The following is a 57,671-nucleotide window of genomic DNA, read 5'->3' on the forward strand; positions in this document are numbered from 1 at the left end:
GGTGCGGGCGTCGGCCGTGGCGGCGACGACACCCTGTTCGCGCTGCAGGCCGGTGCGGTGCAGTTCGGCACCCACCGCGGCCGCAAGGTCGTGAACATCGTTCCGGTCGCCTGAACCACCCGATTCCGGCACCGAACCTTCGCGAGGCGGACCTCACTTCTCCGGCCGGGGCTCCCGGCGCGGGAAGGCGGGTCCGCCTTTCGCGTGTTGAAGCAACGACACACCCAGCACTTCCTGGAGGCACTGCACCATGACCACCTTCGTGGACCGCGTCGAACTGCACGTCGCCGCGGGTAACGGAGGCCACGGCTGTGCCTCCGTGCACCGGGAGAAGTTCAAGCCGCTCGGCGGCCCCGACGGCGGCAACGGCGGCCGTGGCGGCGACGTCATTCTCACGGTCGACCAGTCGGTGACCACGCTGCTGGACTACCACCACTCCCCGCACCGCAAGGCCACCAACGGCAAGCCCGGCGAGGGCGGCCACCGCTCCGGCAAGGACGGCCAGGACCTGATCCTGCCGGTCCCCGACGGCACGGTCGTCCTGGACAAGGCCGGCAATGTGCTCGCCGACCTCGTGGGCCACGGCACCTCGTACGTCGCCGCCCAGGGCGGCCGCGGCGGGCTCGGCAACGCCGCGCTGGCCTCCCCGCGCCGCAAGGCCCCCGGCTTCGCCCTGCTGGGCGAGCCCGGCGACGTGCGCGACATCGTCCTGGAGCTGAAGACCGTCGCCGACGTGGCCCTGGTGGGCTACCCCAGCGCCGGCAAGTCCTCGCTGATCTCCGTGCTGAGCGCGGCCAAGCCCAAGATCGCCGACTATCCGTTCACCACCCTGGTGCCGAACCTCGGCGTGGTCACGGCCGGTTCCACCGTGTACACCGTCGCCGACGTGCCCGGCCTGATCCCCGGCGCCAGCCAGGGCAAGGGACTCGGCCTGGAGTTCCTCCGGCACGTGGAGCGGTGCAGCGTGCTGGTGCACGTGCTGGACACCGCGACCCTGGAGTCCCACCGCGACCCGGTCTCCGACCTCGACGTCATCGAGGAGGAGCTGCGCCAGTACGGCGGCCTGGACGACCGGCCGCGGATCGTGGTGCTGAACAAGGTCGACGTGCCTGACGGCAAGGACCTCGCGGAGATGGTCCGGCCCGACCTGGAGGCGCGCGGCTACCGCGTCTTCGAGGTGTCCGCCGTCGCCCACATCGGCCTGAAGGAGCTGTCGTTCGCGCTGGGTGACCTGGTCGCCAAGGCGCGCGCCGCCCGGCCGAAGGAGGAGGCGACCCGGATCGTCATCCGGCCGCAGGCCGTGGACGACGCCGGTTTCACCGTCACCCGCGAGGACTCCGGCGGGGAGCCGCTGTTCCGGGTGCGAGGCGAGAAGCCCGAACGCTGGGTGCGCCAGACCGACTTCAACAACGACGAGGCCGTGGGCTACCTCGCCGACCGGCTGGCCCGCCTCGGCGTGGAGGAAGAGCTGATGAAGGCGGGCGCCCGGGCCGGCGACGGCGTCGCCATCGGCCCGGAGGACAACGCGGTCGTCTTCGACTGGGAGCCGTCGATGACGGCAGGCGCGGAGATGCTCGGCCGGCGCGGCGAGGACCACCGCTTCACGGCCCCGCGGCCCGCGGCGCAGCGCCGCCGGGAGCGGCAGGCCGAACGCGACGAGGCTCAGCGGGACTTCGACGACTTCGACCCGTTCTAGGCCGCACCGCCGCCTCCTGCTGTGCCCCGGCCCGCGCCGGGGCACAGCCCGTCGGGCTGGTGCGTACCGTGCCGCACGACGTCACCTCCACCGCCGACGCAGCGGTGAAGCATCACCTGCGACCCCTGGCCGGGGTGCACAGTGACAATGCCGACGAACTCTTCTGAATATGCCGAAATGCCTGGTATGTGCGCTGATTGGTGACGTGCAGCGGCCGACGGGCGTGAGGTAAACACACTGCATACTTGGTATGGCCTTACTTTTTATCGGCGGTTGTCGGCGCGCGACGTTCACCGGGCCGGCTGCCCATCGGAGGAGTTCCCAGCATGCGCAACCCTGAAGCGTCCCGGTTGGTCGGCGTCTATCGTCGCGCAGTACCGGTCGGTGCGCGACGGATGATCGCGCAGCATGTGGGCACGGGCCTCAGGGAACAGGTGAAGTCCCGGATCGCTGCCGCGGCCGAGGTGAAGGACCAGGTCAAGCGCGTGCGCGTCACGCGTCGGCACAAAGCGCTGCTGGCCCGGCACGACCGACGGGTCATCAGCGTCGCGGGCACGCCGCGCATCGCGCACGTCGTCCCCGGCGTCACGCCGCTGCAGGCGCGCCGGTCCAATCTGGAGCAGGTGATCGCCGCGCTGCGCGACGCGGGGGTGACGTTCTTCTGCGTGCGCTCCGCATCCCACACGGCAGCCGCGGTGGCGGTGCGCGCCGAGGACCGCGACCGTGTGCTGGCCGCACTGCGCCAGGCCTGCCGGGCCCGGCCCGGTTACGTGGTGCCCGTGCGCGGCCGCAAGGCGGACGAGGGCTCGGTTCTTCCCGGTTACGGGTCGAGCGCGAACGTGTGGAAGCGGGTGGCTCGTTCCGACGTCCTGCGCTGCACCTGGTACCTCACCGAGGAGACCGGCCGGCTCGTCCTGGGCCTGCCGTACGGCTGCGACGTCGAGTTCTGGAAGCAGGAGGACGGCGAACTCGTCGCCCCCCGGCGCAACGGCATCGCCGAGTCCGTGCCGCTGGACGAACCCGTCACCGAAGCCGACGAGTCACTGTTCACCGACTTCGCGCCGCTGCCCGACGACCGCCGGCCGTCCGCGGAGGAGGAACCCGTCCGGGTGCCGACCCGGCCCGCGTTCGCCGCGGGAGCCGTCGGACGCCGGACCTTCCCCATCGACGTGGTCTACACCTGGGTGGACGGCTCCGACCCGGACTGGCTGCGCCAGCGGGCCAGCTTCTCCGACCAGCCGTACCACGAGGAAGCCGCCAACGCCGCGCGCTACCTCAGCCGTGACGAACTGCGCTACTCGCTGCGCTCGCTGCACCTGTACGCGCCGTGGGTGCGCAACATCTACCTGGTGACCGCCGACCAGACACCGGCGTGGCTGAACACCGACCACCCGCAGATCAAAGTGGTCAGCCACAAGGAGATCTTCACGGACCCGTCGGCGCTGCCCACGTTCAACTCGCACGCCATCGAGAGCCAGCTGCACCACATCGACGGCCTGTCCGAGCACTTCCTGTACTTCAACGACGATGTGATGCTCGGCCGGGAGATCTACCCCCAGCACTTCTTCCTGCCCAACGGGCTCGGGAAGTTCTACCTGTCGTCCGCGCTGGTGCCCTTCGGCGACCCCTCTCCTCAGGACCCGCCGGTCGCGGCCGCCGGGAAGAACAACCGCAGGCTCATCGCGGAGCGCTTCGGCGACACTCTCTTCCGCAAGATGAAGCACGTGCCCCACGCGCTGCACCGCAGCGTGCTGGACGAGATCGAGGCCGAGTGGCCCGAGGAGCACCGCCGGACGGCCGCCAGCAGGTTCCGCAGCGTCACGGACGTGTCCGTGACGTCCTCCCTGCACCACTACTACGCCTTCCACACGCAGCGTTCGTTCCCCGGCGAGGGGCTGGTGTACCGCTACTGCGACGTCGGCAAGCCGAACGTCGAGCGGGTCCTGGGCCGGCTGCTGGCCAAGCGTGACGCGCATGTCTTCTGCCTCAACGACACCACGTCCACGGAAGCGGACGTGAACCGTCAGCAGAGTCTGATGAGCCGCTTCCTGGACGAGTACTTCCCGGTCCCCAGCCCCTACGAGCGTGGTGCAGACAACCGATGAGACAACTCCCCACTCCGCACAAGGTGATGCGCAAGGGGTACGCAGTGGTGCGGTCGGCACGGTCGCGCCTGGACAGCCTGGTCCTGGTGCCGCCGAGCCCCGACGACTGGCCGCGCATCACCGCGGAGCATCTGTCCCTCCTGGACGGCAGGACCCTCAACTTCTGCGCCCGTGTGCCGCAGGGGCTGACCGCGTCGTCGGCCTCACTGCTGCTCGGCAGCTCGTCCCCGGTCGTCGTCCCGCTCACCCTGGTCCAGCGTGGTGACGGGTACGTGGAGGCGCAGGGCACGGCCGTCCTCGACCTGCTGGAGGCGGACTCCGGCCGGCCGCACCCGATGCCGGCCGGTGTGCGCAGGTTCCTGCTGGCGGCCGGGCAGTGGCGGCTGTCCGTGGTCTTCACCGACGCGGCCGGCAAGGACCACCGGTTCGCGGTCGCCAAGGCACCGCGCCTGATGCCCGACGGGCCCACGATTTCCGAACCGGTGCGCGAGGACGGCACCTACTGCCGGCTCATCGCCTCCGGCACCGGACGCGCATATGTGTCCCTGGGCCGCGACGACACCCAGGCGGAGATCGTCTCGGTGCGGATCGGCTGGTCCGAGGTCACGCTGGAGGGCCGGCTCGTCAACGCCCCCGCCGAACAGTGCCGCGGCGACGTCGCACTGGTCCGCCGCAACGGCAAGGAGGGCCGCGTGGTCCCGGCGACCTGGCACGGCGACACCTTCGTCTGCTCGCTGACGCCGGCGGACTTCGGCGACCTCGGAGCCAAGGAACAGATCTACGACGTGCGGCTGCAGCGCCCGCACCGCCGGCCGCTGAAGATCACCCGCCGACGCACCGACGTGCGCACCCCCGGCGACGTCTTCCGGATGCCGTACCGCCTGTTGAGCGCCCAGGACGGCACCGCCCTCAGGATCAACCCGTACTACACGCCCGTCGGCAGCCTCGCCTTCCGTGCGGCCCACCTCCCCTCTGGATGTTGACACCTATGAAGATCACGTTTCTCCTCACCTGGGGCGACGAGATGGGCGGCACCGAGCAGGCCGTCTACACCCAGGCGACGCACCTGGCACCCCGGCACACCGTCGAGGTGCTCAGCGTCTTCAAGACCCGTGAGCGTCCCTTCTTCTCCGTGGACGAGCGGGTCTCGGTGCGCTACCTCGTGGACCGCACCGGCAAGACCGAGCGTCCGGTGCGCGACAGCGGCCTGAGCGCCGAGGAGTGCCGTCAGCTGGCCGGGCTGCCCAGCGAGCTGATCAACCCCAAGTGGGAAGCCACCTTCGACGCCCTGTCCGACGTCGAGATGAAGCGCGCGCTGCGGACCATCGACACGGACGTGATGATCACCACCTCGCCCGCCCTGATGTCGGCGGTCGCCGACCTGGTGCCGTCCCGGGTCGTCACCGTCCACCAGGAGCACCGGCCCTCGCAGCTGCGGGGAGGCACCGGCGAGCCGCTCCTGCTGCGCGCTCCCGAGATCGACGCCCTGGTGGTGCTGACGGAACGCACCAAGCAGTGGCTGGAGGAGTCGCTGGGCAAGGCGGCCCCGCGCCTGGCGGCCATCCCGAACGCCATCCCCGAGGGCTTCCGGCCGCGCTCCAGCCTGACCGGCAAGAGCATCGTGATGCCGCGCCGCCTCGTCCCGGACAAGCAGGTCGACCACGCCATCCAGGCCTTCGCCAAGGCCCTGCCCGACCACCCGGGATGGCGGCTGCGCATCTTCGGAGACGGTCCGCAGATGTCCCGGCTGCGCAACCTGGTCCAGGGTCTCGGCCTGCACGACTCCGTGGAGATCCTCGGACCGAGCCAGCACATGACGGAGGAGTGGGCCAAGGCGAGCCTCACCATCCTGCCGTCCCAGGACGGCGAGGCCTTCCCGCTGGTGCTGCTGGAGGCCTTCGCCGCCGGCGTCCCGGCGGTGGCCTACGACATCGTCACCGGCCCCGCCGAGATCATCCGGCACGGCGTGGACGGGCTGCTCGTCCCGCCCAACGACATCGACGGGCTCGCGGACGCGATATCCCGGCTGATGGGCGACGAAGAACTCCTGCGCTCCTACGGGGAGAACGCCTACGAAGGCTCCGCGCGCTTCGCCGCGGACGTCATCGTCAAGCAGTGGGAGGAACTCTTCACCGAGCTGCTGATGCGCCGCGACGACCCCGCGCGCATGGCGGAGCGGGCCGACCGCATGGCCCACCGCGTGGCCCACGGCGGCGCGGGCCGCTTCCACGCCGCCGTCGCCGCGGACCGCACCGCCCCCTCGTCGGGCGACCAGCGGGCGCGGGAAGTGATGATCGCCGCGACCGACCGTTCCCTGGTCCGGGCCGCGGGACGGCTCGCCGAGGTCCGCGACGACCTGCTGGCCTCGGATGTCCTGCAGCGCAACTTCGAGACCGTCGTCGCCGCGCTGGAGAAGCACGACATCCCCTACGTGCTGCTGCGGGACCGGGACGGCGGTCCGCGGCAGCGCATCGCGGTGGACACCGAGCACCAGAAGCGGGCCCGCAAGGCGCTGGCCGCCGAGTACGAGGGCAAGGCGGTCTACGCCGAGCTGCTCAAGCCGCGCACGCACGCCCCGGGCGTCCTGCTGGCCGAACGCCTCGAGGGCGCCGGAGAGGTCGCGGGACTGCGCGTCTTCCGCCCGGTGGTCACCTCCAGCCGTACGCTGCGCTACGGCCCCGCCTACGGATGCGACGTGGAGTTCTGGAGCCGGGTGCCGGAAGAGGAGGGCGGCGACGGCCAGTTCGTCGCTCCGCTGCGGCCGAGCGCGGTCGGCCCCAAACTGCCGTCGCTGACCCCCGACGCCCGGTTCAGGGTCAAGGACCGTGAGTACCCGACCGTGCAGCCGTTCACCAAGAAGCTGGTGAGCGACATCACCTTCCCGGTGGACGCCGTCTACACCTGGGTCGACGACTCCGACGCCCAGTGGCAGGAACGCCGCGCCCGCCGGCGCGCGGCCCTCGGCCTGGAGGCCGAGGCCTCCGGTGACGAGGCAGCCCGCTTCCGCAACCGCGACGAACTGCGCTACTCCCTGCGGTCGCTGGCCATGTTCGCGCCCTGGATCCGGAAGATCTACCTGGTCACCGACGACCAGACGCCCGCCTGGCTGAACACCGAGCATCCGGACATCGAGGTCGTCTCGCACCGGGACATCTTCACCGACCCGAGCTGCCTGCCGACCTTCAACTCCCACGCCATCGAGACGCAGCTGCACCACATCGACGGGCTGTCGGAGCACTTCCTCTACCTGAACGACGACGTCTTCATCGGCCGGCCCATCAGCGCCCAGAAGTTCTTCCAGCCCAACGGCACGACCCGCTTCTTCTGGACGCCCACCACCGTGCCGATCGGTGAGGCCACCGAGGAGGACGAGGGCTACTTCGCCGCAGGGAAGAACAACCGCCGCCTGCTCGAGGACCGCTTCGGCGTCACCGTGGCGAACGGCTTCGCCCACGCTCCGCACCCCCTGCGCAAGAGCGTCCTGGAGAAGATCGAGCAGGAGTTCCCGGAGGCCGTGACCCGCACCGCGGCGAACCCGCTGCGCGGCTGGCAGGACATCTCCATGGTGTCCTCGCTGCACCACCACTACGGCTACCTGACGGGCAGCGCGGTGCCCAGCAGCATCCGTTGCGCCTACGTCGACGTGGGCACCTACGAACGCCACCCGGAACTGACCCGTCTGCTGGCGATGCGCGGCCACGACGTGTTCTGCCTCGGCGAGTCGCAGAACGCCGAGGTCCCGGACCAGGAACAGGCCCGCATCATCAGCTCGTTCCTGCGCGCCTACTTCCCGGTCAAGAGCCCGTACGAGCGCTGACGGTGCGCCGCGGGCACACCGCGTGACGCGCAGAAGGGGCTTCCCCGGCCCGAGTGCCGGGGAAGCCCCTTCCTGGTTCCGGTCCGGCCTTGAGGCTGGCCCCTGTTCGCAGTGATGGCACGTTCACGTCACTCTCACAAGGGATGTGGGCCTTGTCTCGCGCCGGACGGCGCACCGGCCTCGCCGCGTCGCACCATACACAGAATTACGTGAAATGTACCGATGCGCCGGATTCGATTTCGTCCAGGCCATGGGCGAAGGTGGGTCCCCAGCCGTACGCACGGAGGAGGCGCAGCGATGAACTGGTTGGTCACGGGCGGAGCCGGGTACATCGGTGCCCATGTGGTGCGCGCCATGACCGAGGCCGGCGAGCGTGTGGTCGTGTACGACGACCTGTCCACCGGTGCGACCGACCGCGTTCCTTCCGGAGTGCCGCTGGTCGTCGGCAGCGTGCTGGACCGGCAGCTCCTCGAGCGCACCCTCCGTGAGCACGACATCGCCGGTGTGGTGCACATCGCGGCCAAGAAGCAGGTGGGGGAGTCGGTCGAACGCCCCCTGTACTACTACCGGGAGAACGTCACCGGCCTGCAGACCCTCCTCGAGGCGATGACCGCCGCCGGTGTCGACCGGCTCGTCTTCTCTTCCTCGGCCGCCGTCTACGGCATGCCGGACGTGGACCTCGTCACCGAGGACACCCCGTGCGTGCCCATGAGTCCCTACGGTGAGACCAAGCTGATCGGCGAGTGGATGATCGCCGCCGCGGCACGCGCCCACGGCCTGAAGGCCGCCGCGCTGCGCTACTTCAACGTCGCCGGGGCCGCCACTCCCGAGCTGTCCGACTCGGGCGTGTTCAACCTCATCCCCATGGTGTTCGAACGCCTCGAGGCCGGTGCGGCGCCCCGCATCTTCGGTGACGACTACGACACACCGGACGGCACCTGCGTGCGCGACTACATCCATGTCGAGGACATCGCCTCCGCCCACCTCGCGGCGGCACGGCGCCTGGCCGAGGCCCCGGCGGGCACCTCGCTGACCCTCAACATCGGCCGGGGTGAAGGCAGCTCCGTCCGGGAGATGGTCGACCGCATCCTCAAGACGACCGGCCACGAGGACGTCACCCCCGAGGTCACCGCACGCCGCCCAGGCGATCCCGCCCGGGTGGTCGCCTCCGCCGACCGCATCCGCGCGGAACTGGGCTGGAGCGCCCGCCGTGACCTGGACGACATGATCCGCTCGGCCTGGCAGGGCTGGCGCCACCGGCACGGCTGAGGCGGGTTCCGCACAGCGGGAAGGCCGCCACCTCGTCATGGTGGCGGCCTTCCGTGCGTCGATGGCGCACCCGCGCGCTGTCTACGGCACTTACGCCGGGCTGTTGTAGCGCTCGATCATGTGCACCCGGGCGAAAGTCCAGTTGCCTGTCGGCGACTCCCAGCTGTGCAGGGGCGCGTTCAGGCTTCCGTCCGCCTTGGTGGTCCAGGTGATGGTCGCGACCCGGCCGTCCTCGTAGCCGTGGAAGGTGGCGAGGTCGTCGCGGCCGTCACCGCGTTCGAGGTTCGGGAGAATGGAAGCTCAGAAGTGGGCGAATGAGTGTGACGGGAACGGGGTCTTCGCCTGCCTCAAGAGCTGAGAATGATTCCCGCGAACGCTGCGACAAGGGTCGAACAGAGGAGGATGGCCATGTATTTCCGGGGCCACGCGTAGTGATCTCTCCGGATGCCTCGACGCCATTCATCGAGCCATTCGGCCCACATCTTCTTGGACGGATGCCAGCCTATGGCGGCACCCGTCCACGTGAAGGAGTACAAGACCAGCATCTGCGGGGCGCTGTAGTGCTGGGGCTGTACTCCGCCGATGACGATCATCCCGAGACAGCACGCGACCGACGCCACAACCATCGCCACCGTCACCGCACGATGCTTTGCGCACCTGTGCATCTCCCAGCCGAACAGAGCAGTGGCGCAAGCGGCCATGAGCAGCAGCCACGGCAAGGGAAGGTGCGCGAGCACAGCAGGTCCTTTCTGGTGCAGGGCTAGGGGGCGCGTATGTCCCCTCAGTTCCGTTCGAGGGACGTGAGACTCGTGGTCGCGCTGAGGGCTGCCGTGGCCGCGATGGCGCCGAGGACGCGCCGTCTGCTCCAGTAGGTGGTGTTCAAGTATGTTCCCCCCTCGTCGTACGCCTCGTGCCAGTTGCGCCCTCACGGGTGACGGGCACCTGGGTGTGTCAACGAGCTGCGGGGGAACTTAAGCCCGATGCAACGAACGTGGCCAGGAGTCAGATGGTCTACAGAGGGGTGTGAAACAACACACCGACGTTATGGGTGTGCATGTCAGAACATGCCGGACGATGCTGGTTGCGAAGAACATGTGAATGTGATTCGATGAAGTGATCACGTCATGTGTACGGGGTGTTCAGTTCTTGGCGATGCTGTGTGCGAACAGCGCGGGAGAGCCCGTACACCCCGTGCGGCCGGTGAGGCATGCGCCGCAGTCGGACGGGTGGCTGCCGTGGTGCTCACCGCACTCCGAGCCCCATGCGTCGTGCCCGGGCGAACGGACCGGAACGGTCACCGACTTGCCGGTGAGTGCGACGACCTGTGTCGCGAGACCCCCGCCTGGCGGTGCCGGACGCGTCGCGGTCGGCATGCCCTCCTTCTGCTCCCGAGTCGGAATCGGGCGGACGGTACCGCACCCGCCGCAGTGCTACCTGTACCGGACCCGGGACAACCCTCCGCCCTGTGCTCTGGCCGGCTGCCCCCATCGCGCCCGCACCCCTCGAATTCGCTGCCCAAGGAGGCAGTCGGGACGGTCCTCGGCCCCAACGATGCGGCTTCCCGATGAGATGGCTGCCAGCGACGTCACAATGACTCGGCTGAATGCGACGGCATCTTCGACAGGAGAGACGGATCGGCTGAGTTCCCCTCCCCCGAGGCTGAGATCGCGTTCGTCAGGCGGGGTGAGATGCTTGCCCGGCGTGTGGCGGAGGAGCTGGGGTCCGGTTGGGCGGTTCGGTACTTCGATCTACTGGAAGACTACAAGGTCATTCCTGACGCCAGACAAAACACGTGCGAGCCCTGCGGGGACGGGAAATGCGCAGGGCCCGCACGGCATATGGGGCGGCTTCCTCGATGTCCCGCACCCGCGCCCTCGTCGCGTGGGAGGGGACCTCGAGGTACGTTCGCAGCTCGAGGCCATGTACTGGCGTCTGCCCTCGAGCCGGGTACGGTCCCGTCCGATATCGACCCGTCACGATGATCCTCGACCGTTCCTCGCATCGTGCCGTTTTCCGCCGCTGAGCGAAGGGGCGGCGGCCGGGCGGTTGGACGGTGTATGTCCGCGTACTGGACGCGGTGCGTGTCGGCCCACCCCCTTCGCGTAAATTCGGCACGTGGACACCGGTGAACAGCAGCAACGGCGTGAGGAGACGGACAGCAACGTGGCAGGGGCGCGGCAGGCCGTGCGCGAGGCCCGCAGAATCGTCGTCAAGGTGGGATCGTCGTCGCTGACCACCGCGGCCGGCGGACTGGACGCCGACCGTGTGGACGCCCTCGTCGACGTCCTCGCCAAGAGCCGCAACCACGGCGAGCGGGAGATCGTCCTGGTCTCCTCCGGTGCCATCGCCGCCGGGCTGGCCCCCCTCGGGCTGCGCCGCCGCCCCAGGGACCTGGCCCGCCAACAGGCCGCCGCGAGCGTCGGCCAGGGCCTGCTCGTGGCTCGCTACACCGCCTCCTTCGCCCGCTACGGCATCCGCGTCGGCCAGATCCTGCTGACCGGCGACGACACCAGCCGTCGCGCCCACCATCGCAACGCCTCGCGCACCCTGGACAAGCTTCTGGCGATGGGCGCCCTGCCGGTGGTCAACGAGAACGACACCGTCGCCACCGACGAGATCCGCTTCGGCGACAACGACCGCCTCGCCGCGCTCGTCGCCCACCTCGTCCACGCCGACCTGCTGGTGCTGCTGTCCGATGTGGACGGCGTCTACGACGGCGACCCCAGCAGGCCCGGCACCTCGCGGATAACCGACGTACGCTCCCCGGCCGACCTGGAGGGCGTCGAGATCGGCAGCGCCGGGAAGGCCGGCGTCGGCACCGGCGGCATGGTCACCAAGGTCGAGGCCGCCCGGATCGCGGCCGCCGCCGGCATCCCCGTGGTGCTCACCAGCGCCGTCCACGCCGCCGACGCCCTCGCGGGCAGGGACACCGGCACCTACTTCCACCCCACCGGCAAGCGTTCCGCCGACCGGCTGCTGTGGCTGAAGCACGCCTCCTCCCCGCAGGGCGCGCTCACCCTCGACGACGGAGCGGTCCGCGCCGTCGTCGAGCACCGCAAGTCGCTGCTCCCGGCCGGCATCGCCGCCGTCGAGGGCGACTTCAACGCCGGCGATCCGGTCGAGCTGCGCGACACCGCCGGCCGCGCGGTGGCCCGTGGCCTCGTCAACTTCGACGCCAAGGAGATCCCCCGGCTGATCGGCCGCTCCACCCGGGAGCTGGCCCGCGAACTGGGACCGGCATACGAACGCGAGGTCGTACACAGGGACGACCTGGCACTGCTGGAGCCGTAATGCGCCGAAACGTCCCCACGCCCTCGGTTCGAACGGCTGGGGACGTTCCGTGAAACCGCCCCGCGGAGCCGCGCGGCCTGCTGCACTTTGTCCCGGAGGTAACAGCCCGTACGAGCACCCGGCGTACGCCCGGGTGGGCACTGGGAGAAGGAGGCCGTCGTGCAACGAGTACGCCCGGGGGCGGCGTCCCGCGGTGGTACCGGCGGGTCCCCGTCCCGTGCGGCCGGCGAGGGACGCGTCCTGGCCGGCCTGACGGCCGGCGGACCCTTCGCACGGGCCCATGCGGCCGGGCCGGCACGGCAGGCGGGCGAAGAACCCGAGACGTCCGAGGCCGACGGCCGCCCCGCGGACCTGGCCCGGCTGTGGCACATCACCCTGCGGGTCTGCGGCACCCCGGCCCCGCTGGAGGAGGTGCGGCGCGGCCTGGAACAGCTCGCCCACGACCATCCCTTCCTGCTGACCAGCCGCTACGCCGACGACCACGCGGAGATCCGCTACTGGGAGGAGGCCCGCGACCTGCACGACGCGGCCGCCGTCGCACTGCGCCTGTGGGGCGAGCACCGGCGCAGCGCCCAGCTGCCGCCCTGGGAGATCGTCGGCCTGGAGGTCGTCGACCGCGACACCTACCATCAGCGGCTCGCCGAGGGCTACGGCCCGCCGCCGGCCACCCCGGTGGGTGTGCACCCGTTCTGACGGGTCCGTTCGGACAGGTGCGCCGGCCCGCGCGCCCGGTCGCGTGCGGGGCGCGGGCGTGCCCAGGGGCGGTGTGCCGGTGCGTACAGGCGCTCGCCGGAGCCTTCCCCGGCGCCCGCGCCCATGGACGCCCGGGCCGGACGGGGCGGCTCCGGCGCGTGGTCCAGGGCTGCAGGCGCCTCTCGCGCCGTACTCGCGCGCCGGCGCCCGAGGCGCCGCAGGCGGGTACCGGCAGGGCCCACGCCCGGCCGGGCCGATTCGTCCCGGCTCGTGACGTCTCGCGGTGTGGAACATCCGCTGAAGCCGTCCGCGCCGCGCACTACGCTGCCCTCATGACCACGCTCTCGCCGTACGACTCGATGTCCCCGGTCACCCAGGCCGCCTACCGGGCCAAGGCCGCCGCCGCCGACCTGGCGCCGCTGCCGCGGGTGACGAAGGACGACGCGCTGCTGGCCATCGCGGACGCCCTGGAGGTCCGTACCAGTGAGATCGTCGAGGCCAACGCGCGGGACGTCGCCAAGGCGCGCGCGGCCGGCACCGGCGACGCCCTCGTGGACCGGCTGACCCTCACCCCGGAGCGGGTTCGCGCCATCGCCGCCGACGTGCGTCACGTGGCGGCACTGCCGGACCCGGTCGGCGAGGTGGTCCGCGGCTCCACGCTGCCCAACGGCCTGGATCTGCGCCAGGTCCGTGTGCCGCTCGGCGTGGTCGGCATCATCTACGAGGCCCGGCCCAACGTCACCGTGGATGCCGCCGCCCTGTGCCTGAAGTCCGGCAACGCGGTGCTGCTGCGCGGCTCCGCCTCCGCCTACGAGTCCAACACCGCCCTGGTCCGGGTCATCCGCGACGCGGTCGGCGGGTCGGGCCTGCCCGCGGACGCCGTGCAGCTGGTGCCGGGCGAGAGCCGGGAGAGCGTGCACGAGCTGATGCGCGCCCGCGGCCTGGTCGACGTGCTCATCCCGCGCGGCGGCGCCTCGCTGATCCGCACCGTCGTCACCGAGTCCACCGTCCCGGTGATCGAGACCGGTACCGGCAACTGCCACGTCTACGTCGACGCGGACGCCGACATCGACATGGCCGTGGACATCCTCGTCAACTCCAAGGCGCAGCGCCCCAGCGTCTGCAACGCCGCCGAGACCCTGCTCGTCCACCAGGACATCGCCGCCGACTTCCTGCCGCGCGCCCTGGACGCGCTGGCCGACGCCGGGGTCACCGTGCACGCCGACGAGCGGGTCATGGCCTACGCCAAGGAATCCCGCGCCACGGTCGTGCCGGCCACCCCGGACGACTGGGACACCGAGTACCTGTCGTACGACATCGCAGCCGCCGTGGTCGACTCGCTGGACAAGGCGGTGGCGCACATCCGGCTGTGGTCCTCCGGGCACACCGAGGCGATCGTCACCTCCTCTCAGCAGGCCGCCCGCCGGTTCACCCAGCTGGTGGACTCCACCACCGTCGCCGTGAACGCCTCCACCCGCTTCACCGACGGCGGCCAGTTCGGGTTCGGCGCGGAGATCGGCATCTCCACGCAGAAGCTGCACGCCCGCGGCCCGATGGGCCTGCCCGAGCTGACCAGCACCAAGTACATCGTCACCGGCGACGGACACATCCGGCGCTGACCGTGCCCCGGCCGGTGCGCCCGCCGTGCACCCGGCGCACCGGCGTCTCACCTTGCGGATGGATTTGCATACCGTCTGCCCAAAATGACCCCCCAGGTCTACTCTGGATGCGTGCCGGAGGACGTGGGGGGCACGCCGTTCCCTGACGGCTGGGAGCCCGACGACGACCACGACCGCGGACGGCCGGACGAAGAGTCCGCCGCCGTGGTCTTCGACGAGGCCTTCGTACGGGCGGCCACGATCCATGAGCCGAGCGCCGTCGAACGCCTCCTGGCCGCTGCCCAGGCCCGCGCCGAGGCCTCCGAGACCGAGGCCCGCCGCGCGCACGCACGGGGCGAGCGCTACGACGACGGATACGGCTCCGACGGGGCCGGCTTCGACCACGACCTGGACGACCCGGGCGGGACGGGCCTGCCCCGCGGCCGCCTCGGCGGCACCGGACCCTTCGGCGGGCAGGTGCGCTGGCACCGCCCGGTGGCCTGGGTGCTCGCCCTGGTGATGGGCATCGGGATGGTCGCCCTCGCCTTCGCGGCGGTCTACCGCGGCGGCTCCTCCTCCGGCGGCCGCGACCAGGCGCCGCCGCCCGCCTCCACCGGCCTCGGACACGGCAGCGCCGAGCCCTCGGCCTCCGCCGACTCCTCCCCGCCGCTCGTCTCCGCGGTCCCCCGCTCCCCCTGAGCGCCCCCGTCGAGCGCCCGGGCGACCCCGGCGCAAGCCCGCACCCGCGATGCGGACCGGAAGCTTTCGGTCCTGACCCGCACGCGCCCGTTCACCAGCGATCGAGGCGGCCTACCCTGAAGACATGGGCGGGCCTGGAGAACCGCCGGAGGGGACGCCCGAGGGCCCCTCAGGCGCGGAGGACGAATACCGATCCATCGTGTTCGACGAGTCGTTCGTCCGTGCTGCCCCGCTCCAGGAGTACTCCGCACGGGAGCGGATCACCGACCACACCCCGGCCGTGCGCCGCCGCCCCGGGGTGCGCCACGCACTGCCCCGGCAGGCGCTGCTGTTCGTCCTGCTCGTCGTCCTCGCCTTCGTCACCGCGGTCTACATGGGGGTGCGCGGCCCGAACCCGGCCCCGCAGGCCCAGCGACCCGCCGTGCCGCCGCGGACCACCGTCGTCCCGCTCGCCCCGCAGGGCACGGTGCCCGGAGCCGACGACCCCGCCCGGCTCTACGCGCACAGCCCGGCCAAGGGCTACCTCGCCGGAGCCGAGGGCATCGCGCTGCCCACCCGCCGGGACGCCGCGCACTTCTCCGACGGCCAGGTCCTCACCGCCCTGAGCTACGTCCGGGAGTACCTGGTCGCCTCCTCCCTGGACCCGGAGGTGCTCACCGCCGGCCGGTACGACGGCGTCCGGTCCCTGCTCGACAAGGATCAGCGTGGCCAGTTCGACGAGAGCGTCGCGCACCCGGCCGCCGACGGCCGGCACGCCCTGACCGGCTGGCTCGTCCACTTCGCCCCGGACCGCGCCCGGCTCGCCGACCCGCAGGTCCGCACCAAGGGCACGCTGCAGGTGCGGGAGGCCGACCCGGCCGTGCTGGAGGTGACCGCGGACGTCACCTTCGTCTACGCGGTGAAGCCGGCCGCCTCCTCCGGTACGGCGCAGGCTTCGCTGTTCACCGTCCGGCGGGAGATGCAGTTCCGCCTCGACCGTGACGATCTGCGCGCCCACCAGGTCCAGCTCGTGCTCTCCGACGTTCGGGCCGGCCCGCTGTCCTGCGCCGAGGACTCCGCGGCCCGGTTCGCCCCGGTCCTCGCCGGCCGGACCGCCGAGGGCGACGGCCCCTCGGGCACCGACCCCTACGCCCGGGACGGCGCCATGCCCCTGTGCGGCAGCCTGTCCCCGGCCGCCGAACCCCAGGTGTGAGCCGGCCCGCCGGGCCACGGGCGCGAGGCGCCGGCGACCTCGCGGGTGGGAGCCGTCGCCGGACGAGCCGCCGCTGCGGCAGGCGCGGTCCGCCGGTCGGGCGCACGGGCCGTGCCCCCGGCGCACGCGCCGTCCGCGCCCGCCCCGCACGCACCGTCCGCGCCGTCCGCGCCGTCCGTGCACGCCGCGTCAGTCGCCGTTGCGGGGCGCGCCGTCCCCGGGCCCGGCGGGCCCGGGCGGCTCCTCCTGCGGAGGTTCCTCCGGGCCGCCCTTTCCGGCATCGCTTCCGGCATTGCGCGGAAAGCCCGGGCCGCCGAAACCGCCGAAGCCGCGCCGCAGGCGCTCGCCGAGGTCGCCCGCACCGCCCGCCAGATCGCCGACCAGTTTCATCAGCGGGTCCTTGGAGTTCTTCACCTGGCTCGCGTAGTGCGCCGCCGACTCGCGGAAGGAGCCGCCGACCGAGGCGTCCTTGTCCTCGCCGCGCCGCGGATAGTGCCCGTCCAGGATGCGCTGGTGGTCGCGGGAGCCGGCCCACCGGTTCAGCTCCGCCGCCCGCACGGCGGTGAACGGGTGGCTGCGCGGCAGCACAGTGAGGATCTTCAGCACGGAGTCCCGCAGGTCCCCGGCCTCCTCGTACTCCTCGGCCTGCCGCAGGAACGCGTCGACGTTCATCTCGTGCAGATGGTGACCGCCCGCCAGCTTCATCAGGCCCCGCAGCGACGCCTGCAGATCCTGTCCGACCAGCAGCCCCGCCCGGTCGGCCGACAGTTCCGACGTGCGGAACCACTCGCGCAGCGCCGTGACGATCGCCATGACCGCCATGTTCCCCAGCGGGATCCATGCCACCCGCACGGCCAGGCCGGTCAGGAACAGCAGGATCGTGCGGTACACCGAGTGGCCGGACAGGGCGTGCCCGACCTCGTGCCCGACGACCGCCCGCATCTCCTCCTCGTCGAGCAGCTCCAGCAGGCCCGTGGTGATCACGATCACCGGCTCGTCCAGGCCGACGCACATCGCGTTCGGCTGCGGGTCCTGGGTGACGTACATCGGGGGGACCTTCTCCAGGTCCAGGATGTAGCAGGCGTCCCGCAACATGTCGTTCAGGTGAGGGAACTGCTCGTCGCTCACCCGCACCGAGTCCGACAGGAACAGCAGCCGCAGGCTGCGCTCGGGCAGCAGGCCGCTGAGGGTCTTGAACACCGTGTCGAAGCCGCTGAGACGGCGCAGGGCGACCAGCGCGGACCGGTCGGCCGGATGCTCCCAGGCGCGCGAGGAGATGTCCGGGAAGCGTGAGCGCCGTCGGCCGGGTGTCCGCCCCTGCCCGCCGTGCCGACCGCCGTCGTCCGTCATGGTTCCCCCTCGATGTCCGAGCTGCCCGATGTGCCCCCGAAGTCGCTGCCAGCCTATGCGGAGATACGGTGGACGGGCAGCACAGCGAAGGAGAAAGCCATGGAGCACCGTCCCGCACTCGACCGGCTCACCGAGGCCGCCGGGGCCGCCGCCCAGCAGGGATCGGGTGACCTCCTCCGGATCGTCCTGGTCGTGATGGTCCTGGGCTGCATCCTGGTCGGCTGGCTGCTGCTGCGCGGCTACCGGCGCGACGACGACTGACCGCCGCGGCGGCCCCTTCGGGCCCCTCCGTCAGCCGTCGAGCCCCCCCCGCGGAGGCCGCCGCCCGCACCCGGCCGCGCAGGTCGGAGCACCGGCGTGCGGTCCGCAACAGTGGAGTCGGCGTGAGGCGTCCGACGGCGGGCGCTTACGATGAGCCGACGTCTTTATCCCGCCCACACCCGGATAGGTTCTGCCGAAGATGAGCTTCCACAGCACCGCTGCCCAGTTGGTCAACCTCGCCGAGGCCGAAGGCGGCCGCCACGAGAGTCTGAACCCGGCTGTGACGGGCGGCGCCGCGCTCGTCATCCTGCTGCTCATGCTGTGGATCACCACGCGGTTCAACCGGGACCGCTGACCCGTCGCATCCGCCCCCGGACACCGCCCGGGGCCTCGGAGACCGTGCCCGGCCATCTCGCCGCCGGAGTGCGCAGGCCGGGCCGGTAGGGTCTGCACGCATGGGAGAGCAGGACATGCCTACCGGTCCGGCGAGTGACACGGTGAACCACATCAAGCACGGACCGTGCAGTTGCAGCGGCCCGGTGTCGACGGGCAGACGCCGCCTGGGGGTCATGGGCGGAACGTTCGACCCGATCCACCACGGGCACCTGGTGGCCGCCAGCGAGGTCGCCGCCCAGTTCCACCTGGACGAGGTGGTGTTCGTCCCCACCGGCCAGCCGTGGCAGAAGAGCCACCGCCGTGTCTCCCCGGCCGAGGACCGCTATCTGATGACGGTCATCGCCACCGCCGAGAACCCGCAGTTCTCCGTCAGCCGCATCGACATCGACCGCGGCGGCCCCACCTACACCGTGGACACCCTGCGCGAACTGCGGGCCCTGAACCCCGACACCGATCTGTTCTTCATCACCGGAGCCGACGCGCTCGCCCAGATCCTCACCTGGCGCGACACGGAGGAACTGTTCTCCCTGGCCCACTTCATCGGCGTCACCCGCCCCGGCCACCACCTCGACGACCCCGGGCTGCCCGAGGGCGGCGTCTCCCTGGTCGAGGTCCCCGCCCTCGCCATCTCCTCCACGGACTGCCGTGCGCGAGTCGCCAAGGGGGACCCCATCTGGTATCTGGTGCCCGACGGGGTCGTGCGCTACATCGACAAACGCGAGCTGTACCGCGGCGAGTGAGCCGAGAGGGGCACCGGTGAACGACGGATACGACACTGGGTATGGGGGCGGGGGCTACGAACTCGTCGGCTACGACGACTACGGCCGCCCGGTGTACCGCCAGGTCCCCGCACAGCACGGCTCGCAGCAGACGTACGAGCAGCAGACGTACGACCCGTACGGCGGGCAGGATCCGCAGACCGCGCAGGGCTACGGCTACGACCCGTACGCCGCCGGCGCAGGACAGCAGCACCAGCCGTACGACGCGTACCAGCAGCCCTACCAGAACCACGCCCCCGGCGGCTACGGCGTCACCGGCGGCACCTACGACCCCTACGGGACCCAGGCGGCCCCCGGCGTCGCCGCGCAGACCTCCTACGACCAGACCTCCTACGACCAGGCGTCCTACGACGACCGGGCGTCCTACGACCCCTACGGGCGGACGGCGCCCGCCGGGCAGCAGCCGCAGGACGCCGGGCAGACCGTGCACGCGGCCCAGCAGGCCCAGCAGGCCCAACAGCAACAGCAGCCGCAGGACGCCGGGCAGACCGCCCACGTCCCGCAGCAGTCGGGCCCCGAGCAGCAGGCGTCCGCGCCCCGCTCCGGCACCGGGCAGGACACCAAGCGCACCGAGGAGCCGGAGTACCGCACCGAGCAGTTCGCCTTCGTGGAGGAGCCGGACGCCGACTCCGAGGACGTCATCGACTGGCTGAAGTTCACCGAGAACCGCACCGAGCGCCGGGAGGAGGCCCGGCGTCGCGCCCGCAACCGTCTCATCGCCCTGGCCGTGGTGCTGGCCCTGGTCGTGATCGGCGGCGTCGGCTACCTCGCGCTCGCCGGGAAGCTGCCCGGCCTGCCGTCCTCCGGCGGCCAGGGCGGTTCCGTCGCCGCGGGCGCCCAGAAACGCGACGTGATCGTCGTCCACCTGCACGACACCGCCCAGGGCGGCACCATGACGGCACTGCTGGTGGACAACACCACCACCAAGCAGGGCGCGACCGTGCTGCTGCCCAACTCCCTGGCGCTGACCGCCGACGACGGCACCACGACCACCCTCGCCAAGTCCGTGCAGGACGACGGGTCCACCGGCACCCGCGAGCAGCTCGACACCGTCCTGGGCACCAGCATCCAGGGCACCTGGCGCCTGGACACCCCCTACCTGCAGAACCTGGTCGACCTGGTCGGCGGCATCGAGGCCGACACCGACACCGACGTGCCCGACCCGGACGCCGGCGAGAAGAACACCTCCCCCCTCGTCCACCAGGGCAAGGGCCAGAGCCTGAGCGGCAAGATGGCCGTCGCCTACGCCACCTACCGGGCCCCCGGCGAGTCCTCGGACGCCGAGCTGAAGCGGTTCGGGCAGGTGATGCAGGGCGTGCTGCGGAAGATGTCCTCCGATCCGGACTCCGCGACCGTCACCGTGCAGACCCTGGCGCAGATCCTCGACCCGTCGCTGACCGACAAGGACCTCGGCACCTTCCTCGCCAAGCTCTCCGACCTCGCCAAGGGCGGCGACTACCGCACCACGCTGCTGCCCGTGCAGGCCGACGGCACGCTCAGCGCGCAGACCAGCGAGAGCGTGGTCGAGCCGATCCTGGGCGGCACGGCGAAGAGCCCGGAGCAGGGGTCGGCCGTGCGGGTCTCGCTGCGCAACGCCACCGGCAGCGAGGACAGCACGGAACAGGCCCGCGTCACCCTCCTCAACGGCGGCTTCACCGTCCTGGAGGGCGGCACCGCCGACGCGCTCGCCACCTCCCAGGTGATCTACGCGGACGCGGCCGACGAGGAGAACGCCGCCGAGGTCGCCAAGACCCTGGGCCTGCCCGACGGCAGCGTGACGAAGGGCACGACCGGCTCCGGCGCGGACGTCCTGGTCGTCCTCGGCCAGGACTACAAGCCCGCCTCGGACGGGTGAGGCCGCCGTGGGGCGAGGCGCCCCCGGTGGTCCGTGAGACCCTGGAAGGCAAGTGACCTTTCGACGGAAAGCCCTGTAGTGACCGCGACCGACCGTTCTTTGCAGCTCATCAAGACCGCCGCCCAGGCGGCGGCCGACAAGCTCGCCCACGACGTCATCGCCTACGACGTCAGCGACGTGCTGTCGATCACGGACGCCTTCCTGCTGGCCTCCGCGCCCAACGACCGCCAGGTCAAGTCGATCGTCGACGAGATCGAGGAGCGGCTGCTGAAGGAACTCGGCGCCAAGCCGGTGCGCCGCGAGGGCGACCGCGAGGCCCGCTGGGTGCTCCTCGACTACGTGGACATCGTCGTCCACGTGCAGCACAACGAGGAGCGGGTCTTCTACGCCCTGGAGCGGCTGTGGAAGGACTGCCCCGAGATCGAACTGCCCGCCGACGCCCAGGCCACCCGCGGCAAGGCCGAGGAGTACGCCCGGACCCAGGCCGCCGAGGGCTCGGCCGAGCCGGAGAGCGGGTGGCGGTGAGCGGCGTCACCGAGCCGGCGGCCCGGACCCCGGGCCGGGGCCGCCGCATCATCCTGTGGCGCCACGGCCAGACCTCCTGGAACGTCGAACGCCGCTTCCAGGGCTCCACGGACGTCGAACTCACCGACACCGGCATCCGGCAGGCCCGCCGCGCGGCCCGGCTGCTGGCCTCCCTCGGGCCCGACGCGATCGTCTCCTCCGACCTGAAGCGGGCCGTGCGCACGGCCGCCGAGCTGGCGGCGCTCACCGGCCTCGACGTCACCCAGGACGAGGGCCTGCGCGAGACCTACGCGGGTGTGTGGCAGGGCCTGACCCACGAGGAGATCCTCGCCCGCCACGGCGAGGAGTACGCCGCGTGGAAGCGCGGCGAGCCGGTGCGCCGCGGCGGCGGCGAACTGGAGACCGAGGTCGCCGACCGCGCCGCCCCGGTGGTGCTGCGACACGTGGAGAAGCTGCCCGAGGACGGCACGCTCGTGGTCGTCAGCCACGGCGGCACCATCCGCACCACCATCGGCCGTCTGCTCGGTCTCGAGCCCCGTCACTGGGAGAGCCTGGGCGGGCTGTCCAACTGCTGCTGGTCCGTCCTGGGTCAGGGACCCTCGGGCTGGCGGCTGCTGGAGCACAACGCCGGCACCCTGCCGGAGCCGGTCCTCGGCGACGACGACTGAGGCCGTCCGGGGCCGCGCGCACCGGCCGTGCGGCACCGCGCCGGACCCGGATTTCACTTTCCGGCGGGGCTCAGGCTAAAGTTCTTCTTGTTCGCCCCGCCGAGCGGGAAGAACAAGACACGCGGTTCGCCGCGTGACACCAGGGGCTATAGCTCAGTTGGTAGAGCGCCTGCATGGCATGCAGGAGGTCAGGAGTTCAATTCTCCTTAGCTCCACGGACGAATCCCGTCCCTCCGAGGGGGCGGGATTTCTCGTTTCTCCGTGCGTGTGTCGCGGCTCCGCGTCCGTGCCCCGGTGCGCGCGGCTCCGCTTCCGCGCCCGCGCCTGGGCTCGCGCGCCCGCGCCCGGGCCCGCGGCCGCTCCGTCGCTGCCGGGCCGGGTCGCGCCTGCACGCGCCCCGCGCCGGGCTGCACACCGGCCGCCGGCCCGCTCCGCACCTGCGTGGCGGGCCGGACCGCGGGAGCCGCGGGCGTGCTTCCGGCGCGGGCACCGACCGTCCGTGCGGGGGCCGTCGTCGTAGCCGTACCGGTACCGAAGCGTCGCTGACCGTGAAGCGGCCTCCGTGGCAGAATCAAACGGCCGGAAGGGACCGCGGCCCGGCGGGAGGGAGTAGCGATGCCTGCCTGCATCCACGGGGAGGCCGCCGGCCTCCTCGCAACGACGCCGGCACACGGCACCACCACGCGTCTCGCCCGCCGCTCGCGCGGCTTATCGCATGTGGCTCAAGTCCTCGAGGACGACGGAGGGATCTCGTACGTGTGCACGGCCTGCGGCCACAGCTGGAGCTGATCGATGGGTGCCCACAGGCGGAAGTGCGACTGGTGCGGCAGCGGCACGCCGATCGTGCGTGACATGGACCCGGTCAACCCCGAGTACCAGTACTGGTGCGAGGAGTGCGCGCGGGCGCTGATCATCACGGGCGACCCGATCGAGACGTACCGGGAACTGGAGGGCGAGCCGATCTACGGGCGGCTGCTGGAGGAGTACTGCACGTTGAAGCGGTTCTACTCGTTCGTCATGGTGTGACCGGCCGCGGGCCGGGGACCTGCGAGGGCGCCCCGGCCGTATGGCAATTAACGGTCATTCCGGACAGACCGGAAACGGATTTGGTGTTGCACCCCCCGGACCGTGTAATGTTGTCGACGTCGCCGGGGGAACCCGGGGAAAACGAAGACCGCACGGTCCGCCGGGCGGGAATCGTAAGAGCAAGGGGCTATAGCTCAGTTGGTAGAGCGCCTGCATGGCATGCAGGAGGTCAGGAGTTCAATTCTCCTTAGCTCCACCGGAATCGAAGGCGGGTCATCCGATCGGATGACCCGCCTTTCGGGTTCTCCGGCATTTCCGTCCCGCAGGGGCCTGGTGCCGGTGCCGTGCCCGGGGGTCGGCCCTCGGTACGGCACCTCACCCGGCGAGCGGATGTCCGCCACCGGGGACGGAGCCGCCTCCCGGACCGGGCGCGACACCCGCCGTGCCCGGCGTCCCGCCCGCGCGTCCCGGCGGCCGCGCCCCGCCCGCCCCTGGTGGGCGTCCGGCAGGCGTTCGGTGGGTCCGGCCCCGAGCCCGGGTCCGGGTGCGTCGCGGTGGGCTCGGCGGCTGCGGTACCCTGACGCCATGCGTGCCGTACGCCTTCTGCTTAGCGAGCCGCGCTGAATAGTGCCGACCGCCGGAGAGCGGGTGGTCGGAATCGGCGCGGCGTCCCCTCCTGTGCGAGGGGATTTTTCATTTCCGAAAGTCGGAGCGGCCGGCAGAGACGATCGATGGAGCTTTGAGGATCATGAGCGAGACGAACTCCGCTGTCACCGCCGACATGTCGGCGCAGACGGCGCCGCACCGCTACACGGCCGCCCTGGCGGCCGAGATCGAGGCACGCTGGCAGGACTTCTGGGACGCCGAGGGCACCTACGAGGCGCCGAACCCGAAGGGCGACCTGGCCGGCGACCCCGAGGCGGTGGCCCGCCCCAAGAAGTTCATCATGGACATGTTCCCGTACCCGTCGGGTGCGGGCCTGCACGTCGGCCACCCGCTGGGCTACATCGCCACCGACGTCTACGCCCGGTTCCAGCGCATGACCGGCCACAACGTGCTGCACACCCTCGGCTTCGACGCCTTCGGCCTGCCCGCCGAGCAGTACGCCGTGCAGACCGGCACGCACCCGCGGGTGTCCACCGAGGCCAACATCGAGAACATGAAGTCCCAGCTGCGCCGGCTGGGCCTGGGCCACGACAAGCGCCGGTCGTTCGCCACGATCGACCCGCAGTACTACAAGTGGACCCAGTGGATCTTCCTGCAGATCTTCAACTCCTGGTACGACGACAAGGCCCGCAAGGCCCGGCCGATCTCCGAGCTGGTCGCCCAGTTCGAGTCCGGTGAGCGTCCCGTCCCCGGGCACACCCGCCCCTGGAAGGAGCTGAGCCGCGTCGAGCAGGCCGACGTGCTCAGCCAGTTCCGCCTGGCCTACGCCTCCGACGCCCCGGTCAACTGGTGCCCCGGCCTGGGCACCGTCCTCGCCAACGAGGAGGTCACCGCCGAGGGCCGCTCCGAGCGCGGCAACTTCCCGGTGTTCAAGGCCAAGCTGCGCCAGTGGAACATGCGCATCACCGCCTACGCCGACCGGCTGCTGGAGGACCTGGACGAGCTGGACTGGCCCGAGGCCATCAAGCTGCAGCAGCGCAACTGGATCGGCCGCAGCGAGGGCGCCCGCCTGGACTTCCCGATCGACGGCGAGAAGATCACCGTCTTCACCACCCGCCCCGACACCCTGTTCGGCGCCACCTACATGGTGCTGGCGCCCGAGCACCCGCTGGTGGAGAAGTTCACCCCCGACGCCTGGCCGGAGGGCACCCGCGAGGCCTGGACCGGCGGCCACGCCACGCCCACCGAGGCCGTCGCCGCCTACCGCGCCCAGGCCGCGGCCAAGTCCGACGTGGAGCGGCAGGCCGAGGCCAAGGACAAGACCGGTGTCTTCATCGGCGCCTACGCCACCAACCCGGTCAACGGCGAGAAGATCCCCGTCTTCATCGCCGACTACGTGCTGATGGGCTACGGCACCGGCGCCATCATGGCCGTCCCGGCGCACGACAGCCGCGACTTCGCCTTCGCGCGCGCCTTCGAGCTGCCCATGCGCTGCGTCGTCGAGCCCAACGACGGCCGCGGCACCGACCCGTCCACCTGGGACGACGCGTTCGTCGCGCACGAAGCGGCCATCGTCAACTCCAGCGGCGAGGGCGTCACGCTGGACGGCCTGGGCGTCGCCGAGGCCAAGTCCCGCATCATCGCCTGGCTCGAGGAACGCGGCATCGGCGAAGGCACCGTCAACTACCGCCTGCGCGACTGGCTGTTCAGCCGCCAGCGCTACTGGGGCGAGCCCTTCCCGATCGTCTACGACGAGGACGGCGTCGCCCACGCCCTGCCCGAGTCGATGCTGCCGCTGCAGCTGCCCGAGGTCGAGGACTACAGCCCGCGCACCTTCGACCCGGACGACGCCGACACCCAGCCCGAGACCCCGCTGTCCCGCAACAAGGAGTGGGTCGACGTCACCCTCGACCTGGGCGACGGGCCGAAGAAGTACCGCCGCGAGACCAACACCATGCCCAACTGGGCGGGCTCCTGCTGGTACGAGCTGCGCTACCTCGACCCGCACAACGACGAGCGGCTGGTCGACCCGGAGATCGAGCGCTACTGGATGGGCCCGGGCGAGGGCCGCCCGCACGGCGGTGTCGACCTGTACGTCGGCGGAGCCGAGCACGCCGTGCTGCACCTGCTCTACGCCCGCTTCTGGTCGAAGGTCCTGTACGACCTGGGCCACGTGTCCTCGTCCGAGCCGTTCCACAAGCTGTTCAACCAGGGCATGATCCAGGCCTACGTCTACCGGGACCGGCGCGGCATCGCGGTGCCGGCCGCCGAGGTGGAGGAGCGCGACGGCGCGTACTACTACCAGGGCGAGAAGGTCACCCGCCTGCTGGGCAAGATGGGCAAGTCCCTGAAGAACGCGGTCACGCCGGACGAGATCTGCGCCGAGTACGGCGCCGACACGCTGCGCCTGTACGAGATGGCCATGGGCCCGCTGGACGTCTCCCGGCCGTGGGACACGCGCGCGGTCGTCGGCCAGTTCCGTCTGCTGCAGCGGCTGTGGCGCAACATCGTCGACGAGAACTCCGGCGAGGTCACCGTCACCGACGCCGCACCCGACGAGGAGACCCTGCGGGCGCTGCACAAGGCCATCGACGGTGTGCGCGGCGACCTGGAGAACATGCGGTTCAACACCGCCATCGCCAAGATCACCGAGCTGAACAACCACCTGACCAAGTCCGGCGGCCCGGTGCCGCGCTCGGTCGCCGAGCCGCTGGTGCTCATGGTCGCCCCGCTGGCCCCGCACATCGCCGAGGAGCTGTGGCACAAGCTGGGCCACACCGACTCGGTGGTCCACCAGGACTTCCCGGTGGCCGACCCGCAGTACGTCGTGGACGAGACCGTGACCTGCGTGGTGCAGATCAAGGGCAAGGTCCGGGCCCGTCTGGAGGTGTCGCCGTCCATCTCCGAGGAGGAGCTGGAGAAGGTGGCGCTGGCCGACGAGAAGGTCGTCGCGGCCCTGGGCGGCGCCGGCATCCGCAAGGTGATCGTGCGCGCGCCGAAGCTGGTGAACATCGTCCCGGCGTGACACCGCCGGGACCACCGGCGGGCATGCCAGGGCATGCCCTGCACGACGCCGCCGCCACGGCCGGCGGGCGACGTCCCGGGACGACGCCCGCCGGGACCACCGGCGGGCATGCCAGGGCATGCCCTGCACGACGCCGCCGCCACGGCCGGCGGGCGACGTCCCGGGACGACGCCCGCCGGGACCACCGGCACGCACGGCGTCCGGGTGATCCCTTACGGGCAGGTTCGGGGTTCTTCGGGAACCCCGGGCCTGCCCGTTGCGTTTACCGTGGAGGAGCGTCGCGGCCGTGCCGTCACCAGCCGAGGAGAAGCGCCGTGGAAGCAGTCGTCACCGTCTTCGCCGTGATCTTCCTGCTCTGCCTGCTGCTCGGCGCCTACGTCACCGTCAAGGCCGTCACCGCCGCCAAGCGGGGCGTGGACCGCACCATCGGCCAGGCCAGGCGCGCGGTGGAGGACCACACCCTGCGCGCCAGGACCCTCCTCCAGCCCGGTGCCGCGGGCGAACTGGCCGAGCTGCGGCTCACGCTGCGCACCTCGCTGCGCGCCACCGAGGACGCACTGCGCACGGACGCGAGCGAGGACCCCTCACTGCGCGAGTCCGTCGCCCTCTTCGAGCGTCTCAAGGCGCACGGGCAGGAACTGGACGCCGAGCTGAAGAGCCTGGAGAACGAGCCGGACCAGGCCATGCTGGCCCAGCGGCTGCCCGCGCTGCGCGAGCGGACCCGGCGGATCACCCGCTCCGCCGACTCGCTGCGCTGGGCCGCCCGCGACCGTGCCCGCCACTTCGCCGAGGACGACCTGGACACGCTGAGCGCCCAGATCGACATCGAGTCCGACGCCCTGCGCCACTGGACCGGGACCGGCCCGCAACACCCGACGGCACCCCCCTCCGCCGACCCCGCACCCCCGGCCGGGGCGCAGCCGTCGGCGCGGAGCGGGCCGACGGCCACGCCCACGGAGCCGACGCACGGCCCGGCCACCGGCCCCGACCCGTCCCGGCCCTCCCTGACCGCACCACACCGCCGCTTCACCCCCTCCTGGATGAAGGACGCCCGCCCCGAGAGCACCACATGACCTGCCGGCGGCCCACCCGGTCAGAGGGGCTGGGCTGCCGCCCCGGCACCACGGCAGGTAACCTCCAGCTCATGTCCCGCCATGTCGCGATCGTCACCGATTCCACGGCCTACCTGCCGCACCGGATGATGGAGCGCCACGGCATCACCACGGTCCCGCTGACCGTGGTCCTCGGTGACAGAGCACTCGAAGAGGGCACCGAGATCTCCACCCGCTCCCTGGCCCAGGCCCTGCAGAAGCGGCGTCCCGTCACCACCTCACGCCCCAGCCCGGAGCTGTTCGCCGAGACCTACCGCGAGGTCGCCCGGTCCGGCGCCGAGGCCATCGTCTCCCTGCACCTGTCCGCCGAGCTGTCGGGCACCTACGACGCCGCAGTGCTGGCCGCGCGCGAGGCCCCGGTGCCGGTACGGGTGGTGGACACCGGGATGGTCGCGATGGCCCTCGGCTTCTGCGCCCTGACCGCCGCCGAGACGGCCGAACAGGGCGGCACGGTGGACGAGGCGGTCGCCGCCGCCGAGAAGCGCGCCGGGAACACCTCCGCCTACTTCTATGTCGACACGCTCGACTATCTGCGGCGCGGCGGTCGCATCGGCGCCGCGCAGGCCCTCCTCGGGTCCGCGCTCGCCGTCAAACCGCTGCTGCAGCTGCGGGACGGCCGCATCGAACCGCTGGAGAAGGTCCGCACCGCATCCCGGGCGATCGCCCGCCTGGAGGAGATCGCGGCCGAGCACGCCGGCGGTCCGGGCGTCGACATCGCCGTGCACCATCTCGCCGCCCCGGAACGGGCCCTGGCCCTCGCGGACCGGCTGCGGGCCCGGCTGCCCGGCCTGGCCGAGCTGCATGTGAGCGAGGTCGGCGCGGTCATCGGTGCGCACACGGGTCCCGGGCTGTTGGGGGTCGTGGTCTCGCCTCGGTGAGGGCGTGGTCTCGACCCGGTGAGGGCGTGGTCTCGACCCGGTGAGGGCGTGGTCTCGACCCGGTGAGGGTCACTGTCTCAAGGGGCACTGTCCTGCCTTGCCTTGGTGAGACACGGTCTCGTCCGTTGTGACACACGGCCGGCCATCGGGCCGGCCGGGTACGGGGAATCCCGCGTGCGGCTGTCCCTCGTACGGCTCCCGCGTACGGCAAACCCTTGTACGGCTGTACGGCAATCCCTGGACCGAGCATTCCCTCGTACGGGTGGCGGAGATATCCACAACTGAGCTGTCATCCACGGAAATTCACCAAGATCACCGCCATGGTGGGGTTCTGCCCGATGCTCCTGCCATGGCACGTCGATCTCACACACGGACGGCAACCGCCACCAGCGGCCCGGGCCGCTGCCCAGGTTCCGACAGCCGTACCCGCCACCGCCGTCTGGCGGGCCGCACCGGCCGCGGACACCGGCAGGCACGCGCCGACGAACTGCGCCGCCGGGCCGAGGCGCTGTTCACCGAGCACCTCAACGACATGAGGCACTGCAACGGCATGGAGCACCCCAACGGAACGGGCGAGCCGGGCACCGGATCTCCGCCGGTGCCCGCGACGGACTTCTCCGTTCCGCGCTCCACGGTGGGGGACGGCTCCCGGCTGCCGCTGGTCCCGAAGGCCCCCGGGCGGACGGCCGCCCGCCCGGGCGGGGTGCCCACGACGACCGCCCCGGGCACCCCGCCCCCGGCCGAGGGCCGACGGCCCTCGCCGACCTGGGCACGCACCGGCATCGTCCCGTCCGGTGCCTTCACCTCGGATCAGGAGCGAACCGCCGAGGCTCGGGTCACCGAGTCCGGGGTCACCGAGTCCGGGGTCGCCGAACCCGAGGTCGTGGAATCCGGGGTCGTCGACTCCGGCATGGTCCAGCCGTGGGCCGGGGGCGGGCCGGGGCACAGCGGCGCGTACCTCGGCACAAGTGCCCTTGCCGTGCCGCCGCCCAGCCGGGACAGGACCGGCCGCGAGGGAACCGGCCGCGAGGGGCCCGGTCGGCCCGGTCGGAACAGGACAGGCCGAGACAGCGCCGGTGGCGAAGGGGCCGGTCGTGACGGGACGGGGCATGGCGCCACTCGTGCCGAGACGACCGACCCGGAGGACGAGAAGACCGGGCCGGACGCCCCGGCGACAGGACTGGACGCCCAGGCCGCGGCCGACGACGAGATGCCGGGGCGGGCGGAGCGCGCCGGGCTGGCACTCACAGAGCGGTTGCCGCTGTGGATGCAGACCCGGTGCGGCCTCGAACGGCGTCATGTGGTCGCCCTCACGGTGGTGTTCGCCGTGGCCGTGGTCGTCGCCGTGCAGCACTTCTGGTCCGGCCGCACGCAGGACGTCCGGGCACCGGAGGTCGTCCGCGCCGCCGCCCCCGCCGCGGCGCATGGGGACCGCGGCCACGCATCGCCCGCTGCCCCGGCATCGCCCGACGCACCGGGCGCCTCTCCCGGGCCGGGGATCGTCGTGGACGTCAGCGGCAAGGTGCGGCATCCCGGGGTCCACCACCTCCCGGCGGGTTCCCGGGTCGCCGACGCGCTGCGCGCGGCCGGCGGGGTGCGCCCCGGCACCGACCTGAGCGGCCTCAATCGTGCCCGCTTCCTCGTGGACGGGGAACAGGTGGTCGTCGGCGGACCCGCCCCTGCACCCGGTCCGGCGGCGGCCGCGACGGCAGCCGGCGCGGCAGGGGCGCCCACGGCCCCGGTGTCCCTGAACACCGCGACCGCCGAGCAGTTGCAGACCCTGCCGGGAGTCGGCCCCGTCCTGGCCCGGCACATCATCGACTACCGCACCCAGCACGGCGGCTTCCGCTCGGTGGAGGAACTGCGGCAGGTCACCGGCATCGGCGACCGCCGCTACGCCGATCTGCGCGACCTGGTGACGCCATGATCCGCCGCCCGCCCACGCCCAGCCGCCACCCCGAGCCGCCGACCGCACTCGTCGTGCCCGCCGGTCCTCCCGGGCCCGCCCGACCTTCCCGGCCCGTTGAACCTCCCGGGCCCGGCGGCCCTGCTCCGACCGGCATGCTCGCCCGCAGCGGCGCTCCAGCACAGCCCGGACGACCGGCACCGGCCGTCCCGGAGCGCACGCTGCCCGCCGCACGCCCCCGCTCCCCGGTGCACGCGGCCTCCGGCCATCGGCTCGGTGCCGCGCATCCCCGCCAGGAGGGTCCGGCCGACCTGCGCCTGGTCCCGCCCGCTCTGGCCGCGTGGGGCACGGCCGCACTGGCCGTCGATGCTCCCGCGTCCGGGCTGACCGCCTTCGTGCTCCTGTGCCTGGCCACCGCCGGTGTGCTCCTGCTCGGCCGACGCGATGCCCGCAGCCGCCTCACCCGACACGGCAGCCCCGACCGGCAGCCCCGACCCCCGACGCCCACGCGGACACAGCTCCGGACAGCCTCCCGGCCCCGAGTCTGGGCACGCGCGACGGCGGCGACCGCGCTGCTCGGCGCCGCCGCATCCGCCGCCTCGGCAGGGCTGCACGCGGCGGACCTGCGACGGGGCCCCGTACCGGAGCTGGCCCGGCAGTACGCCACGGTGACCGCGGAGGTCCGGCTGACCTCCGACCCCCGGGTGAGCCGGCCCAGGGTCAGCGGCGACCACCTGACCCGGACCGTCGTGCTGATCGAAGCCGACGTACGGCGCGTGGCCCGCACGGGAGCGGCCGGCACGACGGCGACCCGGACCCCGGTGCTGATGCTCGTGGACACCGGAACGCCGGGGCAGGGGAGCCGCGGCGCGCGCGACGGGAGCGCCGCAGGGAGCCGCGAGGAGGCGGAGCCGCGTTCGCCCTGGCTGGAGCTGCTGCCGTCCACACGACTCCGGGTGACCGGCCGGCTGGAGCCCCCGCGCACCGACGGCGACGGCATCGCGGCGGTGCTGCGGGTCCGCGGGCAGGCGGCCCCCGTGACGACCGGGGAACCGTCCACAGTGCAGCGGCTGGCGGGCCGGCTGCGTGCCGGACTGCGCGTGGCCACGGACCACCTGCCCGGGGATGCGCGGGCCCTGCTGCCGGCCCTGGTGGTCGGCGACACCTCACGGATCACGCCCGAGCTGGACGAGGCGTTCAAGGAGACGGACCTCGCCCACACCCTGGCCGTCTCCGGGAGCAACCTCACCGTCCTCCTCGCCCTGCTCATCGGCCCGCCCGGCCTGGCGCAGCGCGCCGAGCGCCGAGGACTGGCCCCGCGGCTGGGCCTGACGCTGCGCACCACCGCGCTGTGCGGCGGAGTGCTCACCGCCGGGTTCGTCGTCGTGTGCCGGCCCGACCCGAGCGTGCTGAGAGCGGCGGCATGCGGTGCCGTGGCGCTGCTCGCGCTGGCGACCGGGCGCCGCAGATCGCTGCTGCCGGCCCTGGCGACGGCCGTGCTGCTGCTGGTCCTCTACGACCCGTGGCTGGCCCGCAGCTACGGCTTCCTGCTCTCGGTGCTGGCCACCGGGGCCCTGCTCACGCTGGCCCCACGCCTGAGTGCCGCGCTGCGCAGGCATCGGGTGCCCGCCCGTCCGGCCGAGGCGATCGCCGCGGCGGCCGCGGCACAGGCGGTGTGCGCTCCGGTCGTCGCCGTGCTGTCGGCGCGGGTCAGCCTGGTCGCCGTGCCGTGCAATCTGCTCGCCGAGGCCGCGGTCGCGCCCGCCACCGTGCTGGGCTTCGCGGCCCTGGCGGCCGCACCGCTCGCGATGCCGGTGGCCGAGGCGCTCGCCTGGTGCGCCGGCTGGCCCGCCGGATGGCTCGCGGGTGTGGCCCGCACCGGGGCGGCGCTGCCCGGTGCCGGAGTGGACTGGCCGGGCAGCTGGGCCGGAGCGCTGCTGCTGGCCCTCGCGGTCGCGGTGGCCGTGCCGGTGGCCGGAAGGCTGCTCACGCGCCCCTGGCTGTGCGCGGCCTGCGCGGTGCTGCTGGTGCTGGCGGTGGTACGGCCGCCACCACTGACCCGGGTGGTCACCGGCTGGCCGCCGCCGGGCTGGCGGTACGCCATGTGCGACGTGGGTCAGGGGGACGCGACGGTGCTCGCGGCCGGAGCGGGCACCGGCATCGTGGTGGACGCGGGACCGGACCCGAAGCTCGTGGACCGCTGTCTGCACGACCTCGGCATCGACCGGATCCCGCTGCTGGTGCTGACCCACTTCCACGCCGACCATGTGGCCGGTCTGCCGGGCGTCCTGCGCGGGCGTTCCGTCGGCGCGATCGAGACGACCGGGTACGCCGAACCCGAGGACCAGGCGGCCTTCGTCCGCCGGGAGGCGGCCCGCCACGGTGTCCCGGTCACCGTGGCGGCGGCCGGGGGGGAGCGCCGCATCGGTGACCTGGCCTGGCAGGTGCTGTGGCCGCCGCGTCCGGCCCCCGCCCCGGACGGCCCCAACGACGCCAGCGTCACCCTGCTCGTCCGCTCCGGTGCCCTGCGCCTGCTGTTGCTCGGCGACCTGGAGCCGCAGACCCAGCAGGAGGTGCTGCGGTCCGCGGGGCCCCGCCTCGCGGGCGTGGACGTGCTGAAGGTCGCGCATCACGGCTCGGCGTACCAGAGCTGGGACCTGCTGCGGCTGGCGGCCCCGCGCCTGGCCCTGGTCTCCTGCGGGGCCGGCAACCCGTACGGGCATCCGGCGCCCGGCACGATCGCGGCACTGCGGGCGCAGGGCACGGCGGTGCTGCGGACCGACCGGGACGGAGCCCTGGCGGTCACGGGCGCGGGCAGGGAACTGCGGGTGGCCCGCGACTGACCTGGCCGCCTGCCCGGCGCGCGCCGGGCAGGCGACGAGGGCGGCACGCTCGTCGTCGGTGAGGTGCTCGGCTTCCGCGCCAGGCCGCAGCCCGGCAGTGCCGCTGCCCTGCCCGCCTTGCCCGCGCCGTCCCGGGACTGCGGGGCGGCGTGGCGCAGGGCAGCGGGGCGGGGAGAGGGAGGGGTGGGTGGGGGAGGGGGGAGGGGGCCCCGCCCCCCTCGGGGTTGGCAGCGCTCGGTCGCCGACATCGCCCCAGGTCGGCGCCAGTCGAGATCGGCGCGCCTCAGCCCAGAGCCACAGCACCGCTCAGGACCACCAGCACCGCTACGATCCGGCACCCGGGGGGTGCCGATCCGCCCGTTTCCGCGGGTGCCGGACAATGGCGGGCGTGAGTGACGTGAGGCATGTGCTGGTGCTGCCGGACCGCGACGCCGCCGAGGAGGCGGCCGCCGCCCTCGGGGAGCGGTTCGGCCTCGACGAGGAGCCGCAGCCCCTCCGGGAGGCGCTGGCGGGGGAGGACGACGCCGAGGACGCCCAGTGGCTGCTGGTCCTGCGGGACGAGGAGGAACGGCTGGATGCCGAAGAGCTGGACGAGTTCGCGGCGCAGTGGGACGGCTGGCGCGAGGAGCCCTAGCCGGCGCCCCTGCGGCCGGTGATCTTGTCGGTGGCCCGTGGGATGCTTGACGCGATGCCCAGGAAGACCGCGAACGACGATCCCCTCGCCCCGGTGACCCTGGCCGTGGGCCAGGAGGAACTGCTGCTCGACCGTGCCGTGCAGGAAGTGGTGGCCGCCGCCAAGGCCGCCGACGCCGGCACCGATGTACGGGACCTGACCCCGGAGCAGCTGCGGCCCGGCACGCTCGCCGAGCTGACCAGCCCTTCGCTGTTCGCCGAGCGCAAGGTCGTGGTCGTGCGCAACGCGCAGGACCTGCCGGCCGACACGGTCAAGGACGTCAAGGCGTACCTGGCGGCACCGGCCGAGGAGATCACGCTGGTGCTGCTGCACGCGGGCGGTGCCAAGGGCAAGGGTCTGCTGGACGCCGCCCGCAAGGCGGGGGCGCGCGAGGTGGCCTGCCCGAAGATGACCAAGCCGGCCGACCGGCTGGCGTTCGTGCGGGGCGAGTTCCGCAGCCTGGGACGGACGGCCACGTCCGAGGCGTGCCAGGCGCTGCTCGACGCCATCGGCAGTGACCTGCGGGAGCTGGCCTCCGCGGTGGCCCAGCTCGTCGCCGACGTCGACGGCACGATCGACGAGGCCGTCGTGGGCCGCTACTACACCGGACGGGCCGAGGCCTCCAGCTTCACCGTCGCCGACCGCGCCGTGGAGGGGAAGGCGGCGGAGGCCCTGGAGGCACTGCGGTGGTCGCTCGCCACGGGCGTGGCACCTGTGATGATCACCAGTGCACTGGCGCAGGGCGTGCGGGGGATCGGCAAGCTGATGTCCGTGCGGGGTGGCCGCCCCGCCGACCTGGCGCGGGAGCTGGGCATGCCGCCGTGGAAGATCGACCGGGTCCGGCAGCAGATGCGCGGCTGGTCCCCGGACGGGGTGGCCGTGGCCCTGCGCGCGATCGCCGAGGCGGACGCCGGGGTGAAGGGCGGCGGCGACGACCCGGAATACGCCCTGGAACAAGCCGTCGTGACGATCGCCCGGGCAGCCCGTTCCCGGGGCCGGGCCTGACGAAGCCGGAAGCCCGGAGCCGACGAGGCACCCGGTGTCGACGGAGCCCACTCGGTGCCCGCGCAGCACGCCTGAAGCCGGCGAGACACCCCGGTGACGGTGCCGACTGGACCGGCCAGGCGGCCTGTCCGACCGCGGCCGCGCGTCCGACAGCGCTCGCCCGTCCGACTGCGGCCGCGTGTCCGATCGCGCCCGCCCGTCCGACCGCGGCCGCGCGTCCGACAGCGCCCGCCCGTCCGACCGCGGCCGCGCGTCCGGTCACGCCCGCCCGTCCGACCGCGGCCGGTCGGCGGGACGATCACCCGGCCCTCAGGAAACGATCACCGGCCCGGAACAGCCGGAACCAGAAGAACGAAGCCCCAAGCCCAGAACCCCCACCCCCTGGAAAACCAAAGGCCCTGGCAAGCCTCCCCCTGGGGATAGGGGAGACCTCCGGGGCCCAAGGTCTGCAAGGTGAGCCCGTACCCGCGTGGCGAACGCAGGCCGCGTACGGGCTCGGGATGGTGTGGTGCCGGTCGGGGGCGGATGAGAGAGGGCCCGCCCGGGTCCTTCCGGCGGTCAGATCAAAGGAGCCTCAGCCCTTGAGGGCCGCGACCTGCCGAGCCAGGGCCGACTTCTTGTTGGCGGCCTGGTTCTTGTGGATGACGCCCTTCGAGACGGCCTTGTCCAGCTGGCGCGCGGCAGCCCGCTGCAGCTCGGTGGCCTTCTCGACGTCACCCGCGGCAGCGGCCTCGCGAGCCTTGCGGATCGCGGTCTTCAGGGAGGACTTGACGGCCTTGTTGCGCAGCCGGGCCTTCTCGTTGGTCTTGATCCGCTTGATCTGAGACTTGATGTTCGCCACGAAAGAGCCTTTTCAAGTTCTGGCCCGGGCCCGTGCGGGTCCCGTGCCGGTGTTTTCTGTGAATCGCGCCTCGCGACCGAGCGGGCATGCCGAACGAGCATGAGGCACAGCCAGTCAGACTAGCAGCGGCGCTTGTCGTGGCCCAAACCCGCTCCCGCCGTCCGTCGTGGGACCATGGAGACTACGTATCGATCCGACCCGAGGCATAAGGCGCCTCAAGAGACAGGACCCTGCGTGCCCGCGACCACTGACAATGTGCCCGAGCCGAGCCGTACGGACCCGGCACTGATCCGCAATTTCTGCATCATCGCGCACATCGACCACGGCAAGTCCACGCTCGCCGACCGGATGCTCCAGCTGACCGGGGTGGTCGAGCAGCGGCAGATGCGCGCTCAGTACCTCGACCGCATGGACATCGAGCGCGAGCGCGGCATCACGATCAAGTCCCAGGCGGTGCGTCTGCCGTGGGCTCCCACCCACGACCCCGGCAACACGCACATCCTCAACATGATCGACACCCCGGGGCACGTCGACTTCACCTACGAGGTCTCGCGGTCGCTCGCGGCCTGCGAGGGGACCATCCTTCTGGTCGACGCCGCCCAGGGCATCGAGGCGCAGACCCTCGCCAACCTCTACCTGGCGATGGAGAACGACCTCACGATCATCCCGGTGCTCAACAAGATCGACCTGCCGGCCGCGCAGCCGGAGAAGTTCGCCGAGGAGCTGGCGAACCTGGTCGGCTGCGAGCCGGACGACGTGCTGAAGGTCTCCGCGAAGACGGGTGTGGGCGTGGAGGCGCTGCTGGACAAGGTGGTCGAGCAGATCCCGGCCCCGGTCGGTGTCGCCGACGCCCCCGCCCGCGCGATGATCTTCGACTCGGTCTACGACCCCTACCGGGGTGTGGTGACCTACGTGCGTGTCGTGGACGGGCAGCTCAACAAGCGTGAGCGCATCAGGATGATGTCCACCGGTGCCACGCACGAGCTGCTGGAGATCGGCGTCAACTCCCCGGAGATGCTGCCGGCCGACGGCCTGGGCGTCGGCGAGGTGGGCTACCTGATCACCGGTGTGAAGGACGTCCGTCAGTCCAAGGTCGGTGACACGATCACCAGCCAGAACAAGGGGGCCGAGGAGCCGCTGGGCGGCTACAAGGACCCCAAGCCGATGGTGTTCTCCGGGCTGTATCCGCTGGACGGCTCCGACTACCCGGAGTTGCGCGACGCCCTGGACAAGCTGCAGCTGAACGACGCCGCGCTGGTCTACGAGCCGGAGACCTCCGCCGCGCTCGGCTTCGGTTTCCGTGTCGGCTTCCTCGGCCTGCTGCATCTGGACGTGATCCGTGAGCGGCTCGAGCGCGAGTTCGGTCTGGACCTGATCGCCACCGCACCCAACGTGGTGTACCGGGTGGTGATGGAGGACGGCACCGAGCACACCGTCACCAACCCCAGCGAGTTCCCCGAGGGCAAGATCCGCGAGGTGTTCGAGCCGGTGGTGCGGGCCACCATCCTGGCGCCCACCGAGTTCATCGGCGCGATCATGGAGCTGTGCCAGAACCGGCGCGGCACCCTGCTCGGCATGGACTACCTGTCCGAGGACCGCGTCGAGATCCGTTACACCCTCCCGCTCGCGGAGATCGTGTTCGACTTCTTCGACCAGCTCAAGTCCAAGACCCGCGGGTATGCGTCCCTGGACTACGAGCCCACCGGCGAGCAGAGCAGCTCCCTGGTGAAGGTCGACATCCTGCTGCACGGCGACAAGGTGGACGCCTTCTCGGTGATCACCCACAAGGACCAGGCGTACCAGTACGGTGTGCGGCTCGTCGCCAAGCTCAAGGAGCTGATCCCGCGGCAGAACTTCGAGGTGCCGGTGCAGGCCGCGATCGGGTCCCGGGTGATCGCCCGCGAGACCATCCGCGCCATCCGCAAGGACGTCCTCGCCAAGTGCTACGGCGGTGACATCTCCCGCAAGCGCAAGCTGCTGGAGAAGCAGAAGGAGGGCAAGAAGCGCATGAAGATGGTGGGTTCCGTGGAGGTTCCGCAGGAGGCCTTCATCGCGGTGCTCTCCAGCGATGACAGCGCGGGATCGGGCAAGGGCAAGAAGTAACCGCGGGTAGCCCGTGGCGTCCGGTGGCGGCGCGGCGAAGCGGGTGAAATGGGGCCCGCCGTACGAAAGTGCGGCGGGCCCCTGTGCGTCGGGGTGCCCCCGATGTGTACGAAGTGACAGGCCGCAGCCCCTTACGTACCGGGCGGTCGGCCCTTACTCTGTCCCTGCCCGATAGTTACTCGCGAGTTAAACAACGCCCGGCCGGGGCGCGGGGACATCCTGTCGCCCTGTCGTCGATCCCACCCCGTCAATCGAACACCTGCCCGAATCATTCGAGTCAACCCAGCCGTACGTTGAGCCAGCCGCACTGTCGCGGGCCCGGAGGATGTCGTGAGCGACGCACAGACCCTGATCGAGAACCGTCCGCCGTCCGTGGCGGCCCTCTTCCTGGAGCGCGTGGCCGCCACCCCGGACGCGGAGGCCTACCGCTACCCGGTGCCGCCGGCCTCGGGGCAGGGCCCGGACGACTGGAAGTCGCTGACCTGGGCGCAGGCCGCCGAACGGGTCTACGCCGTCGCCGCCGGTCTCATCGAACTGGGCGTGCAGCCCGAGGAGCGGGTGGCGCTGGCCTCCACCACCCGCGTGGAGTGGCTGCTGGCCGACCTCGGCATCATGTGCGCCGGCGCGGCCACCACCACGATCTACCCGCAGACCAACGCCGACGAGTCGGTGTTCATCCTCTCCGACTCCGAGAGCAAGGTCCTCGTCGCGGAGAACGCCGATCAGCTCGCCAAGGCCCTCGACCACCGCGCCGAACTGCCCGACCTGCACCACGTCGTCGTGATCGACGCCGAGGGCGTGGACACCGACGACTTCGTGCTCACCCTGGCCGAGCTGGAGCGCCGCGGGGCGGCCTACCTGGAGCAGCACCCCGAGGTGATCAAGGAGCGGGTCGGCGCGCTCACCAAGGACCAGCTCGCCACCCTCATCTACACCTCGGGCACCACCGGCCGGCCCAAGGGCGTGCGGCTGCCGCACGACAACTGGTCGTACATGGCCAAGGCCATCGCCGCCACCGGCCTGATCGGCCCCGACGACGTGCAGTACCTGTGGCTGCCGCTCGCCCACGTCTTCGGCAAGGTCCTCACCTCCGGGCAGATCGAGGTCGGGCACGTCACCGCCGTCGACGGCCGCGTCGACAAGATCATCGAGAATCTTCCGGTCGTCCAGCCCACCTACATGGCCGCCGTGCCGCGCATCTTCGAGAAGGTATACAACGGCGTCGCCGCCAAGGCCCGCGAGGGCGGCGCGGCCAAGTACAAGATCTTCCAGTGGGCCGCCGGAGTCGCCCGGGAGTACGCCAAGGTCACCCAGGACACCTTCCAGCGCACCGGGGTGCGCTCCGCGCCCGCCGGGCTGACCGCCAAGCACAAGATCGCCGACGCGCTCGTCTACTCCAAGATCCGCGAGGCGTTCGGCGGCCGGCTGCGCGCCTGCGTCTCCGGCAGCGCCGCCCTGGCCCCGGAGATCGGTTACTTCTTCGCCGGCGCCGGCATCCACATCCTGGAGGGCTACGGCCTGACCGAGTCCTCCGCCGCCTCCTTCGTCAACCCCGGCGAGGCCTACCGCACCGGCACCGTGGGCAAGCCGCTGCCCGGCACCGAGGTCCGCATCGCGGAGGACGGCGAGATCCTGCTGCGCGGCCCCGGCATCATGCAGGGCTACCACAAGCTGCCGGACAAGACCGCGGAGGTGCTGGAGCCGGACGGCTGGTTCCACACCGGCGACATCGGCGAGCTGTCCCCGGACGGGTATCTGCGCATCACCGACCGCAAGAAGGACCTCATCAAGACCTCCGGCGGCAAGTACATCGCGCCGGCCGAGGTCGAGGGACAGTTCAAGGCGGTGTGCCCGTACGTGTCGAACATCCTCGTCCACGGCGCCGACCGGAACTACTGCACCGCCCTGATCGCCCTGGAGGAGGAGGCGATCCTGGAGTGGGCCAAGGACAACGGCCTGGCCGGCAAGTCGTACGCCGAGGTCGTCGCCGCCCCGCAGACCGTCGAGCTGATCGACGGCTACGTCCAGAAGCTCAACCAGGGCCTGCAGCGCTGGCAGACGATCAAGAAGTTCCGTCTGCTGCCGCGCGACCTCGACGTCGAGCACGGTGAGATCACCCCGAGCCTGAAGCTGAAGCGGCCGGTGGTCGAGCGGACGTACAAGCACCTGATCGACGAGATGTACGCGGGCACGCGGGAGGCGTGAGCACCGGCACCGCGCCCCTGGCCCGCACCTGTGACGGAGTACCGGGCCCCTTCGCCCGCACCTGTGACGGAGTGCCGCGCCCCTGGCCCGCACCTGTGACGGAGTGCCGCGCCCCTGGCCCGCACCTGTGACGGAGTACCGGGCCCTTCGCCCGCACCCGTGACGGAGTACCCGGCCCCTGTCCCGCACCCGTGACGGCGTGCGGGCCGGGGGCCGACCCTTTCGTTCCGCTCCTTCTTCTGTCTGATGACGACTGAATCTGACCACTTCTGACCGACTCCCGGGGGCACTTCGCGTCTTCGTTCGGCCACTTCGGTAACTCGGTGCTTATGGGCGCAGTCGTTCTGTCACCCTGTCCCCGACAGTCCGATGGTGTGCGCACGCCCGGGAGCCGCAGATGGGGGTCATTCCGACACAGCGCGAGACCGGGTCCCCCGCCCCCGGGGGCTCCGCACGCCCGCACGGCGAGGACGGCGGCACCCAGGCGCGGGCCACCTTCCCCGGCGGACCCCTCGCCCCGGGCAACGCCCGCGGCCTGACCCGCACGGCGCTCGCCGGATGGCGCGAGCGCGGCCTGACCGTGCCCGACCGCCTCGCCGACGAGGTCGTGGTGGTGGTCAGCGAACTGGTCACCAACGCCGTCGTGCACGCCGGCACCGACGTCGACCTGGTCTGCCGGCTGGAGCCCGACTCCGGCAGCTGCGTCGTCGAGGTGTCCGACCGCCACCCCTCGCGCGCCCCCGCCCGGCACACCGGGGACACGGACGGCGACGTCCCGGAGTACGGCCGGGGCCTGCGCCTGGTCACCGCGCTCGCCGACGAGTGGGGCGTCACCTACCGCACCGGCGCCAAGACCGTCTGGGCGCGGCTGCCCGTCCACCGCGCCCCCGGCACCGAGCCGTACGCCGACGAGCCCGCCCTCGGCGTCGCCGAGCAGCTCGCGCCCCAGCCGCAGCGCGCCGGACGCGACCACGAGTGGCTGGGCCGCGGCGCGCTGTCCTTCCTCGCCGAGGCCTCCGACCTGCTCGCCGGGCAGCTCGACGAGGACCTGGTCGCCGTCCTGACCGGGCAGCTCCTCGTCCCCCGGCTCGCCGACTGGTGCGCGGTGTGGCTCGAGGACGAGGCCGCGCTCCGCGGCGTCCAGGGCGCCGGGGCCCGGCTGGCCCGGGTCTGGCACGGCAGCGAGAACCGCATCGAGGAACTGCGCCGCGCCCTGGAGAAGGACCCGCCGCGTCCCTCCGAGGACCCGGCCGCGGGCCCCGAGCCCTACCCCTGGCCCGGCGACGCGCTCGGCCCGCACGAGGCGCAGGGCGCGGCGCTCGCCTACCGGCTGGTCGCCGGCGGCCGCCCGCTCGGCACCCTCGTCATCGGGCGGGCCGGCCTGCTGCGGTTCCCCGACGAGATCACCGGGCTGGTGGAGGACCTCAGCCGGCGGGTCGCGCTCGGCATCGGCGCGGCCCGGCAGTACGCCCGCCAGGCCACCATCAGCGCCGTGCTCCAGCGCGGCCTGCTGCCCGGCGCGGTCGCGGAGATCCCCGGCCTGCGCAGCGCCCTCGTCTACGAGCCCTGCGACCAGGGCGGCCCCAGCGGCGACTTCTACGACCTGTTCCCGGCCGGCCGCAGCCGCTGGTGCTTCGCCGTGGGCGACGTGCAGGGCAAGGGGCCCGAGGCCGCCGTCGTCATCGGCCTCGCCCGCCCCTGGCTCAGACTGCTGGCCCGCGAGGGCTACGGCGTCGCCGACGTCCTGGACCGCCTCAACCAGCTCCTGCTGGACGACGCCATCGAGGCCGCCGACGCCGCCGCCCGCGCCCTGGCCGGCCCGGTCGCCGGCGAGGGCCCGCAGACCCGCTTCCTGTCGCTGCTCTACGGCGAACTCGTCCCCCTGCGCGGCGGCGGGGTGCGCTGCACCCTGGCCAGCGCCGGGCATCCGCTGCCGCTGGTCCTCACCCGCTCCGGCGACGTCCGCACCGTCGCCCGGCCGCAGACCCTGCTCGGGGTGATCGAGGACGAGACCTACACCTGCGACACGTTCGAGCTGCACTCCGGCGACACGCTGCTGTGCGTCACCGACGGGGTGACCGAGCGCCGGTGCGGCTCCCGTCAGTTCGACGACGGCGACGGCCTCGCCGCCGCTCTCGCCGGCTGCGCCGGGCTGGACGCGGACGCCGTCGCCGAGCGCATCCGCCGCCTCGTGCACGACTTCGGCGAACGGCCGCCCGAGGACGACCTGGCCCTGCTGGTGCTCCAGGCCGAGTGACGGCGCACCAGCGAAGGACCGCCCGGCGGTGCGGGACAATGGACCCCATGCCTTCCGCACTCCCCGACGGCGAGCCCGTCCCCGCCGACGGCGCACTGCCCGCGTCCGCGCTCGCCGGGGCCGCCGACCGCCCCCTCGGCTTCTACCTGCACGTCCCCTACTGCGCCACCCGCTGCGGCTACTGCGACTTCAACACCTACACCGCCACCGAGCTGCGCGGCACCGGTGGCGTGCTCGCCTCCCGCGACAACTACGCCGAGATGCTCATCGACGAGATCCGCCTCGCCCGCAAGGTCCTCGGCGACGATCCGCGCGAGGTCGGCACGGTCTTCGTCGGCGGCGGCACGCCCACCCTGCTCGCGGCGGACGACCTGGTGCGGATGCTGGACGCCGTCCGCGACACCTTCGGCCTCGCCCCGGACGCCGAGGTCACCACGGAGGCCAACCCGGAGTCCGTCGACCCCGCCTACCTCGCCACCCTCCGCGAGGGCGGCTTCACCCGGATCTCCTTCGGCATGCAGAGCGCCCGGCAGCACGTGCTGCGGATCCTCGACCGCACCCACACCCCCGGCCGCCCCGAGGCCTGCGTGGCCGAGGCCCGCGCCGCCGGGTTCGAGCACGTCAACCTCGACCTCATCTACGGCACCCCCGGCGAGTCGGACGAGGACTGGCGGGCCTCCCTGGACGCGGCCATCGGCGCGGGCCCGGACCACATCAGCGCCTACGCCCTCATCGTGGAGGAGGGCACCCGGCTGGCCGGGCGCATCCGCCGCGGCGAGATCCCGATGACCGACGACGACGAGCACGCCGACCGCTACCTCCTCGCGGAGGACGTGCTCACCGCGGCCGGCTACACCTGGTACGAGGTGTCCAACTGGGCCGCGTCGCCCGCCGCCCGCTGCCGGCACAACGAGCTGTACTGGCGCGGCGCCGACTGGTGGGGCGCCGGACCGGGCGCCCACAGCCACGTCGGCGGCGTGCGCTGGTGGAACGTCAAGCACCCCGGCGCGTACGCCGCGGCGCTGGCGCAGGGCCGCTCCCCGGGCGCCGGGCGCGAGGTGCTCACGGACGAGGACCGCCGGGTGGAGCGCATCCTGCTGGAGCTGCGGCTGCGGGACGGGGTGCCGCTGTCCCTGCTGCGGCCCGAGGGGCTGGCCGCCTCCCGGCGCGCCCTCGCCGACGGCCTGCTGGAGCCCGGCCCCTACGAGGAAGGCCGCGCCGCGCTGACCCTGCGGGGCCGGCTGCTCGCCGACGCGGTGGTCCGCGACCTGGTGGACTGACCGGTCCCCTCGCGACAGCGGGCCGCCCGCCTCCGGGACGGGCGGCCGGGCGCCGCTCAGGGCGCCGTCACATGGTCGATGAGCCGCTCGACCGCCCCCAGCAGCTCCGGCTGGAGATCCTTGTAGGACCGCACCCGCCCGAGGATCCGCTGCCAGGCCGCGCCCGTGTGCTCCGGCCAGCCCAGGGCCCGGCACACCCCCGTCTTCCAGTCCTGCCCGCGCGGCACCTCGGGCCACGCCCCGATCCCGAGCGACGACGGCTTCACCGCCTGCCAGACGTCGATGTAGGGGTGGCCCACCACCAGCGTGTGCTCGTCGCTCACCGCCTGCGCGATGCGCCACTCCTTCGAGCCCGGCACCAGATGGTCCACCAGCACCCCGAGCCGCGCCTGCGGCCCCGGGGCGAAGGACTCCACGATCGCCGGCAGCTCGTCCACGCCCTCCAGATACTCCACGACCACGCCCTCGACGCGCAGGTCGTCGCCCCACACCTTCTCCACCAGCTCGGCGTCGTGCCGGCCCTCGACGTAGATGCGCCCGGCGCGGGCGACGCGGGCGCGGGCGCCGTGGACCGCGACCGAGCCGGAGGCCGTGCGCGCCGGGCGCCCCGGGCCCGAGGCCGGCTTCACCAGCGTCACCACGCGCCCCTCCAGCAGGAACCCCCGCGGCTGCAGCGGGAAAACGCGGTGCCGGCCGAAGCGGTCCTCCAGCGTCACGGTGCCCGCCTCGCAGCCGATCACCGCCCCGCAGAAGCCGGAGCCGGGCTCCTCCACCACCAGGCCCGGCTCGGCCGGCACCTCCGGCACGGGCCGGGGCTTCTTCCACGGTGGGGTCAGATCGGGGGAGTACTGCCGCATTCGAGTGACGATAGGCAAAGCGCCGCGCGGATCACCGCGACACGCCGAAGCGGGCGGCCAGAGCGTCCCGCTGGGCCCGGACGAAGGCCGCGTCCACCACCGCTCCGTGACCGGGCACGTACAGCGCGTCCTCGCCGCCCAGGGCGAGCAGCCGGTCCAGGGCGGCCGGCCAGCCGGACGGCACGGCGTCCGGGCCGGCCTGCGGCTCGCCGGACTCCTCCACCAGGTCCCCGCAGAACACCACGGCGGGATCCCCCGGCACCAGCACCGCCAGGTCGTGCCCGGTGTGCCCCGGGCCCACGTCCGCCAGCACCGCCTCACGACGGCCGCCGAGCGGCAGCACCAGCCGAGCGGACACCACATGGCCCGGCCGCACCAGCGCCGCCGCGGCCTCCTCGGCCACCCGCCGGTCCAGCCCGTTGCGCACCGCGTCCTCGACCAGCTCAGCGCGCCCGCGCTCGTCGTCGTACACCCCGCGGCCGCACCCCGCGCCCCGGGCCGCGTAGATCTCCGCGCCCTCGACGGCCGCCGCCCCGAAGACATGGTCGAAGTGCGGATGGGTCAGCGCGAGAAACCTCACGGCGCCGCCGGCGATGGCCCGGGCCGCCGCACCCACCCGCGCGCCCTCCGCCAGGCTCGACCCGGCGTCCACCAGCAGGGCCGCGTCCGGCCCCACGACCAGCCCCGCCGTGCAGTCCCACCCCGGCAGCCGGATGCGGCCAACCCCGGGCGCCAGCCGTTCCCAGCCCGCCTCTTCCCACGTCACCGTCACGCCGAGAGGCTAGCCTTCGTGCGACCAGCCTTGCCGTCGGTGCACCCGACGGCCGTACACTGGGCCCGGGAATGCTGGCACTCGTATGCGCCGAGTGCCAGGACGGGCGGAGAGCCGAGAACGACACTGGAGGTGTGCGCGATGCTCAGCGAGCGGCGGCTTCAGGTACTCCGCGCCATCGTCCAGGACTACGTCGGCACGGAGGAGCCGGTCGGCTCCAAGGCGCTCACCGAGCGGCACAACCTCGGCGTCTCCCCGGCCACGGTCCGCAACGACATGGCGGCCCTGGAGGAGGAGGGCTACATCGCCCAGCCGCACACCAGCGCGGGCCGTATCCCCACCGACAAGGGCTACCGTCTGTTCGTCGACAAGCTGGCGGGGGTCAAGCCCATGTCGGCGCCCGAGCGGCGCGCCATCCAGAACTTCCTCGACGGCGCCGTCGACCTCGACGACGTGGTGGCCCGCACGGTCCGGCTGCTGGCGCAGCTGACCCGGCAGGTCGCCGTCGTCCAGTACCCCTCGCTGACCCGTTCGACCGTGCGGCACGTGGAGCTGCTGTCCCTCGCGCCGGCGCGGGTGATGCTGGTGCTGATCACGGACACCGGCCGGGTCGAGCAGCGGGTGATCGACTGCCCCGCCCCGTTCGGGGAGACCTCGCTCGCGGACCTGCGGGCCCGGCTGAACAGCCGGGTCGCCGGCCGTCGCTTCCGGGACGTGCCGCAGCTGGTGGAGGACCTGCCGGACAGCTTCGACGTCGAGGACCGCGGCACGGTCTCGGCGGTGCTGTCCACGCTCCTGGAGACGCTCGTCGAGGAGAACGAGGAGCGGCTGATGATCGGCGGCACCGCCAATCTCACCCGCTTCGCCCACGACTTCCCCCTCACCATCCGGCCGGTTCTGGAGGCGCTGGAGGAGCAGGTCGTCCTGCTGAAGCTGCTCGGTGAGACACAGGATCCGGGCATGACCGTGCGCATCGGTCACGAGAACGCCCACGAAGGACTCAACTCCACGTCCATCGTGTCGGTGGGCTACGGTTCGGGCGGCGAGGCAGTCGCCAAGCTCGGCGTGGTCGGACCGACCCGCATGGACTACCCGGGAACGATGGGAGCGGTACGCGCAGTGGCACGGTACGTCGGACAGATCCTGGCGGAGTCGTAAGTGGCCACGGACTACTACGCCGTTCTCGGCGTGCGTCGCGACGCGTCGCAGGAAGAGATCAAGAAGGCCTTCCGGCGGCTGGCGCGCGAGCTGCACCCCGACGTCAACCCCGATCCGAAGACGCAGGAGCGGTTCAAGGAGATCAACGCCGCCTACGAGGTGCTCTCCGACCCGCAGAAGAAGCAGGTCTACGACCTCGGCGGCGACCCTCTGTCGCAGTCCGGCGGGGGCGGCGCGAGCGGCTTCGGGGCCGGCGCCTTCGGCAACTTCTCCGACATCATGGACGCCTTCTTCGGCACGGCGTCGCAGCGCGGTCCGCGCTCGCGCACCCGCCGGGGCCAGGACGCCATGATCCGGCTGGAGGTGGAGCTGGACGAGGCCGCCTTCGGCACCACCAAGGACATCCAGGTCGACACCGCCGTCGTCTGCACCACCTGCAACGGGGAGGGCGCGGCGCCCGGCACCAGCGCCCAGACGTGCGACATGTGCCGCGGCCGCGGTGAGGTCTCGCAGGTCACCCGGTCCTTCCTGGGTCAGGTCATGACCTCCCGCCCCTGCCCGCAGTGCCAGGGCTTCGGCACCATCGTGCCCAACCCGTGCCCGGAGTGCGCCGGTGACGGCCGGATCCGCGCCCGCCGCACCCTGACGGTGAAGATCCCGGCCGGTGTGGACAACGGCACGCGCATCCAGCTCGCGGGCGAGGGCGAGGTCGGACCGGGCGGCGGCCCGGCCGGCGACCTGTACGTGGAGATCCACGAGCTGCCGCACCCGGTCTTCCAGCGGCGCGGCGACGACCTGCACTGCACGGTCACCATCCCGATGACCGCGGCCGCCCTGGGCACCAAGGTGCCGCTGGAGACGCTGGACGGCATGGAGGAGGTCGACATCCGCCCGGGCACCCAGTCCGGCCAGTCGATCCCGCTGCACAACCGCGGCGTGACCCACCTGCGCGGCGGCGGACGCGGCGACCTCGTCGTCCATGTCGAGGTGCAGACCCCGACCAAGCTGGACCCCGAGCAGGAGCGCCTGCTGCGCGAACTGGCCAAGCTGCGCGGCGAGGAGCGCCCGCAGGGGCAGTTCCAGCCCGGCCAGCAGGGCCTGTTCTCGCGTCTGAAGGACGCGTTCAACGGCCGCTGAGGCCGCGCACGCACGTCTTGCCCGACGGGCGGTCACGCACGCAGCTGCCGTGGCCGCCCGTCGCCGTGTCCAGGAGAAGCGGCCGGTTGGGAGCCGTCGGGCGGACATGACACCATGCCGTCATGTCCTCCGCACTGACCGATCTCTTCCCGCACCCGATCGTGCAGGCTCCCATGGCGGGCGGCCCCTCCGGGCCGCGGCTCGCCGCGGCCGTGTGCGAAGCCGGCGGGCTGGGATTCCTCGCCGCCGGCTACAAGACCGCCGACGGCATGTACCAGGAGATCAAGCAGCTGCGGGGGCTGACCCGACGCCCCTTCGGGGTGAACGTGTTCATGCCGCAGCCGGAGCTGGCCGAGTCGGGTGCGGTCGACCTGTACGCGCAGCAGCTGGCCGGCGAGGCCGCCTGGTACGAGACCGAGCTGGGCGAACCGCAGTGCGGCGGCCGGGACGACGGCTTCGACGCCAAACTCGCCGTGCTCCTGGACGACCCCGTCCCGGTGGTCTCCTTCCACTTCGGCGTCCCCGGCCGCGAGATCGTCGACGCCCTGCACCGCGCGGGCAGCCACGTCCTGGTCACCGCGACCACCGTGGAGGAGGCGCGGGCCGTGCAGGAGGCCGGCGCGGACGCGGTCGTCGCCCAGGGCGTGGAGGCCGGCGGCCACCAGGGCACCCATCGCGACCTGCCGGAGAACGACGGGGCCGGCCTGGGCGTGCTCACCCTCGTCGCGCAGCTGCGCGAGGCGGTGCGGCTGCCGATCATCGCGGCCGGCGGCATCATGCGCGGCAGCCAGATCGCCGCCGTCCTCGCGGCCGGGGCCGTCGCCGCCCAGCTGGGCACCGCCTTCCTCCCCACCCCCGAGTCCGGCGCCCACGACCTGCACAAACGGGCCCTGACCGACCCGCTGTACCCGCACACCGAACTCACCCGGGCCTTCACCGGCCGGCCCGCCCGCGGCCTGGTCAACCGCTTCGTCCGCGAGCACGGACGCTACGCGCCCGCCGCCTACCCGGACGTCCACCACCTCACCGCGCCGCTGCGCAAGGCCGCCGCCGCGGTGGGGGACACCCAGGGCATGGCGCTGTGGGCGGGGCAGGGGCACCGCATGGCCCGCGCCCTGCCCGCGGGGGAGCTGGTGGAGGTGCTGGCCGCCGAGCTGGCCGAGGCCGAGGCCGCCCTGCCGGGGCGGCGTACCGCGACAGGAGGCGCGCGATGACGGCACCGGTGTTCGTGGTCGACGAACTGGCGGTCGGCGGTTCCGTGGTCGTCCTGGACGGCCCCGAGGGGCGGCACGCGGTGTCCGTGAAACGGCTGCGGCCCGGTGAGGACGTGGTGCTCACCGACGGGCGCGGCCACTGGGCGGCGGGCGTCGTCGAGGCCACCGAGGGCAAGGACCGGCTGATCGTCGGCGGTCTGGACGGCGTGCACGAGGAGCCCGCCCCCGCCCCGCGGATCACGGTCGTGCAGGCCCTGCCCAAGGGCGACCGCGGAGAGCTGGCCGTGGAGACCATGACCGAGGTCGGCGTGGACGCGATCGTGCCGTGGTCCGCCTCCCGCTGCATCACCCAGTGGAAGGGCGAACGCGGGGTGAAGGCCCTCGGCAAGTGGCGGGCGACGGCCCGCGAGGCCGGCAAGCAGTCCCGCCGGGTACGGTTCCCCGAGGTCGCGGACGCGGCGACGACCAAACAGGTGGCGGACCTCCTGGCCGGGGCGGACTTCGCCGCCGTGCTGCACGAGACCGGCGAGCAGCCGCTGGCCACCGCCGATCTGCCCGCCGAGGGCGAGATCGTGCTGGTCGTCGGCCCCGAAGGAGGCGTCTCCCCGGAGGAGCTCCAGCTGTTCGCCGAGGCGGGCGCGAAGCCGTACGTCCTCGGGCCCACCGTGCTGCGCACCTCGACCGCGGGCGTCGCGGCCGCCGCCCTGCTGCTGGGCCGCACCGGCCGCTGGGGCTGAGTCACCGGTTCCGCGGCGCGTGCGCCCGCGCGCACCGTGCCGCCTGCCTGCACACTGGGCGCACGAGGCGAGCGCCCGGTGCACCGTCGTCCGCCCGCCCGGCTCACGGGTGGGCGGACCCCGCTCGCACGCCGGTGTGCGCGGCTCGCGACCCGCGACACGCGCCCTACCGTCCGTGACCGCGCAGTGGCAGAGTGTGGCCCATGGGGGAGAAGGGACGGAGCGTCCGTACCGTGCGCGGCCGCCGGGCGGCGGCGGTGGCCGCTCTCGCCGCGGCCGCCGTCTGCGGGGTCGCCGCCTGCGATCCCGCCGGGCTGAACGCCGCTGCGGTGGCGTACACCACCGACGAGACCGCGACCGCCGAACTGCACCGGCGGCACCTGCCCGTCCGCTGGCTGGCCTGCACCGCCCACGACCACGCCACCGGCACGGGCGCGGCCGCCGCACCGTCCTCGCGCACCACGATCGCCTCCGTCGACTGCCGGGGCCGCACCCGCGACGACCGGGAGATCACGGTCACCGGGGAGGTCACCCGGGCGGTCGGCGGCGTCTGCGTGCGCGGCGACCTGACCGCGCGGGTGGGCGGCGCGGTGCTGTTCCGCACGGACGGACTCGGCGACTGCGACGCCGGCACCGCCCCCGCCTACCGGCCGCTCGGCGCCGCGCCCGCGTACCGGCCGCCCGGCGCCCCGACCGCCTGCCGGCCGCCCGACGACACCGGTCGGCCGCCCGCGTCCGCCGTCCCCGTCACCCGCACCGCCCCGTGCCCGGGCGATCCCGTCCGCCGGCACGGGGAAGTCGCATGAGACCGACGGTGGTTGAGGGTGCGTCGGATGCACCGGCGGTCGGGGTGGGCGAGCGGCCGCGAGGTCGGCCGGGCAAGTGGTTCGGCCCCCTGTCCGTGACGGCCGCCGCTGCATAGGGTGATCAGGTGACTCAGTCCGCAACCTCCGTATCGACCGCACCGGCCGAGCCCTCCGCGCCGGCCGGTTCTTCCGGGTATCTCCGATTCCCGCATCTGCACGGCGAGTTGGTCGCCTTCACCGCCGAGGACGACGTGTGGCTCGCACCCCTGGACGGCGGCCGGGCCTGGCGGGTCAGCGCCGACAACGTGCCGGTGAACCACCCGCGCATCTCGCCCGACGGCACCACGGTCGCCTGGACCTCCACCCGCGACGGCGCACCCGAGGTGCACGTCGCGCCGGTCGACGGCGGCCCGTCCCGGCGGCTGACCTACTGGGGCAGCTGGCGCACCCAGGTGCGCGGCTGGACGCCCGACGGCCGCGTCCTCGCCCTGTCCACGCACGGCCAGGCCAGCCTGCGCCGCAGCTGGGCGCGGGCCGTCCCGCTGGACGGCGGGCCCGCCGACACGCTGCCCTACGGCCCGGTCGGTGACGTCGCCCACGGGCCGCACACCGTGCTGCTCTCCGCGACGATGGGCCGCGAGGCGGCCTGGTGGAAGCGGTACCGGGGCGGCACGGCGGGCAAGCTGTGGATCGACGCCGGGGACGACGGCGCGTTCGTACGGCTGCACGCGGACCTCGACGGCAACATCGAGTACCCGATATGGGTGGGGGACAGGATCGCGTTCCTCTCCGACCACGAGGGCACCGGAGCGCTGTACTCCTCCCTCGCCGACGGCTCCGACCTGCGCCGGCACACCCCGCTGGGCGGCTTCTACGCCCGGCACGCCGCCACCGACGGCACCCGCGTCGTCTACTCCAGCGCCGGCGAGCTGTGGATCCTGGACGACCTGGAGGGCGCCGAGCCGCGCCGCCTGGACATCCGGCTCGGCGGCCCCCGGGTCGACCTGCAGCCCTTCCCGCTGAACGCCGCCCGCTGGTTCGGCTCCGCCGCGCCCGACCACACCGCCCGCGGCAGCGCGGTCGCCGTGCGCGGCGCCGTCCACTGGGTCACGCACCGCTCCGGCCCGGCCCGCGCACTGGCCGCCGAGCCGGGCGTGCGGGCCCGGCTGCCGCGCACCTTCCGCCTGGAGGGCGAGGAATGGGTGGTGTGGGTGACGGACGCCGAGGGCGAGGACGCGCTGGAGTTCGCGCCCGCCACCGGCCTGGCACCGTCGGCGACCCCGCGCCGGATCGCCGCCGGCCGGCTCGGCCGGGTCCTGGAGCTGGCCATGGCGCCCGACGGCAGCCGGGCCGCCGTCGCCTCGCACGACGGACGGCTGCTGCTCGTCGAACGGGAGACCGGCGAGGTCCGCGAGGTCGACCACAGCGAGTACGGCGACGTCTCCGGGCTCGCCTTCTCCCCGGACTCCGCCTGGCTGGCCTGGTCCCACCCCGGCCCGCGCCCGCTCAGCCAGCTCAGGCTGGCCAGCACCACCGACCTGACGGTCACCGAGGCGACCCCGCTGCGCTTCCACGACTACGCGCCCGCCTTCACCCTGGACGGCAAGCACCTCGCCTTCCTCTCCCACCGCTCCTTCGACCCGGTCTACGACGAGCACGTCTTCGATCTGGCGTTCGTGGAGAGCTCCCGGCCGTATCTGATCACCCTGGCGGCGACCACGCCGTCCCCGTTCGGCCCGCAGCGCCACGGCCGGCCCTTCGAGGTGTCCGAGAAGGAGGAGACCCCGGACAGCGAGGGCACCCCCGCGACCCGGATCGACCTCGAGGGTCTGGCCGACCGCATCGTGCCGTTCCCCGTCGAGGCCGGCCGCTACACCAACCTGCGCGCCGCCCGCGACGGCGTGCTGTGGCTGCGCCATCCGGTCACCGGCGTGCTCGGCGACTCCCGGGCCACGCCCGACGACCCGGAGCCGGAGAGCCACCTGGAGCGCTACGACCTCGCCCAGCAGCGCATCGAGCACCTCGCCGCCGGCGCCGACCACTTCGAGGTCTCCGGCGACGGCAAGCGCATCCTGCTGTGGAGCGACGGCAAGCTGAAGGTCGTCCCCAGCGACCGGCGTGCGTCCGCCGAGGACGACGGCGACTCGCACATCACCGTCGACCTCGGCCGGATCCGGCAGACGGTCGACCCGGCCGCCGAATGGCGGCAGATGTACGAGGAGACCGGCCGCATCATGCGGGACCACTTCTGGCGGGCCGACATGGGCGGCGTCGACTGGGACGGCGTCCTCGACCGCTACCGGCCCGTCCTGGACCGCCTGGCCACCCACGACGACCTGGTCGACCTGCTGTGGGAGGTGCACGGCGAACTGGGCACCTCGCACGCCTACGTCACGCCGTACGGTGCCTGGGGCGACGGCCCCCGGCAGGGCCTGCTCGGCGCGGACATCTCCCGGCACGAGGACGGCAGCTGGCGCATCGACCGGATCCTGCCCTCGGAGACCTCCGACCCGCGGGCCCGCAGCCCGCTGGCCGCGCCCGGGGTCGCCGTCCGCCCCGGTGACGCGATCGTCGCGGTCGGCGGCCGGCCCGTGGACCCGGTGACCGGGCCGGCCCCGCTGCTGGTCGGCACCGCCGGCAGACCGGTGGAGCTGACGATCGCCCCGGCCGACGGCGGGGAGCTGCGGCACACGGTCGTGGTGCCCCTGGACGACGAGGAACCGCTGCGCTACCACGCCTGGGTCGCCGACCGCCGCGCCTACGTCCACGAACGGTCCGGCGGCCGGCTCGGCTATCTGCACGTGCCGGACATGCAGGCGCCCGGCTGGGCGCAGATCCACCGCGACCTGCGGGTGGAGGTGGCCCGCGAGGGCCTCGTCGTGGACGTGCGGGAGAACCGCGGCGGCCACACCTCCCAGCTGGTGGTGGAGAAGCTGGCCCGGCGGATCGTCGGCTGGGACGTGCCGCGCGGCATGCGCCCGGAGAGCTACCCGCTGGACGCCCCGCGCGGCCCGGTCGTCGCCGTCGCCAACGAGTTCTCCGGCTCCGACGGCGACATCGTCAACGCGGCGATCAAGGCCCTCGGCATCGGGCCGGTCGTCGGCACCCGCACCTGGGGCGGCGTCATCGGCATCGACAGCCGCTACCGGCTGGTCGACGGCACCCTGATCACCCAGCCCAAGTACGCCTTCTGGCTCGAGGGCCGGGGCTGGGGGGTCGAGAACCACGGCGTCGACCCGGACGTGGAGGTGGTGCAGCGTCCCCAGGACCACGCCGCGGGCCGCGACGTCCAGCTGGACGAGGCGATCCGCATCGCCCTGGAGGCCCTCGAGGCCACCCCGGCGAAGACGCCGCCGAGCCTGCCGTAGCCGCGCCCGGGGGCCGGGCCGGGGACCCGTCCGGACCCGGCCCGGCCCCCGGCTCGCTACGATGCAGCACGAGACGATCACCGCATGAGGAGAACCATGGCAGGGGAACCGCAGGACGACTGCCTGTTCTGCAAGATCGTCGCGGGTCATGTCCCCGCGACGGTGGTCCGCGAGACCGACACCACGCTCGCCTTCCGCGACATCAACCCCCAGGCGCCCACCCACGTCCTGGTGATCCCCAAGGCGCACTACAAGGACGCCGCCGCCCTGGCCGCCGGTGCCCCGCAGCTCGCCGCGGACGTGCTGCGCGAGACCCAGGCCGTCGCCGACGAGGAGAAGCTGGACAGCTACCGCATCGTCTTCAACACCGGCTCCGGCGCCGGCCAGACGGTCTGGCACGCGCACGCCCACGTCCTGGGCGGCCGCGGCCTGCAGTGGCCTCCGGGCTAGAGCGGCCGGGGGCTTCAGCGACGTGTCCGTCCGTGAACTGGTCGTCCTGGGCACCGCCAGCCAGGTGCCGACCCGGCACCGCAACCACAACGGCTATCTGCTGCGCTGGGACGGCGAGGGCTTCCTGTTCGACCCCGGCGAGGGCACGCAGCGGCAGATGCTGCGCGCCGGGGTCGCCGCCCACGACATCCACCGGATCTGCGTCACCCACTTCCACGGCGACCACAGCCTGGGCCTGGCCGGGGTGATCCAGCGGATCAACCTGGACCGGGTGCCGCACGAGATCACCGCGCACTACCCGCACTCCGGGAAACGGTTCTTCGACCGCCTGCGCTACGCCACCGCCTACCGCGAGACGGTCGCCCTGACCGAGGCCCCGGTCGACGCCGACGGCGTCCTCGCCACCACCCCGGCGTACACGCTGTCGGCCCGCCGGCTGTCGCACCCGGTGGAGTCCTACGGCTACCGGCTCGTCGAGCCCGACGGGCGCCGCATGCTGCCCGACCGGCTCGCCGCACACGGCATCACCGGCCCGGACGTGGGCCGCCTGCAGCGGGAGGGGTCGCTGCGCGGGGTGCCGCTGGAGGCGGTCAGCGAGGTCCGGCGCGGGCAGCGGTTCGCGTTCGTCATGGACACCCGGCTGTGCGACGGCGTGTTCGCCCTCGCCGAGGGCTGCGACCTGCTGGTGATCGAGTCGACGTTCCTCGACGCCGACGCCGCGCTCGCCGAGGAGTTCGGCCACCTCACCGCCGGACAGGCGGGACGGGTGGCCCGGGACGCCGGGGTGCGGCACCTCGTCCTGACCCACTTCAGCCAGCGCTACACCGACCCCGGCGAGTTCGAACGGCAGGCGCGGGCGGCCGGTTTCGACGGCGAGCTGACCGTGGCCCGGGACCTGCAGCGGGTGGCGGTGCCCAAACGCCGCTGACCTGGCCGTACGATGCTGCGATGCCCCTGCCCAAAGCCGAACTGCACCTGCACATCGAAGGCACCCTGGAGCCGGAGACGGCGTTCGCGCTGGCCGCGCGCAACGGCGTGACCCTGCCGTACGCGGACACCGACGCGCTGCGCGAGGCCTACCGTTTCACCGATCTGCAGTCCTTCCTGGACCTGTACTACGCGCTGATGGACGTCCTGCGCACCGAGCAGGACTTCGCGGACCTGGCCGACGCCTACCTGGCGCGGGCCGCGGCGCAGGGCGTGCGGCACGCGGAGATCTTCTTCGACCCGCAGGCCCACCTCAAGCGCGGCGTGGAGCTGGGCACGGTCGTGGAGGGGCTGTGGCGGGCGCTGGGCCGCAGCGAGCAGAACCACGGCGTCTCCACGCAGCTCATCCTGTGTTTCCTGCGGGACGAGTCCGCCGACTCGGCCCTTCGGACCCTCCGCGCGGCCGAGCCCTGGCTGGACCGGATCACCGGCGTCGGCCTGGACTCGGCCGAGGTCGGGCATCCGCCGGCGAAGTTCCGCGAGGTGTTCCGGGCGGCCGCCGACCTCGGTCTGCGCCGGGTGGCGCACGCCGGGGAGGAGGGGCCGCCGCAGTACATCACCGAGGCCCTCGACGTGCTCGGCGTCGAACGCATCGACCACGGGCTGCGCTGCATGGAGGACCCCGCCCTGGTCGACCGGCTGGTGCGGGAGCGGATCCCGCTGACCGTGTGCCCGCTGTCCAACGTCCGGCTGCACACCGTCGCGAGCCTCGCCGAGCATCCGCTGCCCGCCATGCTCGACGCCGGGCTGGTGTGCACGGTCAACTCCGACGACCCGGCCTACTTCGGCGGCTACGCCGGCGACAACTTCGACGCGGTGCGGGACACCCTCGGCCTGACCGAGGAGCAGCTGCGCACGCTGGCCCGCAACTCCTTCCGTGCCGCCTTCCTGGAGCACGACGAGGAGCGACGGCAGCGCTGCCTGGCCGAGGTCGAGGCCTACAGCTTCGGGTGAGGCGAGGACGCGTGTGAGGTGGGGACGCGTGTGAGGTGTGGACGCGTGTGAGGCGAGGACGCGTGTGAGGCGGGGGCGCACGTGAGGCGGGGGCGCACGTGAGGCGGGGGCGCGGGGCGCTCACCGCCAGCGTGGGCCGCCGCCGCCCGTGCCCGGTGCGGCCGCCTCGATGCGCGCCCGTGTCTCCTCCATCACCGCGACGATCCGCTCCTCGTGCTCGGGGGTCAGCCGGGACACCGGCACCGAGCAGCTGATCGCGTCCTGCGCCGGGGTGTCGTAGCGCAGCGCGAAACCGAAGCCGACGATGCCGAGCACGCCCTCCTCGCGGTCGACGGCCCAGCCCCGCTCGCGCACGGCGGCGAGATCGGCGGCGAGTGCCTCGCGGGTGGTGTGCGAGTTCTCGGTGAGCGCTTCGTAGGGGCCGTCGGGCAGGTCTTCGTCGGGGCGTTCGGCCAGCAGCGCCTTGCCGAGCGCGCCCACGTGCGCCGGCAGCCGCCGCCCCACCCGGCTGATGGTCCGCAGGTACTCGTGCGACTCCCGCGTCGCCAGATAGGCCACGTCCCACCCGTCCAGCCGGCCCAGGTGGATCGTCTCGCCCAGCTGCTGTGACGCCTGGTCCAGAAAGGGCCGCACCAGGCGCACCCGCGGGTCGGAGTCCAGGTAGCTGGTGCCGGTGAGCAGGGCGTGGATGCCGATGCCGTACAGCGAGCCGGTGACGTCGGTGCGCACCCAGCCGCGCGAGATCAGCGTCTGCAGCAGCGCGTACATCGAGCTGCGCGGCACACCGAGGGTCTCGGCCAGCTCCTGCAGCCGCGCCGGACGGTCGCCGCGCGCGGCGAGCAGTTCCAGCAGTTCCACCGTCCGCGCCGCGGACTTCACCTCGCGCACGCCCGCGCTCTGCGCTGACCTCGGCATGCCCCTGATCGTAGTGGCCGGCGCCGGCCCGCGGCGGCGCCCGCACCGTTGACGCCCCCTGTTCACTTCCCTAACCTCTGTCTGCATACGTAGATGGCATCTACATGGGGAGATGATCCCGTGAGCCGTGACCTGACCATCACCGACGTACGGCTGACGCCGATCCTGGTGGCCGACCCGCCGCTGCTGAACACCCAGGGCGTCCACCAGCCGTACACGCCGCGCCTGATCGTGGAGGTGGTCACGGCCGAGGGGATCACGGGCGTCGGCGAGACCTACGGCGACACCACGTACCTGGACCTGGCCCGCCCGCTGGCCGAGAAACTGAAGGGACGGCAGCTCACCGCCCTGAACGGGCTGTT

46 protein-coding genes and 2 tRNA genes (2 of these 48 cut by a window edge) are annotated in these 57,671 nt (G+C 72.8%); 41 read left to right on the forward strand and 7 right to left on the reverse strand.

The genetic code is table 11. The annotated features are described in order from the left end of the window. The 6 genes from rpmA to galE all read left to right on the forward strand — a co-directional run. A protein-coding gene (gene rpmA, locus OG899_RS18185; protein ID WP_110628143.1) for a 50S ribosomal protein L27 crosses the window boundary here: on the forward strand, positions 1-114 show its 3' portion. It extends 141 nt beyond the left edge of the window; only the last 114 of its 255 coding nucleotides appear in the window; its start codon lies off the left edge, out of view; its stop codon occupies positions 112-114. 136 nt (positions 115-250) lie between these two features. Beyond that, entirely contained in the window at positions 251-1,696 is a 1,446-nt protein-coding gene (obgE, locus tag OG899_RS18190) for a GTPase ObgE (protein WP_125498364.1), read from the forward strand. Between the two features lie 326 nt (positions 1,697-2,022). Next, on the forward strand, positions 2,023-3,801 hold the full coding sequence (locus tag OG899_RS18195; protein WP_125498365.1) for a stealth family protein: 1,779 nt from the start codon (positions 2,023-2,025) through the stop codon (positions 3,799-3,801). Next, complete coding sequence (locus tag OG899_RS18200; RefSeq protein ID WP_125498366.1) at positions 3,798-4,784, forward strand: hypothetical protein; 987 nt, start codon at positions 3,798-3,800, stop codon at positions 4,782-4,784. Before OG899_RS18195 ends, OG899_RS18200 begins: the two co-directional genes overlap by 4 nt. Before the next feature lie 5 nt (positions 4,785-4,789). Further along, a complete protein-coding gene (locus OG899_RS18205) occupies positions 4,790-7,618 on the forward strand; it encodes a stealth conserved region 3 domain-containing protein (protein ID WP_168132308.1) in 2,829 nt (942 codons plus the stop codon). A gap of 297 nt (positions 7,619-7,915) precedes the next feature. Beyond that, a complete protein-coding gene (gene galE / locus OG899_RS18210; protein ID WP_125498368.1) occupies positions 7,916-8,887 on the forward strand; it encodes a UDP-glucose 4-epimerase GalE in 972 nt (323 codons plus the stop codon). 347 nt (positions 8,888-9,234) lie between these two features. On the opposite strand, the gene OG899_RS18215 is transcribed toward galE, so the two are convergent. Beyond that, on the reverse strand, positions 9,235-9,624 hold the full coding sequence (locus tag OG899_RS18215; RefSeq protein ID WP_125498369.1) for a hypothetical protein: 390 nt from the start codon (positions 9,622-9,624) through the stop codon (positions 9,235-9,237). Between the two features lie 1,426 nt (positions 9,625-11,050). Between OG899_RS18215 and proB the strand changes: the two genes are divergently transcribed. The 5 genes from proB to OG899_RS18240 all read left to right on the forward strand — a co-directional run bounded on the left by proB (position 11,051) and on the right by OG899_RS18240 (position 16,360). Then, on the forward strand, positions 11,051-12,178 hold the full coding sequence (gene proB / locus OG899_RS18220; protein WP_125498384.1) for a glutamate 5-kinase: 1,128 nt from the start codon (positions 11,051-11,053) through the stop codon (positions 12,176-12,178). 159 nt (positions 12,179-12,337) lie between these two features. Next, the gene (locus tag OG899_RS18225; RefSeq protein WP_125498370.1) at positions 12,338-12,871 is read left to right on the forward strand and encodes a hypothetical protein; all 534 of its coding nucleotides are present in this window, start codon (positions 12,338-12,340) and stop codon (positions 12,869-12,871) included. Between the two features lie 332 nt (positions 12,872-13,203). Continuing rightward, complete coding sequence (locus OG899_RS18230) at positions 13,204-14,490, forward strand: glutamate-5-semialdehyde dehydrogenase (RefSeq protein WP_125498371.1); 1,287 nt, start codon at positions 13,204-13,206, stop codon at positions 14,488-14,490. 84 nt (positions 14,491-14,574) lie between these two features. Then, complete coding sequence (locus OG899_RS18235) at positions 14,575-15,168, forward strand: hypothetical protein (RefSeq protein ID WP_125498372.1); 594 nt, start codon at positions 14,575-14,577, stop codon at positions 15,166-15,168. Positions 15,169-15,292: 124 nt separating this feature from the next. Beyond that, on the forward strand, positions 15,293-16,360 hold the full coding sequence (locus OG899_RS18240; RefSeq protein WP_125498373.1) for a hypothetical protein: 1,068 nt from the start codon (positions 15,293-15,295) through the stop codon (positions 16,358-16,360). A gap of 189 nt (positions 16,361-16,549) precedes the next feature. On the opposite strand, the gene OG899_RS18245 is transcribed toward OG899_RS18240, so the two are convergent. Beyond that, on the reverse strand, positions 16,550-17,710 hold the full coding sequence (locus OG899_RS18245; protein ID WP_168132429.1) for a M48 family metallopeptidase: 1,161 nt from the start codon (positions 17,708-17,710) through the stop codon (positions 16,550-16,552). Positions 17,711-17,809: 99 nt separating this feature from the next. On the opposite strand from OG899_RS18245, the gene OG899_RS18250 reads away from it, so the two are divergent. The 7 genes from OG899_RS18250 to OG899_RS18280 all read left to right on the forward strand — a co-directional run bounded on the left by OG899_RS18250 (position 17,810) and on the right by OG899_RS18280 (position 22,409). Next, positions 17,810-17,971 carry a hypothetical protein gene (locus tag OG899_RS18250; protein ID WP_168132430.1) on the forward strand — a complete coding sequence of 54 codons (162 nt, stop codon included), beginning with the start codon at positions 17,810-17,812 and terminating at the stop codon, positions 17,969-17,971. Between the two features lie 199 nt (positions 17,972-18,170). After that, a complete protein-coding gene (locus OG899_RS18255; RefSeq protein ID WP_168132431.1) occupies positions 18,171-18,326 on the forward strand; it encodes a hypothetical protein in 156 nt (51 codons plus the stop codon). Between the two features lie 100 nt (positions 18,327-18,426). Beyond that, positions 18,427-19,107, forward strand: coding sequence for a nicotinate-nucleotide adenylyltransferase (gene nadD, locus OG899_RS18260; protein ID WP_125498375.1), 681 nt, complete (start codon positions 18,427-18,429; stop codon positions 19,105-19,107). A gap of 16 nt (positions 19,108-19,123) precedes the next feature. Then, positions 19,124-21,001, forward strand: coding sequence for a LytR C-terminal domain-containing protein (locus tag OG899_RS18265; RefSeq protein ID WP_406311090.1), 1,878 nt, complete (start codon positions 19,124-19,126; stop codon positions 20,999-21,001). Between the two features lie 78 nt (positions 21,002-21,079). Then, on the forward strand, positions 21,080-21,526 hold the full coding sequence (rsfS, locus tag OG899_RS18270) for a ribosome silencing factor (protein ID WP_125498377.1): 447 nt from the start codon (positions 21,080-21,082) through the stop codon (positions 21,524-21,526). Beyond that, positions 21,517-22,194: a histidine phosphatase family protein gene (locus OG899_RS18275; RefSeq protein ID WP_168132432.1), complete on the forward strand. Its 678-nt coding sequence runs from the start codon at positions 21,517-21,519 to the stop codon at positions 22,192-22,194. The genes rsfS and OG899_RS18275 overlap by 10 nt, the downstream gene beginning before the upstream one ends. 142 nt (positions 22,195-22,336) lie before the next feature. Next, positions 22,337-22,409: transfer RNA gene (locus OG899_RS18280), tRNA-Ala, on the forward strand. A 507-nt stretch (positions 22,410-22,916) separates the two neighbouring features. On the opposite strand, the gene OG899_RS18285 is transcribed toward OG899_RS18280, so the two are convergent. Continuing rightward, on the reverse strand, positions 22,917-23,048 hold the full coding sequence (locus tag OG899_RS18285) for a hypothetical protein (RefSeq protein WP_260604110.1): 132 nt from the start codon (positions 23,046-23,048) through the stop codon (positions 22,917-22,919). Here OG899_RS18285 and OG899_RS18290 point away from each other — a divergent pair. The 9 genes from OG899_RS18290 (at position 22,987) to holA (ending at position 35,268) form a co-directional block, all read left to right on the forward strand. Beyond that, positions 22,987-23,220, forward strand: coding sequence for a hypothetical protein (locus OG899_RS18290; RefSeq protein ID WP_125498379.1), 234 nt, complete (start codon positions 22,987-22,989; stop codon positions 23,218-23,220). The genes OG899_RS18285 and OG899_RS18290 overlap by 62 nt on opposite strands. 183 nt (positions 23,221-23,403) lie before the next feature. Further along, positions 23,404-23,476, forward strand: a tRNA-Ala gene (locus OG899_RS18295). Between the two features lie 492 nt (positions 23,477-23,968). Next, a complete protein-coding gene (leuS, locus tag OG899_RS18300) occupies positions 23,969-26,851 on the forward strand; it encodes a leucine--tRNA ligase (protein WP_406311091.1) in 2,883 nt (960 codons plus the stop codon). A gap of 314 nt (positions 26,852-27,165) precedes the next feature. Then, positions 27,166-27,924 (forward strand): hypothetical protein, encoded by a 759-nt coding sequence (locus OG899_RS18305; RefSeq protein ID WP_406311092.1) that lies wholly within the window; start codon positions 27,166-27,168, stop codon positions 27,922-27,924. A 71-nt stretch (positions 27,925-27,995) separates the two neighbouring features. Then, positions 27,996-28,841, forward strand: a complete 846-nt coding sequence (locus OG899_RS18310; protein ID WP_125498382.1) for a DegV family protein — start codon at positions 27,996-27,998, stop codon at positions 28,839-28,841. Between the two features lie 349 nt (positions 28,842-29,190). After that, on the forward strand, positions 29,191-30,768 hold the full coding sequence (locus OG899_RS18315) for a helix-hairpin-helix domain-containing protein (protein ID WP_406311093.1): 1,578 nt from the start codon (positions 29,191-29,193) through the stop codon (positions 30,766-30,768). A 134-nt stretch (positions 30,769-30,902) separates the two neighbouring features. Further along, on the forward strand, positions 30,903-33,590 hold the full coding sequence (locus tag OG899_RS18320) for a ComEC/Rec2 family competence protein (RefSeq protein ID WP_168132434.1): 2,688 nt from the start codon (positions 30,903-30,905) through the stop codon (positions 33,588-33,590). Positions 33,591-33,978: 388 nt separating this feature from the next. Continuing rightward, the gene (locus tag OG899_RS18325) at positions 33,979-34,224 is read left to right on the forward strand and encodes a hypothetical protein (protein WP_125497934.1); all 246 of its coding nucleotides are present in this window, start codon (positions 33,979-33,981) and stop codon (positions 34,222-34,224) included. Between the two features lie 54 nt (positions 34,225-34,278). Continuing rightward, positions 34,279-35,268, forward strand: coding sequence for a DNA polymerase III subunit delta (gene holA, locus OG899_RS18330; protein WP_189343472.1), 990 nt, complete (start codon positions 34,279-34,281; stop codon positions 35,266-35,268). A 574-nt stretch (positions 35,269-35,842) separates the two neighbouring features. Here the strand turns inward: holA and rpsT are convergent. Then, positions 35,843-36,109, reverse strand: a complete 267-nt coding sequence (gene rpsT, locus OG899_RS18335; RefSeq protein ID WP_125497936.1) for a 30S ribosomal protein S20 — start codon at positions 36,107-36,109, stop codon at positions 35,843-35,845. 255 nt (positions 36,110-36,364) lie between these two features. Between rpsT and lepA the strand changes: the two genes are divergently transcribed. The 4 genes from lepA (at position 36,365) to hemW (ending at position 43,954) form a co-directional block, all read left to right on the forward strand. Further along, positions 36,365-38,212, forward strand: coding sequence for a translation elongation factor 4 (gene lepA, locus OG899_RS18340; protein ID WP_373296014.1), 1,848 nt, complete (start codon positions 36,365-36,367; stop codon positions 38,210-38,212). A 330-nt stretch (positions 38,213-38,542) separates the two neighbouring features. After that, complete coding sequence (locus tag OG899_RS18345) at positions 38,543-40,417, forward strand: long-chain fatty acid--CoA ligase (protein ID WP_125497938.1); 1,875 nt, start codon at positions 38,543-38,545, stop codon at positions 40,415-40,417. Positions 40,418-40,814: 397 nt separating this feature from the next. After that, positions 40,815-42,674 carry a SpoIIE family protein phosphatase gene (locus OG899_RS18350; RefSeq protein ID WP_125497939.1) on the forward strand — a complete coding sequence of 620 codons (1,860 nt, stop codon included), beginning with the start codon at positions 40,815-40,817 and terminating at the stop codon, positions 42,672-42,674. Positions 42,675-42,721: 47 nt separating this feature from the next. After that, positions 42,722-43,954, forward strand: coding sequence for a radical SAM family heme chaperone HemW (gene hemW / locus OG899_RS18355; RefSeq protein ID WP_125497940.1), 1,233 nt, complete (start codon positions 42,722-42,724; stop codon positions 43,952-43,954). Positions 43,955-44,010: 56 nt separating this feature from the next. Here hemW and OG899_RS18360 read toward each other — a convergent pair whose 3' ends face one another. Together OG899_RS18360 and OG899_RS18365 are read right to left on the reverse strand one after the other, a co-directional pair. After that, positions 44,011-44,811: a DUF3097 domain-containing protein gene (locus tag OG899_RS18360; RefSeq protein WP_125497941.1), complete on the reverse strand. Its 801-nt coding sequence runs from the start codon at positions 44,809-44,811 to the stop codon at positions 44,011-44,013. A 31-nt stretch (positions 44,812-44,842) separates the two neighbouring features. Then, positions 44,843-45,583 carry an MBL fold metallo-hydrolase gene (locus tag OG899_RS18365; protein WP_125497942.1) on the reverse strand — a complete coding sequence of 247 codons (741 nt, stop codon included), beginning with the start codon at positions 45,581-45,583 and terminating at the stop codon, positions 44,843-44,845. 141 nt (positions 45,584-45,724) lie between these two features. On the opposite strand from OG899_RS18365, the gene hrcA reads away from it, so the two are divergent. The 9 genes from hrcA to OG899_RS18410 all read left to right on the forward strand — a co-directional run bounded on the left by hrcA (position 45,725) and on the right by OG899_RS18410 (position 56,394). Next, entirely contained in the window at positions 45,725-46,741 is a 1,017-nt protein-coding gene (gene hrcA, locus OG899_RS18370) for a heat-inducible transcriptional repressor HrcA (protein ID WP_125497943.1), read from the forward strand. Further along, positions 46,742-47,878, forward strand: a complete 1,137-nt coding sequence (dnaJ, locus tag OG899_RS18375) for a molecular chaperone DnaJ (RefSeq protein WP_125497944.1) — start codon at positions 46,742-46,744, stop codon at positions 47,876-47,878. A 122-nt stretch (positions 47,879-48,000) separates the two neighbouring features. Then, positions 48,001-49,092: a nitronate monooxygenase gene (locus tag OG899_RS18380; RefSeq protein ID WP_168131042.1), complete on the forward strand. Its 1,092-nt coding sequence runs from the start codon at positions 48,001-48,003 to the stop codon at positions 49,090-49,092. Beyond that, positions 49,089-49,829, forward strand: coding sequence for a 16S rRNA (uracil(1498)-N(3))-methyltransferase (locus OG899_RS18385; RefSeq protein WP_125497946.1), 741 nt, complete (start codon positions 49,089-49,091; stop codon positions 49,827-49,829). The genes OG899_RS18380 and OG899_RS18385 overlap by 4 nt, the downstream gene beginning before the upstream one ends. 203 nt (positions 49,830-50,032) lie before the next feature. After that, a complete protein-coding gene (locus OG899_RS18390) occupies positions 50,033-50,635 on the forward strand; it encodes a hypothetical protein (protein ID WP_125497947.1) in 603 nt (200 codons plus the stop codon). 224 nt (positions 50,636-50,859) lie between these two features. Further along, complete coding sequence (locus OG899_RS18395; RefSeq protein WP_356847713.1) at positions 50,860-54,003, forward strand: S41 family peptidase; 3,144 nt, start codon at positions 50,860-50,862, stop codon at positions 54,001-54,003. Between the two features lie 96 nt (positions 54,004-54,099). Beyond that, positions 54,100-54,453 (forward strand): histidine triad nucleotide-binding protein, encoded by a 354-nt coding sequence (locus tag OG899_RS18400; RefSeq protein ID WP_125497949.1) that lies wholly within the window; start codon positions 54,100-54,102, stop codon positions 54,451-54,453. Positions 54,454-54,475: 22 nt separating this feature from the next. After that, on the forward strand, positions 54,476-55,381 hold the full coding sequence (locus OG899_RS18405) for a ribonuclease Z (RefSeq protein ID WP_125497950.1): 906 nt from the start codon (positions 54,476-54,478) through the stop codon (positions 55,379-55,381). A gap of 20 nt (positions 55,382-55,401) precedes the next feature. Then, on the forward strand, positions 55,402-56,394 hold the full coding sequence (locus OG899_RS18410) for an adenosine deaminase (RefSeq protein ID WP_189427500.1): 993 nt from the start codon (positions 55,402-55,404) through the stop codon (positions 56,392-56,394). Between the two features lie 120 nt (positions 56,395-56,514). Here OG899_RS18410 and OG899_RS18415 read toward each other — a convergent pair whose 3' ends face one another. Further along, complete coding sequence (locus OG899_RS18415) at positions 56,515-57,309, reverse strand: IclR family transcriptional regulator (protein WP_189427501.1); 795 nt, start codon at positions 57,307-57,309, stop codon at positions 56,515-56,517. 120 nt (positions 57,310-57,429) lie between these two features. Between OG899_RS18415 and OG899_RS18420 the strand changes: the two genes are divergently transcribed. After that, on the forward strand, positions 57,430-57,671 hold the 5' portion of the coding sequence (locus OG899_RS18420) for a glucarate dehydratase family protein (protein ID WP_125497952.1). It continues 1,054 nt past the right edge of the window; the window shows 242 of its 1,296 coding nt (coding positions 1-242); it begins with the start codon at positions 57,430-57,432; its stop codon lies off the right edge, out of view.

It is taken from the genome of Streptomyces thermoviolaceus (assembly GCF_045209695.1).
GTDB lineage: Bacteria > Actinomycetota > Actinomycetes > Streptomycetales > Streptomycetaceae > Streptomyces > Streptomyces thermoviolaceus.

Bases quoted from the DNA above. Each gene is read 5' to 3' on its own strand.
- obgE (WP_125498364.1), top strand. From the start codon at position 251: ATGACCACCTTCGTGGACCGCGTCGAACTGCACGTCGCCGCGGGTAAC.
- OG899_RS18195 (WP_125498365.1), top strand. From the start codon at position 2,023: ATGCGCAACCCTGAAGCGTCCCGGTTGGTCGGCGTCTATCGTCGCGCA.
- OG899_RS18200 (WP_125498366.1), top strand. From the start codon at position 3,798: ATGAGACAACTCCCCACTCCGCACAAGGTGATGCGCAAGGGGTACGCA.
- OG899_RS18205 (WP_168132308.1), top strand. From the start codon at position 4,790: ATGAAGATCACGTTTCTCCTCACCTGGGGCGACGAGATGGGCGGCACC.
- galE (WP_125498368.1), top strand. From the start codon at position 7,916: ATGAACTGGTTGGTCACGGGCGGAGCCGGGTACATCGGTGCCCATGTG.
- OG899_RS18230 (WP_125498371.1), top strand. From the start codon at position 13,204: ATGACCACGCTCTCGCCGTACGACTCGATGTCCCCGGTCACCCAGGCC.
- OG899_RS18235 (WP_125498372.1), top strand. From the start codon at position 14,575: ATGACCCCCCAGGTCTACTCTGGATGCGTGCCGGAGGACGTGGGGGGC.
- OG899_RS18240 (WP_125498373.1), top strand. From the start codon at position 15,293: ATGGGCGGGCCTGGAGAACCGCCGGAGGGGACGCCCGAGGGCCCCTCA.
- OG899_RS18245 (WP_168132429.1), bottom strand. From the start codon at position 17,710: ATGACGGACGACGGCGGTCGGCACGGCGGGCAGGGGCGGACACCCGGC.
- OG899_RS18250 (WP_168132430.1), top strand. From the start codon at position 17,810: ATGGAGCACCGTCCCGCACTCGACCGGCTCACCGAGGCCGCCGGGGCC.
- OG899_RS18255 (WP_168132431.1), top strand. From the start codon at position 18,171: ATGAGCTTCCACAGCACCGCTGCCCAGTTGGTCAACCTCGCCGAGGCC.
- nadD (WP_125498375.1), top strand. From the start codon at position 18,427: ATGGGAGAGCAGGACATGCCTACCGGTCCGGCGAGTGACACGGTGAAC.
- OG899_RS18290 (WP_125498379.1), top strand. From the start codon at position 22,987: ATGGGTGCCCACAGGCGGAAGTGCGACTGGTGCGGCAGCGGCACGCCG.
- OG899_RS18285 (WP_260604110.1), bottom strand. From the start codon at position 23,048: ATGTCACGCACGATCGGCGTGCCGCTGCCGCACCAGTCGCACTTCCGC.
- leuS (WP_406311091.1), top strand. From the start codon at position 23,969: ATGAGCGAGACGAACTCCGCTGTCACCGCCGACATGTCGGCGCAGACG.
- OG899_RS18310 (WP_125498382.1), top strand. From the start codon at position 27,996: ATGTCCCGCCATGTCGCGATCGTCACCGATTCCACGGCCTACCTGCCG.
- OG899_RS18315 (WP_406311093.1), top strand. From the start codon at position 29,191: ATGGCACGTCGATCTCACACACGGACGGCAACCGCCACCAGCGGCCCG.
- OG899_RS18320 (WP_168132434.1), top strand. From the start codon at position 30,903: ATGCTCGCCCGCAGCGGCGCTCCAGCACAGCCCGGACGACCGGCACCG.
- holA (WP_189343472.1), top strand. From the start codon at position 34,279: ATGCCCAGGAAGACCGCGAACGACGATCCCCTCGCCCCGGTGACCCTG.
- OG899_RS18350 (WP_125497939.1), top strand. From the start codon at position 40,815: ATGGGGGTCATTCCGACACAGCGCGAGACCGGGTCCCCCGCCCCCGGG.
- hemW (WP_125497940.1), top strand. From the start codon at position 42,722: ATGCCTTCCGCACTCCCCGACGGCGAGCCCGTCCCCGCCGACGGCGCA.
- OG899_RS18360 (WP_125497941.1), bottom strand. From the start codon at position 44,811: ATGCGGCAGTACTCCCCCGATCTGACCCCACCGTGGAAGAAGCCCCGG.
- hrcA (WP_125497943.1), top strand. From the start codon at position 45,725: ATGCTCAGCGAGCGGCGGCTTCAGGTACTCCGCGCCATCGTCCAGGAC.
- OG899_RS18380 (WP_168131042.1), top strand. From the start codon at position 48,001: ATGTCCTCCGCACTGACCGATCTCTTCCCGCACCCGATCGTGCAGGCT.
- OG899_RS18385 (WP_125497946.1), top strand. From the start codon at position 49,089: ATGACGGCACCGGTGTTCGTGGTCGACGAACTGGCGGTCGGCGGTTCC.
- OG899_RS18390 (WP_125497947.1), top strand. From the start codon at position 50,033: ATGGGGGAGAAGGGACGGAGCGTCCGTACCGTGCGCGGCCGCCGGGCG.
- OG899_RS18400 (WP_125497949.1), top strand. From the start codon at position 54,100: ATGGCAGGGGAACCGCAGGACGACTGCCTGTTCTGCAAGATCGTCGCG.
- OG899_RS18410 (WP_189427500.1), top strand. From the start codon at position 55,402: ATGCCCCTGCCCAAAGCCGAACTGCACCTGCACATCGAAGGCACCCTG.
- OG899_RS18415 (WP_189427501.1), bottom strand. From the start codon at position 57,309: ATGCCGAGGTCAGCGCAGAGCGCGGGCGTGCGCGAGGTGAAGTCCGCG.